The 54,455-nt window shown below is 64.6% G+C and carries 62 protein-coding genes and 1 tRNA gene (1 of these 63 running past the window's edge); 25 read left to right on the forward strand and 38 right to left on the reverse strand.

The annotated features are described in order from the left end of the window. Window positions 1–278: 278 nt before the first annotated feature. Window positions 279–1,673, reverse strand: a complete 1,395-nt coding sequence (locus QQL87_RS23010; protein ID WP_284421149.1) for a hypothetical protein — start codon at window positions 1,671–1,673, stop codon at window positions 279–281. 310 nt (window positions 1,674–1,983) lie between these two features. Here QQL87_RS23010 and QQL87_RS23015 point away from each other — a divergent pair, with 310 nt between their 5' ends. Together QQL87_RS23015 and QQL87_RS23020 are read left to right on the forward strand one after the other, a co-directional pair. Continuing rightward, window positions 1,984–2,628: a glutathione S-transferase family protein gene (locus QQL87_RS23015; RefSeq protein ID WP_284421148.1), complete on the forward strand. Its 645-nt coding sequence runs from the start codon at window positions 1,984–1,986 to the stop codon at window positions 2,626–2,628. Window positions 2,629–2,740: 112 nt separating this feature from the next. Further along, window positions 2,741–2,992, forward strand: a complete 252-nt coding sequence (locus QQL87_RS23020) for a hypothetical protein (protein WP_284421146.1) — start codon at window positions 2,741–2,743, stop codon at window positions 2,990–2,992. A gap of 10 nt (window positions 2,993–3,002) precedes the next feature. Here the strand turns inward: QQL87_RS23020 and ppk2 are convergent, their stop codons facing one another. The 7 genes from ppk2 to napE all read right to left on the reverse strand — a co-directional run bounded on the left by ppk2 (window position 3,003) and on the right by napE (window position 9,830). Next, window positions 3,003–4,127: a polyphosphate kinase 2 gene (gene ppk2, locus QQL87_RS23025; protein ID WP_284421145.1), complete on the reverse strand. Its 1,125-nt coding sequence runs from the start codon at window positions 4,125–4,127 to the stop codon at window positions 3,003–3,005. Between the two features lie 148 nt (window positions 4,128–4,275). Further along, the gene (locus QQL87_RS23030; protein WP_284421143.1) at window positions 4,276–5,385 is read right to left on the reverse strand and encodes an ATP-dependent DNA helicase; all 1,110 of its coding nucleotides are present in this window, start codon (window positions 5,383–5,385) and stop codon (window positions 4,276–4,278) included. Between the two features lie 266 nt (window positions 5,386–5,651). Then, on the reverse strand, window positions 5,652–6,314 hold the full coding sequence (locus tag QQL87_RS23035) for a NapC/NirT family cytochrome c (RefSeq protein ID WP_284421142.1): 663 nt from the start codon (window positions 6,312–6,314) through the stop codon (window positions 5,652–5,654). Beyond that, a complete protein-coding gene (locus QQL87_RS23040; protein WP_502871206.1) occupies window positions 6,311–6,763 on the reverse strand; it encodes a nitrate reductase cytochrome c-type subunit in 453 nt (150 codons plus the stop codon). The genes QQL87_RS23035 and QQL87_RS23040 overlap by 4 nt, the downstream gene beginning before the upstream one ends. Before the next feature lie 23 nt (window positions 6,764–6,786). Further along, window positions 6,787–9,291 (reverse strand): nitrate reductase catalytic subunit NapA, encoded by a 2,505-nt coding sequence (napA, locus tag QQL87_RS23045; RefSeq protein ID WP_284421140.1) that lies wholly within the window; start codon window positions 9,289–9,291, stop codon window positions 6,787–6,789. 15 nt (window positions 9,292–9,306) lie between these two features. Then, window positions 9,307–9,627, reverse strand: coding sequence for a chaperone NapD (locus tag QQL87_RS23050; protein ID WP_284421139.1), 321 nt, complete (start codon window positions 9,625–9,627; stop codon window positions 9,307–9,309). Window positions 9,628–9,644: 17 nt separating this feature from the next. Next, a complete protein-coding gene (gene napE / locus QQL87_RS23055; protein ID WP_284421138.1) occupies window positions 9,645–9,830 on the reverse strand; it encodes a periplasmic nitrate reductase, NapE protein in 186 nt (61 codons plus the stop codon). Window positions 9,831–10,219: 389 nt separating this feature from the next. Here napE and QQL87_RS23060 point away from each other — a divergent pair, with 389 nt between their 5' ends. The 6 genes from QQL87_RS23060 to QQL87_RS23085 all read left to right on the forward strand — a co-directional run bounded on the left by QQL87_RS23060 (window position 10,220) and on the right by QQL87_RS23085 (window position 14,916). Further along, window positions 10,220–11,176 (forward strand): aliphatic sulfonate ABC transporter substrate-binding protein, encoded by a 957-nt coding sequence (locus QQL87_RS23060; RefSeq protein ID WP_284421137.1) that lies wholly within the window; start codon window positions 10,220–10,222, stop codon window positions 11,174–11,176. A gap of 36 nt (window positions 11,177–11,212) precedes the next feature. Further along, complete coding sequence (gene ssuD / locus QQL87_RS23065) at window positions 11,213–12,391, forward strand: FMNH2-dependent alkanesulfonate monooxygenase (protein ID WP_284421136.1); 1,179 nt, start codon at window positions 11,213–11,215, stop codon at window positions 12,389–12,391. Then, a complete protein-coding gene (locus QQL87_RS23070) occupies window positions 12,388–13,206 on the forward strand; it encodes an ABC transporter permease subunit (protein ID WP_284421135.1) in 819 nt (272 codons plus the stop codon). The genes ssuD and QQL87_RS23070 overlap by 4 nt, the downstream gene beginning before the upstream one ends. A gap of 9 nt (window positions 13,207–13,215) precedes the next feature. Further along, entirely contained in the window at window positions 13,216–14,082 is an 867-nt protein-coding gene (locus tag QQL87_RS23075) for an ATP-binding cassette domain-containing protein (protein ID WP_284421134.1), read from the forward strand. 14 nt (window positions 14,083–14,096) lie between these two features. Then, window positions 14,097–14,672 carry a flavin reductase family protein gene (locus QQL87_RS23080; protein WP_284421133.1) on the forward strand — a complete coding sequence of 192 codons (576 nt, stop codon included), beginning with the start codon at window positions 14,097–14,099 and terminating at the stop codon, window positions 14,670–14,672. 88 nt (window positions 14,673–14,760) lie between these two features. After that, window positions 14,761–14,916, forward strand: a complete 156-nt coding sequence (locus QQL87_RS23085; protein ID WP_284421132.1) for a hypothetical protein — start codon at window positions 14,761–14,763, stop codon at window positions 14,914–14,916. Here QQL87_RS23085 and QQL87_RS23090 read toward each other — a convergent pair. The 9 genes from QQL87_RS23090 to QQL87_RS23130 form a co-directional block, all read right to left on the reverse strand. Continuing rightward, window positions 14,907–15,326, reverse strand: coding sequence for a hypothetical protein (locus QQL87_RS23090; RefSeq protein ID WP_284421131.1), 420 nt, complete (start codon window positions 15,324–15,326; stop codon window positions 14,907–14,909). The genes QQL87_RS23085 and QQL87_RS23090 overlap by 10 nt on opposite strands. Before the next feature lie 43 nt (window positions 15,327–15,369). Then, complete coding sequence (gene flbD / locus QQL87_RS23095) at window positions 15,370–16,749, reverse strand: sigma-54-dependent transcriptional regulator FlbD (RefSeq protein ID WP_284421130.1); 1,380 nt, start codon at window positions 16,747–16,749, stop codon at window positions 15,370–15,372. A gap of 53 nt (window positions 16,750–16,802) precedes the next feature. After that, window positions 16,803–17,150: a flagellar motor switch protein FliN gene (gene fliN / locus QQL87_RS23100; protein WP_012029464.1), complete on the reverse strand. Its 348-nt coding sequence runs from the start codon at window positions 17,148–17,150 to the stop codon at window positions 16,803–16,805. Between the two features lie 30 nt (window positions 17,151–17,180). After that, a complete protein-coding gene (locus QQL87_RS23105; protein WP_284421129.1) occupies window positions 17,181–17,801 on the reverse strand; it encodes a FliH/SctL family protein in 621 nt (206 codons plus the stop codon). Continuing rightward, window positions 17,801–18,889 (reverse strand): flagellar motor switch protein FliG, encoded by a 1,089-nt coding sequence (gene fliG / locus QQL87_RS23110; protein ID WP_284421128.1) that lies wholly within the window; start codon window positions 18,887–18,889, stop codon window positions 17,801–17,803. The genes QQL87_RS23105 and fliG overlap by 1 nt, the downstream gene beginning before the upstream one ends. Before the next feature lie 46 nt (window positions 18,890–18,935). Beyond that, window positions 18,936–20,540, reverse strand: coding sequence for a flagellar basal-body MS-ring/collar protein FliF (gene fliF, locus QQL87_RS23115; protein WP_284421127.1), 1,605 nt, complete (start codon window positions 20,538–20,540; stop codon window positions 18,936–18,938). 338 nt (window positions 20,541–20,878) lie between these two features. Continuing rightward, window positions 20,879–21,154: a CtrA inhibitor SciP gene (gene sciP / locus QQL87_RS23120; protein WP_002714638.1), complete on the reverse strand. Its 276-nt coding sequence runs from the start codon at window positions 21,152–21,154 to the stop codon at window positions 20,879–20,881. A 271-nt stretch (window positions 21,155–21,425) separates the two neighbouring features. After that, window positions 21,426–22,124 (reverse strand): flagellar hook assembly protein FlgD, encoded by a 699-nt coding sequence (locus QQL87_RS23125; protein WP_284421126.1) that lies wholly within the window; start codon window positions 22,122–22,124, stop codon window positions 21,426–21,428. A gap of 12 nt (window positions 22,125–22,136) precedes the next feature. Beyond that, window positions 22,137–23,744 (reverse strand): flagellar hook-length control protein FliK, encoded by a 1,608-nt coding sequence (locus QQL87_RS23130; RefSeq protein ID WP_284421125.1) that lies wholly within the window; start codon window positions 23,742–23,744, stop codon window positions 22,137–22,139. Window positions 23,745–24,102: 358 nt separating this feature from the next. Between QQL87_RS23130 and mnmA the strand changes: the two genes are divergently transcribed. The 4 genes from mnmA to QQL87_RS23150 all read left to right on the forward strand — a co-directional run bounded on the left by mnmA (window position 24,103) and on the right by QQL87_RS23150 (window position 26,696). Further along, window positions 24,103–25,296 (forward strand): tRNA 2-thiouridine(34) synthase MnmA, encoded by a 1,194-nt coding sequence (gene mnmA, locus QQL87_RS23135; RefSeq protein WP_284421124.1) that lies wholly within the window; start codon window positions 24,103–24,105, stop codon window positions 25,294–25,296. Window positions 25,297–25,325: 29 nt separating this feature from the next. Beyond that, entirely contained in the window at window positions 25,326–25,961 is a 636-nt protein-coding gene (locus QQL87_RS23140; protein WP_284421123.1) for a class I SAM-dependent methyltransferase, read from the forward strand. Between the two features lie 77 nt (window positions 25,962–26,038). Then, a complete protein-coding gene (locus QQL87_RS23145) occupies window positions 26,039–26,380 on the forward strand; it encodes a hypothetical protein (RefSeq protein WP_284421122.1) in 342 nt (113 codons plus the stop codon). Window positions 26,381–26,619: 239 nt separating this feature from the next. Beyond that, window positions 26,620–26,696: transfer RNA gene (locus QQL87_RS23150), tRNA-Met, on the forward strand. A 185-nt stretch (window positions 26,697–26,881) separates the two neighbouring features. Here QQL87_RS23150 and QQL87_RS23155 read toward each other — a convergent pair. The 11 genes from QQL87_RS23155 to QQL87_RS23205 all read right to left on the reverse strand — a co-directional run bounded on the left by QQL87_RS23155 (window position 26,882) and on the right by QQL87_RS23205 (window position 32,457). Continuing rightward, the gene (locus QQL87_RS23155) at window positions 26,882–27,127 is read right to left on the reverse strand and encodes a hypothetical protein (RefSeq protein WP_284421121.1); all 246 of its coding nucleotides are present in this window, start codon (window positions 27,125–27,127) and stop codon (window positions 26,882–26,884) included. Between the two features lie 458 nt (window positions 27,128–27,585). Continuing rightward, the gene (locus tag QQL87_RS23160) at window positions 27,586–27,891 is read right to left on the reverse strand and encodes a hypothetical protein (protein ID WP_284421120.1); all 306 of its coding nucleotides are present in this window, start codon (window positions 27,889–27,891) and stop codon (window positions 27,586–27,588) included. Next, on the reverse strand, window positions 27,885–28,295 hold the full coding sequence (locus QQL87_RS23165; protein ID WP_284421119.1) for a hypothetical protein: 411 nt from the start codon (window positions 28,293–28,295) through the stop codon (window positions 27,885–27,887). The genes QQL87_RS23160 and QQL87_RS23165 overlap by 7 nt, the downstream gene beginning before the upstream one ends. A 114-nt stretch (window positions 28,296–28,409) precedes the next feature. Further along, window positions 28,410–28,736, reverse strand: coding sequence for a hypothetical protein (locus tag QQL87_RS23170; protein WP_284421118.1), 327 nt, complete (start codon window positions 28,734–28,736; stop codon window positions 28,410–28,412). 2 nt (window positions 28,737–28,738) lie between these two features. After that, on the reverse strand, window positions 28,739–29,026 hold the full coding sequence (locus QQL87_RS23175; protein WP_284421117.1) for a hypothetical protein: 288 nt from the start codon (window positions 29,024–29,026) through the stop codon (window positions 28,739–28,741). Next, entirely contained in the window at window positions 29,026–29,208 is a 183-nt protein-coding gene (locus tag QQL87_RS23180; RefSeq protein WP_284421116.1) for a hypothetical protein, read from the reverse strand. Before QQL87_RS23180 ends, QQL87_RS23175 begins: the two co-directional genes overlap by 1 nt. Before the next feature lie 164 nt (window positions 29,209–29,372). Beyond that, on the reverse strand, window positions 29,373–29,663 hold the full coding sequence (locus tag QQL87_RS23185) for a hypothetical protein (protein WP_284421115.1): 291 nt from the start codon (window positions 29,661–29,663) through the stop codon (window positions 29,373–29,375). 218 nt (window positions 29,664–29,881) lie between these two features. Further along, on the reverse strand, window positions 29,882–30,289 hold the full coding sequence (locus tag QQL87_RS23190; protein ID WP_284421114.1) for a hypothetical protein: 408 nt from the start codon (window positions 30,287–30,289) through the stop codon (window positions 29,882–29,884). Next, on the reverse strand, window positions 30,270–30,560 hold the full coding sequence (locus tag QQL87_RS23195; RefSeq protein ID WP_284421112.1) for a DUF6634 family protein: 291 nt from the start codon (window positions 30,558–30,560) through the stop codon (window positions 30,270–30,272). Before QQL87_RS23195 ends, QQL87_RS23190 begins: the two co-directional genes overlap by 20 nt. 17 nt (window positions 30,561–30,577) lie before the next feature. After that, entirely contained in the window at window positions 30,578–30,790 is a 213-nt protein-coding gene (locus tag QQL87_RS23200) for a hypothetical protein (RefSeq protein ID WP_284421111.1), read from the reverse strand. Next, entirely contained in the window at window positions 30,790–32,457 is a 1,668-nt protein-coding gene (locus QQL87_RS23205; RefSeq protein WP_284421109.1) for an AAA family ATPase, read from the reverse strand. Before QQL87_RS23205 ends, QQL87_RS23200 begins: the two co-directional genes overlap by 1 nt. On the opposite strand from QQL87_RS23205, the gene QQL87_RS23210 reads away from it, so the two are divergent. From QQL87_RS23210 to QQL87_RS23230, 5 genes are all read left to right on the forward strand, one after another. Beyond that, window positions 32,446–32,817: a hypothetical protein gene (locus QQL87_RS23210; protein ID WP_284424124.1), complete on the forward strand. Its 372-nt coding sequence runs from the start codon at window positions 32,446–32,448 to the stop codon at window positions 32,815–32,817. The two genes, QQL87_RS23205 and QQL87_RS23210, sit on opposite strands and share 12 nt — an antisense overlap. Before the next feature lie 255 nt (window positions 32,818–33,072). Further along, window positions 33,073–35,370 carry a hypothetical protein gene (locus tag QQL87_RS23215; RefSeq protein WP_284421106.1) on the forward strand — a complete coding sequence of 766 codons (2,298 nt, stop codon included), beginning with the start codon at window positions 33,073–33,075 and terminating at the stop codon, window positions 35,368–35,370. Window positions 35,371–35,463: 93 nt separating this feature from the next. Then, on the forward strand, window positions 35,464–35,880 hold the full coding sequence (locus QQL87_RS23220) for a hypothetical protein (protein ID WP_284421105.1): 417 nt from the start codon (window positions 35,464–35,466) through the stop codon (window positions 35,878–35,880). A 167-nt stretch (window positions 35,881–36,047) separates the two neighbouring features. Then, on the forward strand, window positions 36,048–36,296 hold the full coding sequence (locus QQL87_RS23225) for a hypothetical protein (protein WP_284421104.1): 249 nt from the start codon (window positions 36,048–36,050) through the stop codon (window positions 36,294–36,296). A 5-nt stretch (window positions 36,297–36,301) separates the two neighbouring features. After that, window positions 36,302–36,679, forward strand: a complete 378-nt coding sequence (locus tag QQL87_RS23230; RefSeq protein ID WP_284421103.1) for a hypothetical protein — start codon at window positions 36,302–36,304, stop codon at window positions 36,677–36,679. Window positions 36,680–36,715: 36 nt separating this feature from the next. Here QQL87_RS23230 and QQL87_RS23235 read toward each other — a convergent pair whose 3' ends face one another. From QQL87_RS23235 to QQL87_RS23255, 5 genes are all read right to left on the reverse strand, one after another. Continuing rightward, window positions 36,716–37,654, reverse strand: coding sequence for an HNH endonuclease (locus tag QQL87_RS23235; protein ID WP_284421101.1), 939 nt, complete (start codon window positions 37,652–37,654; stop codon window positions 36,716–36,718). A 200-nt stretch (window positions 37,655–37,854) separates the two neighbouring features. Then, the gene (locus QQL87_RS23240) at window positions 37,855–38,091 is read right to left on the reverse strand and encodes a hypothetical protein (protein WP_284421100.1); all 237 of its coding nucleotides are present in this window, start codon (window positions 38,089–38,091) and stop codon (window positions 37,855–37,857) included. A 4-nt stretch (window positions 38,092–38,095) separates the two neighbouring features. Further along, window positions 38,096–38,680, reverse strand: a complete 585-nt coding sequence (locus QQL87_RS23245) for a hypothetical protein (RefSeq protein WP_284421099.1) — start codon at window positions 38,678–38,680, stop codon at window positions 38,096–38,098. Between the two features lie 141 nt (window positions 38,681–38,821). Next, window positions 38,822–39,472, reverse strand: a complete 651-nt coding sequence (locus QQL87_RS23250) for a DNA-3-methyladenine glycosylase (RefSeq protein WP_284421098.1) — start codon at window positions 39,470–39,472, stop codon at window positions 38,822–38,824. Between the two features lie 211 nt (window positions 39,473–39,683). Next, the gene (locus QQL87_RS23255; RefSeq protein ID WP_284421097.1) at window positions 39,684–40,610 is read right to left on the reverse strand and encodes a 3'-5' exonuclease; all 927 of its coding nucleotides are present in this window, start codon (window positions 40,608–40,610) and stop codon (window positions 39,684–39,686) included. 502 nt (window positions 40,611–41,112) lie between these two features. Between QQL87_RS23255 and QQL87_RS23260 the strand changes: the two genes are divergently transcribed. Genes QQL87_RS23260 through QQL87_RS23280 form a run of 5 tightly spaced genes read left to right on the forward strand, consistent with a single transcriptional unit; the run spans window position 41,113 to window position 46,396 of the window. Continuing rightward, the gene (locus QQL87_RS23260; protein ID WP_284421096.1) at window positions 41,113–41,835 is read left to right on the forward strand and encodes a thermonuclease family protein; all 723 of its coding nucleotides are present in this window, start codon (window positions 41,113–41,115) and stop codon (window positions 41,833–41,835) included. Continuing rightward, window positions 41,836–43,302 (forward strand): hypothetical protein, encoded by a 1,467-nt coding sequence (locus QQL87_RS23265; RefSeq protein WP_284421095.1) that lies wholly within the window; start codon window positions 41,836–41,838, stop codon window positions 43,300–43,302. It abuts the gene before it with no gap. Between the two features lie 58 nt (window positions 43,303–43,360). Next, window positions 43,361–44,131 (forward strand): hypothetical protein, encoded by a 771-nt coding sequence (locus QQL87_RS23270; protein WP_284421093.1) that lies wholly within the window; start codon window positions 43,361–43,363, stop codon window positions 44,129–44,131. A gap of 2 nt (window positions 44,132–44,133) precedes the next feature. Beyond that, window positions 44,134–45,150: a hypothetical protein gene (locus tag QQL87_RS23275; protein WP_284421092.1), complete on the forward strand. Its 1,017-nt coding sequence runs from the start codon at window positions 44,134–44,136 to the stop codon at window positions 45,148–45,150. Window positions 45,151–45,169: 19 nt separating this feature from the next. After that, on the forward strand, window positions 45,170–46,396 hold the full coding sequence (locus QQL87_RS23280) for a hypothetical protein (RefSeq protein WP_284421091.1): 1,227 nt from the start codon (window positions 45,170–45,172) through the stop codon (window positions 46,394–46,396). 68 nt (window positions 46,397–46,464) lie between these two features. Here the strand turns inward: QQL87_RS23280 and QQL87_RS23285 are convergent, their stop codons facing one another. The 3 genes from QQL87_RS23285 to QQL87_RS23295 are packed head-to-tail and all read right to left on the reverse strand — an operon-like array spanning window position 46,465 to window position 48,063. Next, a complete protein-coding gene (locus tag QQL87_RS23285) occupies window positions 46,465–47,199 on the reverse strand; it encodes an SOS response-associated peptidase (protein WP_284421090.1) in 735 nt (244 codons plus the stop codon). A gap of 2 nt (window positions 47,200–47,201) precedes the next feature. Next, the gene (locus tag QQL87_RS23290; protein WP_284421088.1) at window positions 47,202–47,651 is read right to left on the reverse strand and encodes a hypothetical protein; all 450 of its coding nucleotides are present in this window, start codon (window positions 47,649–47,651) and stop codon (window positions 47,202–47,204) included. 7 nt (window positions 47,652–47,658) lie between these two features. Next, window positions 47,659–48,063, reverse strand: coding sequence for a hypothetical protein (locus tag QQL87_RS23295; RefSeq protein ID WP_284421087.1), 405 nt, complete (start codon window positions 48,061–48,063; stop codon window positions 47,659–47,661). A 134-nt stretch (window positions 48,064–48,197) separates the two neighbouring features. Between QQL87_RS23295 and QQL87_RS23300 the strand changes: the two genes are divergently transcribed. Beyond that, complete coding sequence (locus QQL87_RS23300) at window positions 48,198–49,409, forward strand: patatin-like phospholipase family protein (RefSeq protein ID WP_284421085.1); 1,212 nt, start codon at window positions 48,198–48,200, stop codon at window positions 49,407–49,409. Beyond that, entirely contained in the window at window positions 49,406–50,365 is a 960-nt protein-coding gene (locus QQL87_RS23305; protein WP_284421084.1) for a ComEC/Rec2 family competence protein, read from the forward strand. The genes QQL87_RS23300 and QQL87_RS23305 overlap by 4 nt, the downstream gene beginning before the upstream one ends. 12 nt (window positions 50,366–50,377) lie before the next feature. Here QQL87_RS23305 and cap2-3 read toward each other — a convergent pair whose 3' ends face one another. Next, window positions 50,378–52,633: an anti-phage 6A-MBL system cap2_3 protein gene (gene cap2-3 / locus QQL87_RS23310; RefSeq protein WP_284421083.1), complete on the reverse strand. Its 2,256-nt coding sequence runs from the start codon at window positions 52,631–52,633 to the stop codon at window positions 50,378–50,380. Window positions 52,634–52,635: 2 nt separating this feature from the next. Next, window positions 52,636–53,808, reverse strand: a complete 1,173-nt coding sequence (gene mblB, locus QQL87_RS23315; protein ID WP_284424125.1) for an anti-phage 6A-MBL system MBL-fold protein — start codon at window positions 53,806–53,808, stop codon at window positions 52,636–52,638. Window positions 53,809–53,927: 119 nt separating this feature from the next. Between mblB and QQL87_RS23320 the strand changes: the two genes are divergently transcribed. Then, window positions 53,928–54,455: the 5' portion of a hypothetical protein gene (locus QQL87_RS23320; protein WP_284421079.1), read on the forward strand. 54 nt of this gene lie beyond the right edge of the window; the window shows 528 of its 582 coding nt (coding positions 1–528); the start codon lies at window positions 53,928–53,930; the stop codon falls past the right edge of the window.

A 54,455-nucleotide genomic window follows, 5' to 3' on the forward strand; every position in this document is an offset into this window, starting at 1 on the left:
AGAAGAATCCACGCCATGCGCCTTGTCCACTCATTCTAAACCGGACAGCCGTGGGACAAGCCCGGGCATGACAGAGTAACTCACGAGCAGTTGTTTGTTCGTGCGCTGCCTCCCCTCATGGTGAGGAGGCGCGAAGCGCCGTCTCGAACCATGAGGCCGTTAAGGGGCATCATCCTGCGAGAGCCCGCCCGGGGGGCGGGCTCCTCAGGATGAGGGGAGAGGGCGATGGAGGACATCGGAACGGGTCGCCGAGGCGGTGCCGATCAGTCGAGCCTCCGCTACGGCTTCATCGCGGTTGCGCCGGGCACGCGGAACAGATCGAGCAGCTGCTTCGATTTGCGCGGATAGGCATCGAACAGCTGGAAGTCCAGGTCTTTCGTGCCGGCGAACTTGCCGTGGCAGTTGATGCAGCCGTTGGGTTGCTGCGCGGTCTGCATGTAGGTCTCGAGCGTGGTGTTGGCGAGGAACGGCGGCTGGGTCGGCGTGCCGATCGGCACACCCTTGCCGGCCCATTGCGCGTTGACCAGCCGGTAGTACTGCCAGACGTTGTCGAGCCGCAACGTCTTCAGCGCAGCCTGGTAGATCGCCGTCTTCTGCGCCGCGACGTCGTCGAGCGGGATCACGCGCATGACCTGGGTCGGCGTATTCGATCCCGTGGCCGGCGGCTGGTTGACCTTGCAGTCGGTGCAGCCCGGATTGAAGAAATTGTACTTGGCGCCCGAAGGAATCGTCTGGCCCTGGGTCGGCGCGTTGTCGACCTGCTCGAACGTCGCCCACAGCCATTGCGGCAACTGGTCGGTCTTGATCACGACGTGCAGGCCGACGAGCCCGAGCTTCCGGACGTCGCAGCGCTTGGTCGTGGGATCGAACACCAGCGCATCGGTGGTGTAGAAGCGGGTCGCGTCGTCAGGCTGGCGGCTGCCGGGGCCGCCCATCACCTTCCACGCCGCCTTGACCTTCACCGTCGCCGAACGGTCGGTGGTGTTGGAGGAGGCCGGAAAGGCGATCTTGGCGCCGCTCTGGTTGCGGCTGTCATAGAACTTGTTGGTGACGACGTAGTCGTAATAGACGCGGTTGAGCTTGACCTCGTACCAGACGTTCTGGCCGTTCTGGTCGACGAGGCGGTTGCCGTCGGCCTGCTTGTCGCCGGCGATCAGCACGTCGCTGATCTTGGCGGTGCGGACCAGCGTGCGGCGCGCCGCAGCCGGATTCTCCCTGGCCTGGATCAGGCATTGCGGCGGGATCTTCTCGGCGGCATCGAACGGCGCCGGCTTGACCGGCGGATCGAGATAGATGTCGTCGGAATCCTTGTAGGTCTCCCACACCACAGGCCCGGTCGGCATCGTCTTCTTGCCGCCCTCGGTCATGTAGGTGAAGCCGCCGATCACGTTCTCGCGGTCGGGGACGCCGCGCTCGACGATCGGATTGGGCGCCGGCCAGTTGAGCGCGATGAAGGAGTCCCAGGCCATGTTGTCGACATAGACCTGCAGCCCGATCGCGCCGACGTTCTGCGTCACGATATCAGCCGGGAGGTCCGGGCTAAACACGTAGGACGGCGGCGTGAACTGGCGGCCGTTGACGGCGGGCGCAGCCGGCGCATCCGCCTGCTGGGCCTGGGCGAACGCGCCTGGCAGCAACGCCAGCGCGGCCAATACGATGAGCTTTTGTTTCAAATTGATCTCCATCGGAAGACTTTCGTGAATCAACCGGTGGATTAATATCACATATACTTCGCGCAAAGGATGAGCTGGTTCACACTTGGCGGCGCCTTCCGCCGATCGTCATTGCTGCGTCGGTCATGATGGAGCTGAGGTCGCGCGTCATCGCTGGTCGTTGGGGTGGGGCAGAACAACCGGCGCGAGGCGGCAGCGTGCCGATCGTCGCGCGGCGGACGAATCCGTGAGATGATCGGGACGGTGCCGCTGGGATCTCACGTGAGGAGAGAGCGCCGGCACGCCTTTGCCCACCCCATGAGAGATGATCATGCCGAGCTACCGCCTGCACTACTTTCCCGAATCCGGCAACAGCTACAAGCTGGCCCTGATGCTGGCGCTGTGCGGGCAGAGTTTCGAGCCGGTCTGGACCGACTTCGGCGGTGGCATCACGCGCACGGCCGCCTGGCGCGCCAGCGTCAATCCGATGGGCGAGATTCCGGTGCTGGAGGAGGACGGCGTGCGGTTGACCCAGACCGGGCCGATTCTGCTCCAGCTCGCCGCGCGCTACGGCAAGTTCGGCGGTGCGAACGAGCATGAGCGCTTCGAGATCCTGCGCTGGCTGTTCTGGGACAATCAGAAACTGTCCGGCTTCATGGCGACCTATCGCTATCGCCGCGCCTTCACGCCGCAGCCCGACGAGAAGGTGCAAGGGTTCTTGCGCGCACGCATCGACGACTTCCTGTCGATCCTCGCAGGCGAAGTGGCACAGCGTCCCTTCATCATCGGCGAGCGGCCGACGGTCGCCGACCTCTCGCTGTGCGGCTATTTGAGCTTTCCGGTGGAGGAGAGCGGCTATGATCTCGCCGCGCGTTTCCCGCCGGTCGCGGCATGGCTCCAGCGCATCGCCGCGCTGCCCGGCTGGAAGGCGCCGTATGATCTGCTGCCCGGGCAGCGCCTGCCGCGCTACGTCTGAGAGACAGCGATCAGCAACGCCCGTCGGCTCGCGCAGTCGTGATTGGGGCGGCGCTGTCGCCTGCCTACATCATCGCTTGCGCAACCGGCGTGGAGCGCATGGAGGACCCAACATGATCGCATTCAGGAGCCTGGCGGCAGCTCTGCTGATGTCGACGCTGGCGGCCACCGCGGCATCGGCGCAATTCTCCGAGCCTGCGGCCTATGAGGCCATGCATCCCGAACGCGATGTGCTCAACGGCGGCGCGCTGACGCCGGCGGCACAGGCGGAGCTGGGCCGCCGTGGCATGCAGGCCTTTCCGAATGCAAATGCAGCGATGCCGCCAGCCGATACCGTGAGATCGCACCGGCGCCATCGACGCTGAGCGCAGCACCTCAGCTCGCGTGCTCCTCGCGCTCGTGGATGACGCTGGCGCGGCCGACGATCAGGTCGTCGACTTGGCCGATGCGCGAGACGTCCTTGCCGGCATAGGGCAGGGAGTGCAGCACGCAACGCATCGCGTTCAGCCGCGCGCGCTTCTTGTCGTCGGACTTGATCACGGTCCACGGGCAGTCGGCGGTGTCGGTCGAGAAGAACATCGCCTCCTTGGCGCGGGTGTAGTCGTCCCATTTGTCGAGCGAGGCGGTGTCGATCGGCGACAGCTTCCACTGCTTCAGCGGATGCGCCTCGCGCTCCTTGAAGCGGCGGCGCTGCTCGTCGCGGCTGACCGAGAACCAGAACTTGATGATGTGCAGGCCGCTGCGCACGAGGTTGCGCTCGAACTCCGGCACCTGGCGCAGGAATTCCTCATACTCGGCGGGCGAACAGAAGCCCATCACACGCTCGACGCCGGCGCGGTTGTACCAGGAGCGGTCGAACAGCACGATCTCTCCGGCGGTCGGCAGATGCTCGACATAGCGCTGGAAGTACCATTGGCCGCGCTCGACGTCGCTCGGCTTCTCCAGCGCGACGACGCGGGCGCCGCGCGGGTTGAGATGCTCCATGAAGCGCTTGATGGTGCCGCCCTTGCCGGCGGCGTCGCGGCCCTCGAACAGCAGCACCAGGCGCTGGCGCGCCTCCTTCATCCAGATCTGCAGCTTGAGCAGCTCGGTCTGCAGGATGAATTTCTGCTCCTCATAGTCCTTGCGATACATGCGGTATTTGTAGGGGTATCCGCCCTGGCGCCAATTGTCGGCGAGCTCGTCCGAGGTGTGGCGCTTCTCGCGCTTGGTCTGCTTGCCGTCGATCAGCGCCTTCATCAGCTTGGCGTCATCGGGAGCGGCGCCGTCGAGCATCGCCTTGATCGGCGGGCTGTCGGCGCCGAGCACCGGCGGTCCGTTCAGCAGGCTCTCGAACGCCGACAGCTCGGTGATCTGTGCGGCCTGCATCGATTCATCGACCAGCGACTGCGCGATCGGATCGAGCTCGGCCGCGGATTGCCGCCGGGCGACACGCGCCGTCGCGCTGGCGCGCTTGGTGGGCCCGTTGGAAGCCTTGCCCTTCGTGGTCTTCTTTGCCATGCGATTCCGCCCCGCTTGTTGTTGTCGTGCAGAGATGTGAATCGATTTTTATCCGCCAAGCGTGCTGCGGCAGGTTGACCTGGATCAACGGGTCGCAGGCTTTGCGGAGAACGAGGCAGGACTTTACCGCCGCTGCCTCATGGGAAGGTTAAACGACGATGGACAGCCGCTTCGCCGCGCGGGTGATGCCGGTGTAGAGCCAGCGGGCGCGGCTCTCCTGAAATGCAAAACTCTCGTCGAACAGCACGACGTCGTCCCATTGCGAGCCCTGCGACTTGTGCACGGTCAGCACATAGCCGTAGTCGAACTCGTCATAGGGCTTGCGCTGCTCCCATGGGATGTCCTCGATGCCGCCGGCGAAGCATTCGCCGCGCACCGAGACCTTCGTCACCTTGCGTCCGAGATCCTCGTCGGGCGCAACGCGCATGGTCACGATCTTGGACTTGGAGGTGGCGCGCGACTTCACCCGCCACAGCCCGCCATTGAACAGGCCCTTCTTGCGGTTGTTGCGCAGGCAGACCAGCTTGTCGCCGGCGACGGGCAGCGCGTCCTCGATGTCGAGGCGCTGGCGGAAGCGGTTGTTGTAGGCGCGGCGGGTGGCGTTGCGGCCGACCAGCACCTGGTCGGCATTCATGACGCGGGACGGATCGAGCTCGTGGCGCTCCACCACCTCGCTCTCGCCATAGCGGCCGATATCGAGCGTGTTGCCTTCGCGGACGTCCATCGACATCCGCACGATCGGATCGTCCTTGGCCTGGCGATGCACCTCGGTCAGCATCACGTCCGGCTCGGTCTCGGTGAAGAAGCCGCCGCCCTGGACCGGCGGCAGCTGCGCGGGATCGCCGAGCACCAGCAGCGGGCAGTCGAACGAGAGCAGGTCGCGGCCGAGATCGGCATCGACCATCGAGCATTCGTCGATGATGATCAGCTTGGCCTTGGACGCGGGCGCGTCGTCCCACAATTCGAAGTTCGGCTGCTCCTCGCCGCTCTCGCGCGCCCGATAGATCAGCGAGTGGATGGTGGAGGCGTCGTCGCAGCCCTTGCTGCGCATCACCAGCGCCGCCTTGCCGGTGAAGGCCGCGAACTTGACCTCGCCGTCGACGCCTTCGGCGATGTGGCGGGCGAGTGTGGTCTTGCCGGTGCCGGCATAGCCGAACAGCCGGAACACCTGCGGCGTGGCGTTCTTGCCCGGCTTGGCCTTCAGCCAGTCACTGACGGCCTGCAGCGCGGAATCCTGGTGGGGGGAGAAGGTGGTCATTGCTCAACGGGCTGGAGCCGCAGGCAGCGACTCGGGGACATTCCGTGAACCTAAGGGCTGTTTCGAGGAGATCAAGCTGGAAGAGGCGCTTGTGCTGGCGCGAGATCGTTCCGAGCGGACGATGCGCCCCCTCCCCCTTGCGGGGAGGGTTGGGGTGGGGGTCTCAGCAAAGACTGCCCGAGTGGACCCCCACCCCCGACCCCTCCCCGCAAGGGGGAGGGGAGAGCAGCGAGTTCGCGGCGACGGCTCGTGCTCTTAGGGAGACCTTACTGCCAGCCCGGCACGCCCCTCATGTCGGGCAGATGATGCGCGATGCCCTTGTGGCAGTCGATGCAGGTTTTCTCGCCGGTGAAGAGGAAGCGCTGGTGGGCTTCGACGGCGCGCGGCGACTGCTTGGTGATGTCCATCGACTGGGCGCTGTGGCAGTTGCGGCATTCCAGGGAGTCGTTGGCCTTGAAGCGGGCCCATTCGTGCAGCGCGAGCTCCAGCCTTCGGTCGGTGAACTTCTCGCGGGTGTCGATCGTCCCGAACAGATGGCCCCAGACCTCTTTCGACGCCTGCATCTTGCGCGCGATCTTGTCAGTCCAATTGTGCGGCACGTGGCAGTCCGGGCAGGATGCGCGCACGCCGGAGCGGTTGGAGAAGTGGACCGTCGATTTCAGCTCGGCGAACACGTTGTCCTTCATCTCGTGGCAGCCGGTGCAGAACTTCTCGGTGTTGGTCAATTCCAGCGCGGTGTTGAAGCCGCCCCAGAAGATCACGCCGGCGGCGAAGCCCGCCAGCACCAGCACGCCGAGCCCGAAGATCGAGCTGGGCTTCAGCAGCACGTCGATCAGGTCGAGCACGAACTGCCAGGCGCGGCGGACGAGTCCGCGCCGCTTGTCGGGAACGGGCGCCTTGGCGCCCTCCGGGATGTCGCCGCTGCTCATCGCTTGCCACCCGGCTTGTCATGCGCCAGCAGCGTGTCGATGTCGACGAAGTCGTTGCTCACAGGCGGATTGGCCGTGCTCTGCGGCACGTGGCACTGGGTGCAGAAGAAACGGCGCGGCGACACCGAGGCGAGGAACTGGCCGTCGCGATCCATGAAATGCGTGATCGACAGCATCGGCGCCTTCGATTCGGCGGTACGCGCGCGGGCGTGGCAGGACAGGCATTTGTTGCCCTGCATGTCGACCTGATAGCCGTCGATGGCATGCGGAATCACCGGCGGCTGCTCCGGATAGTTGCGCACCTCCTTCTCGGCGGTGTTCTTCATCGGCTGGATCGGCGGCGCCGGGCCTTCGTCGTTGAGCGGCGTGGGGCCGCGCAGGGAGGACGAGACGCTCTGGGCGAGCAGCGCGCTCGACCCGGCTGCAACGCTGGCCGCGACCAGCATCATGGCAAGTTTCCTGATCATGGTCGTCACACCCGTTCGATGCGCACGGCGCATTTCTTGTAGTCGGTCTGCAGCGAGATCGGATCGGTGGCGTCGAGCGTCACCTTGTTGATCAGCTTCGACTCGTCGAACCACGGCACGAAGACGAGGCCGCGCGGCGGCTTGTCACGGCCGCGGGTCTCGACGCGGGCGCGGATGAAGCCGCGCCGCGAGGCCACCTTGACCTCGTCGCCGCGCCGCAGATTGGCTTCCTGCGCATCATCGGGATGCATGAAGCAGACGGCTTCGGGGAACGCCTTGTAGAGCTCGGGCACGCGGCGGGTCATCGTGCCGGAATGCCAGTGCTCGACCACGCGGCCGGTCGACAGCCAGAACGGATAGTCCTTGTCGGGCGATTCCGCCGGCGGCTCGTAGGGCAGGGCGAAAATGCGCGCCTTGCCGTCGGGGAAGCCATAGAATTGCACGCCAGTGCCGGCCTTCACGTAGGGGTCGGAGCCTTCACGAAATCGCCAGCGCGTCTCCTTGCCGTCGACCACGGGCCAGCGCAGGCCGCGCTCCTTGTGATAGGCCTCGAACGGCGCGAGGTCGTGGCCATGGCCACGGCCGAAGGAAGCGTATTCCTCGAACAGGCCCTTGTGCACGTAGAATCCGAACGCCTTGGACTCGTCGTTGCCATAGCCTGGCTCGATCTGGTCGACCGGGAATTTGTCGACCTGGCCGTTCCTGTAGAGCACGTCGAACAGCGTCTTGCCGCGCACGTCAGGCTTCTTGGCGATCAGCTCCTCGGTCCAGACCTCTTCGATCTTGAAGCGCTTGGAGAACTCCATGAGCTGCCAGAGATCCGAGCGTGCCTCGCCCGGCGCCGACACCAGCTGATGCCAGAACTGCGTGCGCCGCTCGGCATTGCCATAGGCGCCTTCCTTCTCCACCCACATCGCGGTCGGCAGGATCAGGTCGGCGGCGAGTGCGGTGACTGAGGGATAGGCGTCGGAGACGACGATGAAATTGTCGGGGTTGCGGAAGCCCGGATAGGTCTCCTCGTTGGCGTTGGGGCCGGCCTGCAGGTTGTTGTTGACCTGCACCCAATAGGCGTTGAGCAGGCCGTCCTTCAGCATGCGGCTCTGCAGCACGGCGTGATAGCCGGGCTTGTCGGGGATCGTGCCCTCCGGCAGTTGCCAGATATGCTCGGCCTTGGTGCGGTGCTCCTTGTTGGTCACGACCATGTCGGCGGGCAGGCGGTGCGAGAAGGTGCCGACCTCGCGCGCGGTGCCGCAGGCCGAGGGCTGGCCCGTCAGCGAGAATGGGCTGTTGCCGGCTTCGGCGATTTTTCCTGTCAGCAGATGGATGTTGTAGACGAGGTTGTTGCACCAGACGCCGCGGGTGTGCTGGTTGAAGCCCATGGTCCAGAACGAGACCACTTTGGTCTTGGGATCGGCATAGAGCTCGGCCAGCGCCTCCAGCCGGTTCAGCGGCACGCCGGACATCTCGGCCGCCTTCTCGAGCGTGTAGTCGGCGACGAACTTGGCATACTCATCGAACGAGATGTCGGTGGCGTCATTGGCCTTGGTGCGGCCGGTCGCCTTCTTCTCCAGCGGATGCTCGGGCCGCAGGCCGTAGCCGATGTCGGTCTGGCCCTTCTTGAACACGGTGTGCGCCGACACGAACTCCTTGTTGACGCGGCCGGTCTTGATGATGTGGTTGGCGATCGCGTTGAGGAGATAGAGATCGGTCTGCGGCTTGAACACCATGCCGATATCGGCGAGGTCGAACGAGCGGTGCTCGAAGGTCGAGAGCACGGCGACCTTGACATGCGGCGCCGACAGCCTTCGGTCGGTGACGCGGCTCCATAGGATCGGGTGCATCTCCGCCATGTTGGAGCCCCACAGCACGAACGCATCGGTCGCCTCGATATCGTCGTAGCAGCCGGCCGGCTCGTCGATGCCGAAGGTGCGCATCATGCCGGCGACGGCCGAGGCCATGCAGTGCCGCGCGTTGGGATCGATGTTGTTGGTGCGGAAGCCGGCCTTGAACAGCTTCACGGCGGCGTAGCCCTCGAAGATCGTCCACTGGCCCGAGCCGAACATGCCGACGCCGGAGGGGCCGCGCTTCTTCAGCGCGTCCTTGTATTTCGCGGCCATGATGTCGAAGGCCTCGTCCCAGGAGACCGGCGTGAACTCGCCGTTCTTGTCGTATTGGCCGTTGGTCTTGCGCAGCATCGGATGCGTCAGGCGGTCATGGCCGTACATGATCTTCGAGAGGAAGTAGCCCTTGACGCAGTTCAAGCCGCGATTGACCTCGGCCTTGATGTCGCCATGGGTGGCGACGACACGGTTGTCCTTGGTCGCGACCATCACGCTGCAGCCGGTGCCGCAGAAGCGGCAGGCGGCCTTGTCCCATTTCAATTCGGTGGCCTCGCGCTCGGTGACGAGGTTCGCCGCAAGCGAGGCGCCGGGCATGCCGGCGGCAGCCGCGGCAATCGCGGCGGCTTCCAGCTTGAGCATCTGGCGGCGATCGATCTTTGGTTCGGTCATGGGGATCTCGTGTGATTAGCCGGCGTCGATGGCGTGGAAGACGAGGCAGGCGGAGTGCACCTGCGGCAGCAGCCCGATCCGGTTCATGGTGTCGCCGAGCGCGCCGGCATTGGGCGCGTCGACCACGACGATCAGCTTGCCTTTGACGTCGCGGCCGTGGATCTCGCAGCCCGGCATCGCGAGGATGTCGGCTGCGACACGGTCGAGCTGATCGGGGCGGGTCTGCACGATGATCGAGGCGATCTCGCCAGAGGGCGGGGCAACCACGGGCTCGGCCGTGAGCACGCGGCCGGTGATCAGCGCGCGGCGGTCGAAGGAGGTGCGGTGGGAGAGCATGGGCGTGGTCCTTCCAATCAGTGTGCCGACGGCGGGCCGGGGGGACCTGCCACCATCTGGTAGACCCACACCGCCAGCCCGTAGGAGCCGACGGTGGCGACCGCGAGCGCGGGCATCAGCACGGCGGTGAGGAACAGGAAGGCAAAAATTTCCATGCGTCTGCGACGCGCATACGCGTTCGCATCGCTGCCAACGAGCGACATGAGAGAATTCTCTGCTGTGTGTGCGGGGAAGGGGTTGCGGCATCCGGGCCGCGCCTGATCGTATATTAAAGACAACGCCTGGAACCGGCGTTGACCTGGATCAAGGAGCTGCCGGCCGCCGCGGATTCGCGACGAATCCGGTGATCGCGCGCTGCGGCGTCGCGCCGCAGCGATGGTTGACGGCGCGTGAACTGGCGTGATCGCGGTCTGGCCCGCGAGAAATTCTCGCTGCTTTGTCGCGGTCCCTCGATACGATCATCCCCTCGTCACGCAAGCCGGGAGGAGCTTCATCGCTATTTTTCAGGGGTGCTCGACAGGCTTTCCGCCCGCCACCATCATTGTCTGTGCATCGCATCAACGTGGATGCGCGGTCTTGGTCGGAGAGGGCAATGAAGCGTCGTGATTTTCTGAAACTGTCGTTGGGTTCCGCTGCGGTCGTGGCTTGGTCGGCGCCGCTGCGTGCCGAGGACAAGCCGAAGGAGATCCGGATCGGCACCCAGAAGGGCGGCTTCTTCCCGGCCGTGAGGGCGCGGGGTACCATCGAGAGCGCGTTCAAGGCGGATGGCATCAACATCGTCTGGGTCGACTTCCAGTTCGGCCCGCCGCTGCTCGAAGCGATCAATGTCGGCAGCGTCGATTTCGGCTATGTCGGCGACGCCCCGCCGATCTTCGCCCAGGCCGCCAGCGCCAAGATCCGTTACGCCGCGGCCGTCAAGCAGAACGGCAACAGCCAGGCGATCATCGTGCCGAAGGATTCGCCGATCAAGACGCTCGCCGACCTCAAGGGCAAGCGCATTGCCTTCGGCAAGGGCTCGAGCGCGCATAATCTTCTGGTAGCAGCCCTGGAGAAGGCTGGCCTCGCCTGGAGCGACATCACACCGGCGCCGCTCGCGCCGGCCGATGCCACCGCGGCCTTCGTCAAGGGCTCGGTCGACGCCTGGTCGATCTGGGATCCCTATCTCGCGCTCGCCGAGATCAAGGAGAACGCGCGCATCATCGCCTGGGACAAGGACGTGCACAAGCCGAACTCGTTCTACATCGTCGGCAGCGACTTCGTTGAGAAATATCCCGCCGTGGTCGCGAGGCTGAACGCAGCGTTCGCAGCCCAAGGTGTGTGGGCCAACGCGCATCACGAGGACGTCGCGAAGGCGCAGGCCGAGGCCACCGGCGTCGATCTCGAAGCGGTCAGGCGCTTCGTCGACCGCTCGGTCTACAGCGTCGTGCCGATCGACGACGAGGTCATCAAGAGCCAGCAGGCGGTGGCCGATCGCTTCGCCCGCGTCGGGCTCATTCCGAAACAAGTCAACGTCGCCGACATCGTCTGGAAATGGACCCCGTCCACCTGACGCGAGAAGCGCGACGCCAATCCGAAAGACAATGACATGAGTAACGCTTCGTCGAAGCCCAATGTGCTGTGGTTCCTGCCGACCCATGGCGACGGCCGCTATCTCGGCACCTCGCAAGGCGGCCGCGAGGTCAATTTCAACTATCTGCGCCAGATTGCCCAGGCGGCCGACCAGCTCGGCTATTACGGCGTGCTGCTGCCGACCGGGCGCAGCTGCGAGGATTCCTGGATCGTCGCATCCGCCGTGGCGCCGTTCACCGAGAAGCTGCGCTATCTCGTGGCGGTGCGTCCGGGCCTGCAATCGCCGAGCGTCGCTGCGCGCATGACCGCCACGCTCGATCGCGTGTCCAACGGGCGTCTGCTGATCAACGTCGTGACCGGGGGCGATCCGGTCGAGAACAAGGGCGACGGCATCTTCCTGTCGCATGAGGAGCGCTACGAGGTCACCCGCGAGTTCCTCACCGTCTACAACGCGCTGCTCGAAGGCGAGGCGGTCAACTTCTCCGGCAAGCACATCAAGGTCGAGGACGGGCGGCTGCTGTTCCCGCCGGTGCAGTCGCCGCGGCCGCCGCTGTTCTTCGGCGGCTCGTCCGATGCCGGCATCGACGTCGCCGTCGACACCGTCGAGAAGTATCTCACCTGGGGCGAGCCGCCGGCCGATGTCGCCGCCAAGATCGCCAAGGTGAAGGCGGTTGCCGACAAGCGTGGCCGCAAGCTGTCGTTCGGCATCCGCCTGCACGTGATCGTGCGCGAGACCAACGAGGAGGCCTGGGCTGCCGCCGACGACCTGATCAAGCACGTCACCGACGACACCATCGCCTCGGCGCAGAAGATCTTCGCGCGGATGGATTCGGTCGGCCAGCAGCGCATGTCGCAGTTGCATGGCGGCCGCCGCGACAAGCTCGAGATCAGCCCGAACCTGTGGGCCGGCGTCGGCCTCGTCCGCGGCGGTGCCGGCACGGCGCTGGTCGGCGACCCCGACACGGTGGCGGCGCGCATCCGCGAGTATCAGGATATCGGCATCGATACCTTCATCCTCTCGGGCTATCCGCATCTCGAAGAAGCCTACCGCTTCGCCGAGCTGGTGTTCCCGAAGCTCGGCCTGGGCGTGTCGGATCAGTCCGGCAACGTCACCAAGCTCCGCGCCAACACCGGCCCGTTTGGCGAGACCATCGCCAATGAGCATCGTCCCCTGCAGCGGGCATCGCAGTCATGAGCCTGATCGACAGCTTTCCCAAGGTCGGCAACAAGGTTCGCAAGCTGACGGTGCCGCGCGCGGACGGGCTGATCCCCTGGCTCGTCCCGCTCGCCATCATCCTGATCTGGCAGGCGGCGTCGATCGCCGGCCTCGTCTCGCCGCGGGTGCTGCCGGCGCCGAGCGATGTCGCGCGTGCCGGCTGGAAGCTGTTGTGGTCGGGCGAGCTCGGCCGCAACATCTGGGTCAGCTTCTGGCGCGCCTCGATCGGCTTTCTGATCGGTGGCGGCATCGGCTTCGCCTTCGGGCTCGCCAACGGCCTGTCGCAGCTGTCGGCGAAGCTGACCGACACCACGTTGCAGATGATCCGTAACGTGCCGCATTTGGCGCTGATCCCGCTGGTCATCCTCTGGTTCGGCATCGACGAGAGCGCGAAACTGTTCCTGGTGGCGCTCGGCGTGTTCTTCCCGGTCTATCTGAACACGCTGCACGGGATTCGCACCGTCGATACGCAACTCATTGAAATGGGCCGCGTCTACGGCATGACCGACGGCGAGCTGTTTCGCCGCGTGATCTTCCCAGGTGCGCTGCCGTCGATCTTCGTCGGCCTGCGCTTCGCGCTCGGCATCATGTGGCTCACCTTGATTGTCGCCGAGACGATCGCAGCGTCCTCAGGCCTCGGCTACATGGCGATGCAGGCGCGCGAGTTCATGCAGATCGACGTCGTCGTGCTCTCCATCCTGATCTACGCCCTGCTGGGCAAGGTCGCCGACAGCGCCTCGCGGGTGCTGGAGCGGCTGACGCTGTCCTGGCATCCGGCCTTCAGCAAGCAGTGAGGTTCTCTGATGCAGCAAGCGCTCCGAATTCCCGTGTCCGGTGCAGAGGCGATCGACGGCACCGACCTGATCGGGCATGCTGAGGCCTTCCGCAACGCGAGGAAGCCAAGTTTGACCGCGCCGCCGGCCAAATCCGAAACACGTGGCCTGCCGCTCGTGATCCGCGATCTCCGCAAGGCGTTCGGCGACAACGAGGTGCTGCGCGGTATCGACCTGGAGATTCCGGCCGGCCAGTTCGTGGCCATCGTCGGTCAGAGCGGCTGCGGCAAGAGCACGCTGCTGCGGCTGATCGCGGGGCTCGACAAGCCGACATCGGGGACGATCAGCTTCGGCGAGACGGCGGCGCGGCCTGAGGATATCCGCGTGATGTTCCAGGAGCCGCGGCTACTGCCATGGGCGCGGGTGCTGGGCAATGTCGAGGTCGGGCTTGGCCGTGAACGCAAGGCCGCCGGCGCGCATGAGCGCGCGCGGCAGGCCCTCGAGGAGGTCGGCCTCGCCGAGAAGCGCGACCAATGGCCGGCGGTGTTGTCGGGTGGCCAGAAACAGCGCGTCGCGCTGGCGCGTGCGCTGGTCAGCGGGCCGCGGCTGCTGGCGTTCGACGAGCCGCTCGGCGCGCTCGATGCGCTGACCCGCATTGCGATGCAGCGGCTGCTCGAGCGGGTCTGGGCCGATCAAACCTTCACCGCAATCCTGGTCACCCATGACGTGGCGGAAGCCGTGGCCCTGGCCGACCGGGTTCTGGTGATCGAGGACGGCCGGATCGCCGAGGATATCAGCGTCGATCTGCCGCGCCCGCGCCAGCGCGGGTCCGCTGAGCTCGCTGCGCTGGAGGGGTCGATCCTGGGCCAGTTGCTTGGACCGGGCACGGCGGGGTAGGAAAGATCAACGCAATGAACTCCATCGTCCGCCACATGTCTGATGCTACGGCGCTCCAGCCGGATTTCCGCTCTGCGATGCGCCAACTGGTCGGAGGCGTCAGCGTCATCACGGTTGGCCGTGGCGACGACATCACCGGCATGACCGTGAGCTCGCTGTCGTCGCTGTCGGTCGATCCGGCTTCGGTGATCGTCAGCCTCAATCGCAACGCGTCGTCCTGGCCGATTCTGCAGCGCGAAGGCGTGTTCGGGGTCAATTTCCTGGCTGCCGACCAGATCGACATCGCCGAGCGGTTTGCCGGTAAGGGCGGGCTGAAGGGTACGGAGCGCTTCGCCGGAGCCAAGTGGCGCAAGCAGGTCAGCGGTGTGCCGCTGCTGGTCGGTGCGCTCGCCTCGCTGGATTGCGAGGTCGAGGAAATCATCGAGCGGCATTCCCATGGCATCGTGATCGGCCGCGTCCTGCATGTCGACGTCGCGCCGCAGGCAGCAGCCCTGGCGTATTGGCATGGCAGCTATGTGTCGGTCGATCGCGGCGATGACCTGGCCCGTCTCGCGGCGCTCAGCGTGCCCAATCCGCGATTGACGCCGTAAGGGCGGCGGCCGGCTGACCCGGTCCAGCGCGCTGGCATCCCCGCGGGGGACGCCGTAAAAGCCGTTGTCGACGTCGGCAGCGGAAATCATGAAACGGATCGGAACCTGGGCTCTGTATGCGATCGGCACGGTCGCGATCCTGTATCTCGCGCTCTATGCCTATGCCGTCCTGACGCAGCGCGAGTTCACGCCGGGCGATCCCATCCACATCTTCCGCAATCCCGAGGCGCCGAACTATTCGTGAGGCAAAGCACGCTTGGCGCGGGCGCGCGGCGTCTCGCGGATCCACGGATCCGGGGACTGCTCACAATCCTGCAACTGCATCCAATCGGCGGTCAGAAATTGGACCCGGCAGCGCCGCCAGACTTTCGTCTGTACCTTGCCGTCCGGTGATGCCTCGATATCCGACAGCGAGAGCGCAGGCGGTCGCCAGCGATAGCTGCGCTCATGGCTCCAGCCGTCGCAGCCATCGCTGCCGCATGTGACCGTTCGCGACACCAGCTTGCCGCGAGGCGCGAAGCACCAGCTGCGCGAACCCCATTCCTCTCCGGATGAGGGCTGCACCAGCGGCGCATGCGATGTCTGCTCCCAGCAGCCGAGCAGCAATCCCCGCGCGGCCGCTTGCGCGTTGGAAACGCCAAGCGGCGCGCCCACGAGGAGCGCGCCGCAGAGAACGATGGGGATGAGCTTGGGCAGTCTACACCGGGCTCGGCATGCGCGAGCCGTCGCCGCTGCCCGGCGGCGGGATCGGCACGCCGCCATCGGCATATTCGTTGAGCTTGTTGCGCAGGGTCCGGATCGAGATGCCCAGGATGTTCGCGGCGTGCGTCCGGTTGCCGAGGCAGTGCTTCAAGGTTTCGAGGATCAGATCGCGCTCCACGTCGGCGACCGTGCGCCCGACCAGGGCACGCGTGACCTGCTCCGCGGCCATCGTCGCATGGGCGACGGCGGGCTGCGTCTTGCCGATGTCGAGGCGGGCACCATCGGGGGTCAGGATCGCATCCGGTCCGATCTCGTCGCCCTGTGCCATCAGCACCGCGCGATGCATCGTGTTCTCCAGCTCGCGCACGTTGCCCGGCCAGCGGTTGCCGGTGAGGATGCGCTTGGCTTCCGCCGAGATCGGCCGCAGCGCCACCGCATTGGCCTCGGAATATTTGCGCGCAAAATGCTGGGCAAGCTCGAGAATGTCGGCGGGACGCTCGCGCAAGGGCGGGATCTTGAGATTGACGACATTGAGCCGGAACAGCAGGTCCTCGCGGAAGGTGCCCTCGCGCACCGCGTCGGCCAGGTTACGGTTCGAGGTCGCGATGATGCGGATGTCGACCGGGACGGGGCGGGTGCCGCCGACGCGATCGATGACGCGCTCCTGGATGGCGCGCAACAGCTTCGACTGCAGCCGGACATCCATCTCCGAGATTTCGTCGAGCAGCAGGGTGCCGCCATTGGCCTCCTCGAACTTGCCGATGCGGCGGGCGATCGCGCCGGTGAAGGCGCCCTTCTCGTGGCCGAATAGCTCGGACTCCAGGAGATGCTCGGGGATCGCGGCGCAATTGATCGAGATGAAGGGACGCTTGGCGCGCGCCGAGCGGGTGTGGACGTAGCGCGCCAGCACCTCCTTGCCGGTGCCGGACTCGCCGGTGATCATCACCGAAGCGTCGGAGCCGGCGATCTGCTGCGCGAGCTTGATCACCCGGGCCATCGCATCGTCGCGATAGACGAGATCGCGGGAATCGTTGGCGACCGCGGCGAGCACGGCGGCGATCAGCTCGGGATCCGGCGGCAGCGGAATGTATTCCTTGGCGCCGGCATGGATGGCGGCGACCGCGGCGCGGGCGTCGCTGGTGATGCCGCAGGCCACGATCGGCACATGGATGTGCTCGGCATCGAGCCGCATCACGAGGTCACGGATGTCGAGTGCGACGTCGACCAGCAGCAGGTCGGCGCCCTTGCCGCCGCGCAGCACCCGCATCGCCTGCTCGTTGTCCTCGGCATGGGTGACCGTGGCGCCATTCTCCATGGCGATCTTGGTGGCCGCCGTCAGCTGGCCCTTCAGCGTTCCGACGATGAGAAGCCGCATGTTCGTCTCCTATTCGGTCGCGCCGCTCTCGATCCGTGCGCGCGTCATGTCTGTCAGTTGCGGTCGGACTTGATGATTTCCGTCATCGTCACGCCGAGCTTGTCCTCGACCAGCACCACCTCGCCGCGGGCGACGAGACGGTTGTTGACGTAGATGTCGATGGCCTCGCCGACCTTGCGATCGAGCTCGAGCACGGTTCCGGGCCCGAGCTTGAGCAGCTCGCCGACATCCATCTTGGAGCGGCCGAGCACGGCCGAGACCTGCACCGGCACGTCGAACACGGCTTCGAGATCGGCGGCGATGCGCGCGGCATGCTCTTCTTCGGTATAGCCGGTGTCGCCCGTGATCGGCGGCGCGTCCGCGGAATTGAGGTCGGGAAGCGGGATCTCGTTGTCGCTCATGACTTAAACTCCCTTGGCCACCGTGGCGGCCTAGCTCTTCTTGGACGCCATGTAGCGTCCGACCAGTTCGTTGATCTTGGCGTCGATCGCGGCGCGATCCAGCACGACGCCACCATCGGCCCATTCGATACGGCAGTCGCCGGTCGCGATGTCCGGCTCCGCCAGGATCACGAGGCGTCCCTCGAAGCCGCTCTGCTTGGCAAGCTTCTCGATCTTCTCGCGGGCGAGCTCGTACAAGGCGTCGTTGATGCGCAGCACGAGATGCGGCGTGGCCACCAGATGCGCGAAGCAGTCGTGCACGAGGCCGGTGATCTCGCCGAGCGGCTCGGCCTCGATCAGCGCCGCGCACAGCTTGCGGCCGACGGCGACCGCGACGTCGACCGCCTCGGTTTCCATCCGCTCCTCGATGCCGGAGAAGCGGGCGGAGATGCCCTGCAATTGAATGTTGATCTGCTCCAGCGCGGACGCGACGCGGCGGTCGGCCTCGACCTTGGCTTCGCGCTGCGCCGCCTCGTAGCCGTTGCGGTAGGCGGCGGCCTCGGCGGTTGCGACCTTCTGTGCGATCTCGGCGGATGTGGCCGCGCGCTCCCGCGTCGTCTTCTCCGGCGCGGCGAAGTCGGTGTCGAACAGGAATTTCGCTGGCTGAGCCATCAATACACCAGTTCGTCGTCAGCGCGGTTCTTGCTGAGCATGATCTCGCCCTTGGCGGCGAGGTCCTTGGCCAGATTGACGAGCAGGGCCTGCGCCTCGTCGACGTCGCGCAGCCGCACCGGGCCCATCGCGGCCATGTCATCCATCAGCATCTTGGCGGCGCGCGACGACATGTTGCCGAAGAAGAAGTTGCGGACCTCCTCGTTGGCGCTCTTCAGCGCCACGCCGAGCTTGTCCTTGTCGACATTTCGCAGCAGCGTCTGGGCCGAGGCGCTGTCGAGCTTGATCAGGTCGTCGAAGGTGAACATCAGCGCCTTGATGCGCTCGGCCGACTCCCGGTTCTCCTCCTCCAGCGAGGTGATGAAGCGGGTCTCGGTCTGGCGGTCGAAATTGTTGAAGATCTCGGCCATCACCTCGTGGGCGTCGCGGCGGCGGGTCTGCGACAGGTTCGACATGAACTCGGTGCGCAGCGTCTGCTCGACCCGCTCGATGACCTCCTTCTGCACCGCCTCCATGCGCAGCATGCGGCCGATCACGTCGAGCGCCATGTCCTCCGGCAGGATCGCGAGCACGCGGGCGGCATGCTCCGGCTTCAGCTTCGACAGCACGACGGCAATGGTCTGCGGATATTCGTTCTTGAGGTAGTTGGCGAGCACCTCCTCCTGAACGTTGGAGAGCTTCTCCCACATGTTGCGGCCGGCGGGCCCGCGGATCTCGTCCATGATGCCGGAGACGCGCTCCGACGGCAAATATTGCTGCAGCAGCCGCTCGGTGGCGTCGAAATTGCCCATCAGTGCGCCGGAGGCCGACATGCGCGAGACGAATTCGAGCATGAGATCCTCGACCACGTCGGCCTCGACCGTTCCCAGCGTGGACATGGCGAGCGACAATTCGCGCACCTCGTCGTCGTCGAGCTGCTGCCAGATCTTGCCGCCATACTGCTCGCCGAGCGCCAGCATCATCACGGCCGCGCGCTTCGGACCGCTCAGGGGCTCGGTCTTCTCGCGCTGCGACTGACGGCTCGCAAGCGTCGCGATGACGGTGGAGATGTCGTTGGCGTTGGCGTTCTGCGTTTGCGGGAGCGACATGGCGATCTACGTTCTTTTCAGTTCGGATGGTTCACGTCGATGAGGATCAGTTCTGCTGCGGCTCGGCGAGCCACTGGCGGATGATGGAGGCAGCTTCGCCCGGGTTGCGATCGGCCAACTCGCCCACCCGGTGGACGGACTGGGCGTGCACCTGGCCCTGGACCTGGGCGACGTCGATCATGGTGGCGGTCTGCTGGGCATGAGCCTGCGCCTGCGCGGTTTCGTCGGTGAGGGCCGGGACGCCGCTGTTGTGGGCCGCTGCAGCCTCTTCGGTTGAGATGATCTTCTTCACCAGCGGCCGCACCACCATGAACACGACGACGATGCCGAGCAGCATCATGACGGCGAGCTCGATGACGTACATGACGTCATCCTTGGTGAAGTGGAGCATGCCGAGGAAGCCGGTGGGCTCGCTGATCTGCGGAACGACGGGACCGTCGGCGAATTTCAGGTTGACGACCTCGACCTGGTCGCCCCGCTTCTGGTCGAAGCCGATGGCGGAGCGGACCAGCGCGGCAATCCGGTCGAGCTCTTCCTTGGTCCGTTCCTTGTAGACCAGCTCGCCTTTCTCGTTCTTGCTGTAGGCGCCGTCGACCAGGACCGCGACCGAGATGCGGTTGACCCGTCCGGCCTCGGTGACTTCCGTCTTCGTAGTCCGGGAGATCTCGTAATTGTTGGTCTCTTCGGTCTTCTTGCTCTGGTCACGCGGCTGCTGGGGCGGCTGGTTCTGCTGGTTGCCCGGCAGTTCGTTGTTGACCGTGACCTGGCCGTTGCTTTCGTTGGTGGCCGACTGCTCTTCGCGGGTCTGGCTCGACCGCAGCACCCGTCCTTCGGGGTCGTACCGGTCGGAGGTCTGGGTGACGCGGTTGAAGTCGAAATCGGCCGAGAGCTGGACCCGGGCGCGCCCCGAGCCGACCACCGAGGAGACGATGTCCTCGACCTGCTTGCGCATCCGCTTCTCGAAGGAGTTGCGCCGCTCGTCGCCGACCTGCTGGTCGATGTCGGTCTGGGTGCCGTCGGCGAGCAGCTGCCCGGCCTCGTCGACGATCGACACCCGCTGCGGCTTCAGGCCGTTGACGGCGGAGGCGACGAGATGACGGATGGCGCGAATTTGCGCCGGCTCCAGCGCGCCGCGGACGCGCACGACGATCGAGGCCGACGGCTCCGGGGTCTCGCGCGAGAACAGCGGGCGCTCGGGCAGCACGAGGTGGACGCGCGCCGCCTGGACGCGGTCGATGGCGCGGATGGTGCGGGCGAGCTCGCCCTCCAGGGCGCGCAGATGGTTGATGTTCTGAACGAAGCTCGTGGTGCCCAGCGCGTCCGACTTGTCGAAGATCTCGTAGCCGACGCCGCCGCCCTTGGGCAGGCCGCCCTCGGCGAGCTTCATGCGCAGCCGGGTCACCTTGTCCTTCGGCACCAGGATGACGCTGCCTTCGTTACGGATCTCGAAGGCAATGCCCTGCCGCTCCAGGTCCTTGATGATGCTGGAGGAGTCTTCCATGCTGAGGTCGGTGAAGAGGGTCGTCATCTGCGGCGCCGTCACGCGCATGATGACGAAGCCGAAGAAGCCGATCAAAGCGGCGGTGACCGCCAGCATGGCGGTGAGCCGCGCGGCGCCCAAACTCTTCAGGAAGTCCAAGAGACCTTGCAAGCAACTGCCCCATAGTTCGGCATTCGACGGGTGGCTGCTGAAAGGTGGTGATTTGAGCTTCGCGGGCCTTTACGGCCAGTTGCAGAGATCGCGAAATTCAACCCTTAAACCTTCACCGACGCCCGCATTCCAGGTGGCGATCCGATCTCGGCCGTGTCGCCCGCGATCGCGGGACAGGGACGGCGGTTGAATCGAACCACTGGGCAATTATTGCCTATGGGAAGGTTTCGATATGGTTAACGATGGTTAAGAGGTCCTAACAAACTGCGGACATGCCAAAAATCGGCTTGGCAGGACCAAGCCGATTTTCTTGAAAGTTGGTTCGCGTCGTTAACGCTTTATTGGCGATATTGCTGAATTCGGGTGGTGCGCAGCCCGGCGAGACCATGCTGGTCGATCGAGAACTGCCACGACAGGAATTCGTCGACGGTCAGGGTGTAGCGGCTGCACGCTTCTTCGAGGGACAACAATCCGCCGCGGACCGCAGCGACGACTTCGGCCTTGCGGCGTATGACCCACCTCTTGGTGCCTGGCGCAGGCAAATCCGCGATGGTGAGCGGGCTGCCGTCAGGCCCGATGACGTATTTCACCCTCGGGCGATGGGGTTCTGTCATGGCGTACTCACAAACTCTTAACCACTGAACTCACGGTAAGACCCTACGCCGCCTCGCTTAAAATTTGCCTAAGCAAAGGGCTGGAATCCCGCGTCGTGCGCAAACGCCGTCGCCTCCGGCGGCGAGAGGCCTCCGGAGCGAGATCGTGGTGAAAAATTGGTTAAGAGTACCCTGTGGTTGCGCCGGCATGCCGACGCCCGGGCCGCGCTTGATGTTCAAGCTCAGCTGCAAGCGTATCCGAGGTCTTAAGAGCGGGCGTGATCGTTAAGAGCTAGCTAACGATCCGCTGGATCTGGCTGACGGTGTAGGTCTGACCGCCGATCGACAGCAAGGGCGGCTGCTGGGTCAGGTCGACCGACGACACCGTGCCCTGGATCTGGGTCGAGACCGCCACCGGATTGCCGGAGCTGTCCTTGGCCGTGACGGTGAGCTTGTACTGGCCGTCCGGCCATTGCGTGCCGTCGCTGCCCTGGCCGCTCCAGCTGTAGGGCTGATTGTCGCCCGCCGTGGCATTGTAGGTGCCGCTGAACACCGTCTGGCCGACGCTGTTGGTGATCGTCGCCGTCATGGTGCAGTCCTTCGGGATGCTGAGGTCCCAATTCGCCTTGCCGCTGGACAAGGCGGCCGTGGAGCCGCTGACGACCGCCGTCTTGCCGACGAAGGCGAGCGCCTGGGTCGACTGCGTGGCCTGCTGCATCGTCAGCAGCGAGGCGAGCTGGTCGTTGGTCTTGAGCTGCTGCTCGACGCCGGCGAACTGCACGAGCTGCTGGGTGAACTGGTTGGTGTCCAGCGGGTCGAGCGGGTTCTGGTTCTGCAGCTGCGTGGTCAGCAGGGTCAGGAAGGTCTGGAAGTTGCCCGCGATGGTCGAGCTTGCGCTCGAGCCCAGGCCGTTGCTGCTCGATGAAGAGGTCGAGGTGGATGTGGTGCCCGAGACTGCCGGGCTTGCCGAGATTGCGTCGCCGATTGCCATGGAAGCCTCCTGTTAGACCCGGATGTCGACGCCGCCCTGCGCGCTGAACATGCGCCCATAGGACCGGCCGGCGAGCTGGGCCGGGACGGTTTCGTCCTCGGCCACGATCAGGCGTTGTGCGTTACCGTTTTGTTGATTGTCGCCGCCGTTCTGGCCGGACGAGTTCTGGTCGCGGAGCGAGAATTGCAATCCGCTGTTGTTGCTCTTGAGGCCGGCGTCCTGCAGCGCCTGCTGCAGCTGCGGCGCGGTCTGCTGCAGCATTGCGAGCGTCTCCGGCTTCTCGACCCGCAGATGCGAGGTCACCTGGCCGTTGCGGTCGACGTCGATGCGAACATCGATGCGGCCGAGCTCGGCCGGATCCAGCCGGATCTCGAACCGGCTCTTGCCGTTGAGCGCGGAGGCGGCGATTTCGATCGCGAGGCCGTGCAGCGGCACGGCGGCGCTGGTTGCGGCCGTGGCGGTCAGATTGGCGGATGTGATCTGGCTGGTCGATGCGGTCGGCGTCGAGAGCTGCGGCTGCAGGGTGGCCGTGGCTTGAGCCGTCGGATCGGACGCCGGCACGCTGCTCTGGCCGTTGGCTTGCGCAACGCTGCGCTCATGCCCAGAGGGGGACGGCGCATTGTTGCCCTTCGCCGTCGGCTCGACCTCGCCATTGTCCGGCTTGGCTGAAGCGGTGGGCTGTTGCGCGGGGCCGGTGCCCTGGGTCTGCTGCGGGTGGGTCCCCTGGGGCGCGGCGGTGCCTTGCTCGGCGCTCTTGCCGGTTTCGCCGGCCGCAACGCCGGTCTTGGCCTGGGCGGTGCCCTTGCCGGTCGGCTTGGTGCCGCCGGGCACGGTCGCCTCGAGTGCCGCCGTGAAGGTCTGATCGGGCGAAGCGGCGGCGTCGCCGGATGCCGTCGACGTTGCGTCGGCGCCGGCGGTCGTGGTGTCGGCCTCGCTTGTTGCCTTCGTTGCAGCGGCCGACTTGGCCGCCCCGGCCATCAGGCCGGCGTTGGCATCGACCGGACTGGTGAGGGCGGGGCCGGCGGCTCCGGCGGGCCCGGTCGTCGGGGTGGGCGCAATGGAAGAGCCGTCGCCCGCATCGGTCGCAGCGGGCCCGGTCGGGGCGCCGGCCAGCGTGATCTCGGATGGAATCGCGACGGCGACCGGCGTCGGCACTGTCGCCTGGTCGACGGCGGCCGCCGTCGCGGCGGTGGCTGCGTCGGCACTGGCCTGGTCGCCGTCTTTCTTGTCTGCGGTCTTGCCATCGGAGCTGCCGGCCGTGTCGGCCGCGGTCTTGGCTGACTTGTCGGCCGTCGTGTCGGACGTCGCATCCGATCCAGCCGTGTCGGTGCGGGATGCGCTGCCGCCAGCCTTGCCCTGAGTCTTGTCGGTCGACCCGGCCTGGCTCGTGCGATCCGTGTCGTTGCTGCGCGTGGTCTCCCGGCTCGGAGGCGGAGCGCTGGCTGCGCGGGGCGCCGGTGTTGCCGCGGAGGGCGACGATGGCGACGGCTCAGACGGTGTGGCGGCATCGACCAGCGCCGCGAAGCTGTCGGACGACTGCGCGGTGTCCTGACGGGACGGCTTCGGCGCCGCCGTCTTGAGACTCGTGCCGGCCTGGATGTCTGACGTGACGCTGAACACCTTGGAACCTCTCGCGATGAAACTCGAGGACCAAGGTCAGCAAGGAGCGGGCCAAGCCGCTTCAACGAAGAATTGAAAGTGATATCAATTGCTTATGGATATGCCCGAAGGGGCCGGCCGGGGCCGCGCGGCCGCCATTTCTGCCCGGCCGGCAAGATTTGCCGCCGGCCCCTGCGGCCAGCGCGATTGCTTCGCATGAAGTGCGCCTATATTAAAGACGAATGCTTCTCGCGTTGTTTCCGACCGGGAGACCGTGTCCGGAGATCGCCGAAGGCAAGCCATCCGCAAAGACGGCGCATGCGAGGCGTTCCCGTACCGGGAACCCGCTGCTTGGCGCCGCGATCGCAGTGACCTGACCATGCTCAACAGTCTCGATCTCGAAGGCCGTCCGGAGGACACCAGGGTCGTCGTCGCCATGTCGGGCGGCGTCGATTCGTCGGTCACGGCTGCGCTGTTGAAGTCGCAAGGCTACGACGTCGTCGGCATCACGCTGCAGCTCTACGACCACGGTGCCGCGACCCATCGGAAGGGCGCCTGCTGCGCCGGCCAGGATATCCACGACGCGCGCAACGTCGCCGAGCGGCTCGGCATCCCGCATTACGTGCTGGATTACGAGGATCGATTCCGCGAATCGGTGATCGACAATTTCGCCGCCAGCTACGCCTCGGGCGAGACGCCGGTGCCGTGCATCGAGTGCAACCGCGCCATCAAGTTCGGCGATCTCTTGAAGACCGCGCGTGAGCTCGGCGCCTCGGTGCTGGCGACCGGCCACTACGTCGCGTCGCGGCGGCTGCCGGACGGATCGCGTGCGCTCACTTGCGCCGCCGACGCCGACCGCGACCAGAGCTACTTCCTGTTCGCGACCACGCGCGATCAGCTGGACTACCTGCGCTTTCCGCTCGGCGACATGACCAAGCCGGAGGTGCGCGAGCTGGCGCGCCGGTTCGGCCTCGAGGTTGCGGACAAGCACGACAGCCAGGACATCTGCTTCGTACCGACCGGCCGCTACACCGACATCATCGGCAAACTGCGTCCGAACGCGATGGAGCCGGGCGAGATCGTCGATCTCGCGGGACGCGTGCTTGGCACGCATCAGGGCATCGCCAACTACACGATCGGCCAGCGCAAGGGTCTCGGCATCGCCGCGGGCACGCCGCTCTATGTGGTCAAGCTGGATGTTGCGACCCGCCGCATCGTGGTCGGCCCACGCGAGGCGCTGCGCACGCACCGCATCACCCTGCGCGAGGTCAACTGGATCGGCGACGGCGCGCTCGATGCCGTGGTGCGCGACGGCCTCGAGCTGTTCGTGCGGGTGCGCTCGACCCGTCCGCCGCAGCCGGCCTGGCTGCGCGGCGTCGACGGCCATTACGAGGTCGAGCTCGTCGGCGGCGAGGAGGGCGTCTCGCCCGGCCAGGCCTGCGTATTCTATGACGCGGCGTCGGGGCGCGCGCGCGTGCTCGGTGGCGGCTTCATCCAGAGTGCGGCCGCCGAGAGCAGCCGCGCTTCCGGCATCATCAGGCCGCAGCGCCTGGCCGAGCCGGTCCGCGGCTGATCAGCATTTCATCATTTCAGGGCAGGGGCATGGGGGACATCGACCGCGCAGGGGTCGAAAAGGCCTACGAGCGCTGGGCGCCGATCTACGATCTGGTGTTCGGCAAGGTCTTCGATCAGGGGCGTCAATCGACCATCGCGGAAGCTGACCGCATAGGCGGCCGCATCCTCGACGTCGGCGTGGGCACCGGGCTCTCGCTCTCGGACTATGCCCGCACCACGAAGATCTGTGGCGTCGACATCTCCGAGCCGATGCTGCGGCGGGCGCAGGCGCGCGTGCGCGAGCTCAAGCTGCTCAACGTCGAGACGCTTGCGGTCATGGACGCGAAACATCTCGCCTTTCCCGACAATTTCTTCGACGCCGTGGTCGCGCAATACGTCATCACCGCGGTGCCGGACCCCGAAGCCACGCTCGATGATTTCATTCGCGTGCTGAAGCCGGGTGGCGAGCTGATCCTGGTCAACCACATCGGCGCCGAGAGCGGCCCGCGGCGGATCTTCGAGCTGGCCTTCGCGCCGATCGCGCGCCGGCTCGGCTGGCGGCCCGAGTTCCCCTGGGCCCGCCTCGTGAGCTGGGCCGCCAAGCATGGTGGCGTCACGCTCGCCGAGCGCCGGCCGATGCCGCCGCTCGGGCATTTCTCGCTGATCCGCTACCGCAAGGGCTGAAACGCCGCGGCGCCGGCGCGGTTTGCCGCGCGGCCTTGCCACGGGGAACGCGGAGGCGGGCTTCGCGTTGCTCCGCCATGAGCATCAGGCAATCCTTGTTTCTCTCGTTCCTGCTGGCGTCGACCTCCGTGGTCCATGCCCAGGCGCCGCCGACTCCAGCCACGCCGCCGCAGGCGACTGCGCCCGACGCGAATGCCGCCTGTGCGCCGAATGCGCGGGCGACGGCGACCCCCGACGGCATCACCACCGGCCGCGCCGGCGAGCCGCTGGGCGACAAGCTCGCCAAGACCAACGGCGTGCTGTGTCCGCCGAGCGGGATCGATCCGGAGATGCACGCGCCGACCCCGGAGGGCGGCACCACACCGGTGATTCCGCCGCCTGGCAGTCCGGGCGGCAATCCGAACGTGCGGCCGAAGTGAGCTGCCATCGTGCGTGAGATTCGGCGAGAAGGCTGCGCCGGGCCCGAGCCGGACGGCCCTGCCGGATCCCTGCTCGCGCGCAGAAGTAGTCACAACGCCTTGAGGAATCGGATCAAAATCGCGCGGTACGAAAACCGCCGATGACGTCGAGCTTTGCTTGACAGGGGCGGGACCGCCTCCTTATATGCCGCCGTCCCCAAGGCCCGCCGCGTTCACCGGCCCCCTTGGATCGACACCGTGGCGGGGTAGCTCAGCTGGTTAGAGCACGGGAATCATAATCCTGGGGTCGGGGGTTCGAGTCCCTCCCCCGCTACCAAGATTTCCCCGCATGATATCAAGGTCTTGTCCGGTTTCGGCAAGGCCTTTTTGTTTGCCTCTACGTCGGCAAAAACGCCCCTGTACACACTTTTGTACCTCGGATTTCGATGTACCCGCCTAGGGCCTTTTGAGGGCTTTGTACGCGCCTACGCCGACGACAACGTGCGCCTGAACGCCCAGACCTCATGATTGCTTGTCGTCATCCAGCGCCAGCTTGCCTTGCGCCGGCGAAACCTTCCGCCCTCTAAGGTACCCGCGCGATGCCTTCGCGTAGACATCAGCGAGCTCGCGCTCGAGCATCGAGTTCATCACGATGAGCGAGCGCACGGCCGCGACCGGGTCGCCCCCGCAGGCTTCGATCGCCTGAGCCACAGCGGCCTCCAGATCCGCGGCCTGGTCGACGGGTGACTGCTCGGCGGGGTCGGCCATGGCTGGCATTCCTCTTGCGGTCGGAGCGGAGATTTTGTTCTCTATCCGTTCTCACGTCAAATGGAGTCTGAGCATGGCAGGGAGACGTCCTGCGGATTGGCGCTTCCCGACGGCGAAGCAGGAGCGCACGGAGGCGACGGCAAGGCGCCTAGCCGACCTGCAGCGTGAGCGGGAGCGAGAGAGTGACGAGGAGGGCTGGTGGGCAGCGGTGTTGCGGGATCCGCGCGCCGGGACGGACCGTCCGGCGGCCAGGCTGATGCTCGGCGAGATCCAGGCGAAGGAATTGTCGGTGTCGTGCCTACGCTGCATGCGCGGCGTCCGCGAGTATCGACGCGACCTGATCGCGCGCTGGGGCGCCGACGCTCTATGGCGTGACGTCGGCCAGCGTCTGCTGAACGAACGCTGCGATCAGCGCACCGGGCGTCATGAGGAAGACGGATGCTGGCCGGATTTCAGGGCTAGGCGACCTGACGTCCCCAGAACGTCTCGCCACCGGCCGTTATGATCTTAATTGCGCCTGGCGTGCTCTCGTCGCATTCCTCGAACGAGATCGTCCAGAAATTCGACGGCTTTCGCCTCACGTAGTCGATTCTGGCAAGCAGCGACGCCGGCGCTCCGCGGTTGACGGGGGCGTTCTTGTAGTCCTCCGCTGGCGGATCTTCGAATTGATTCGGCGGGCACAAGCAGAGCCAGTTGAAGAGACCGCTTCCGTCGAAAAAGCCCCGCACCCACACCAGCCGACCGCGATCCTGCCAGTTCAGCACGACGTGGCACGTCCGCCATCAGATTGCTCGAGACGCACCATCGGCAGCGGCATCTCCGGAGACGCCTGAACGAAGCGAATGGCGTCCATCAGCGCACTCCACTCGTCCTCGCGTCTCGCGTTGGACAACATCGCTCTGAGTCTGTCGTCAGTCGCTTCGTTCGCCATCACGAATCCTTCCTCGTCGTCGCCCTCGGCCTGATCTTCGGCGACCCCTGGCACGGCGTGTCGCCAGCGCACTCCGGCTCGCCGCATTCCCGGCAGACGATGCGATCGAACCGCAGCATCCAGACGTGCTGCGGCGGCGCCGGCGTGGGCCGCGCTGTGGCCATCAGAAACTCCGTCCTTCTCGCCACCACTTTCGCTTTGCGTCGATCCACGCTTCGCGGCGGAGCCATCCTTCAAACAGGCTACATCCCTGTATCGCCGCGATGAATCCGTAGCTCGGAGTCGCTTCTGTCACCCACCATGGCGCCTCCGGGCAGAACACGCGACGCCATGCTGCGCGCACGAAGTCCATCACGCGATCTTCTTCTCTACCAGTTCGCAACGGAACCGCCCGCCGAGGTCCGTGATCCGATAGGTCTCGCTACCTATCCGAATGAAGGCCTCTCCATCGATGCAAAGCCGCCGAAGGATGGCGTCGATCAAGTCTTCAGGCGGCGGTGGCGGCGCGTCCTTGATGATGTCGTTCAGGAAGGCGAGAGCGCAGGCGATGGCCGGGAACGGCTGTCGCTCCGGCATGAAGCCTTCGTCTTCAGGCGTCATATTGTTACTCACCGCCTCCACGCGCGGCTCCGGCGGCGAGGTCAACGAGGTGCTGTCGAACAGGCGGTGGTCGGGCATCATCACTCCCACGTCATCGTGAACACCTGATCGGGCGCGTTTTCGCGAACGGCCTTGCGCCAAGCCTTCGATCGCTCGCGCTTTAGCCGACGCCAGTCACGTCCCTCGAACTTCTCCTCCGCCTGGATCTTCGCCCACAACGGACCGGGGAAGGTGTAGGTGCGCTCTACTGGCTCGAAGTTGCCGTTCTCGTCCTTCTCGACAGGCACCCAACGGGCGTCCTTCGGGACGCCGCGCAATGCCTCCTCGGAAGCGGCTTTCGCTGCGGCGATCTCGAACATGAAGTCCATCACGCATACTCCTCAGGATCTTCGCGGCCCTCGGGATGCAGCACGGGGTCTGCCTCGACCCAGCGGCCGTCGATCTCGACCCACGGCACCTTCTCGCCGTAGGGCTCTGCGAGCGTGCCGTCGGGAGCGAACACGGGAGGACGGGGCCACTGAAGACAGCCCTCCATGTACTCCTGTTTCACCAGCAGACTTCGCTGGCTCGGCAGTATCGATCGAAAGTCGGAGCCGAACATTTCACCGACTAAGGAGTCGATTGAGCGCTGCTTTGTCACCGCTCCAGCCGGAAGGGCAGCGGCCGCGGCGCCACCGGCGGCGAGTCCGAGGAGATGGCGGCGGGAGAGCGACATCAGGCGGCCATCAATCTGCGGATAATGTCAGCATCGTCGCCAACGCCCATCCATAATACCTGCTTGTCGATAAAAGCGATCTCGGCGTCACGGTCAGCCACGCTCTCGAAAGTCCAGGTACCAGCGACGTTGCCTGTGATTACCACAAACATGATCGCCGGTGCCCAGTGACATGCGTCGCCAGACTTTGCTCCGACCTGACCCGGCTTATAGGACACGCAGAGATCGAGATTGATCGGACTGTTGACGACATTCGCCTGTGATGGCTTCGAGCACGCGATGAACTTCATGGTCACCTCCGGATAGGTGTGAATGGAGCGGACCATCGCTGCAGAGGATGCAGCGCCACCGAGATTTCTCGGGTCTCCGATACCGGCTATCTCTGCTCACCCTCTTGGCCGATACCGATGGCGGGTGACGTGAATCGTCGTCCGCAGCCTGGAAAGGCACAAGAGCCCCAGCAAAAATTTCCGGGACGAACAAAAGTTAGCTTCCCATCACGCGTAGTTCAGCGGTGGTTCGGCGACCATCCGTGACGCTGCTTGTGCTCATGCAGGCGGTCGTAGTCCTTGAACGCCTTCGCCGCGCTGCGCGCGCAGATCGGGCTGTCGGGCTTCGTCATGTAGCCCAACTCCTCGTCCGTCAGGCGCCAGATCACGAACCAAGACGGCTCACCGCCCGGTGCCTCCGCCATGATGGTCGCGAGCGGCCGCCCGTGACGTGCCTTGCCCTCGACGGACAGCAGCCTTGTCTCGTCCTCCGGAGGAAGGAGCGCGACGAAGATGCAGCACACGATTTCTTCTGTGCCCCCAGTCGGCATCGCCTCGGCCAGGCGCGCGATGTAGTCGGCGTCGCTCTCGCCGGGGCGTCTCTTGATAACCATTTCGGATCCTTCCTCAAAAACCTGAGCCGTCAATCGGGATCATCTGCCCGTCGAGCCGGTACAGCCGGTTGCGCGTGCGGCACCATCCGTTGTTGCGATCGATCCAGACGACCGGAGACGTCGTCACGCGCTCGCCGTCGCGCTTGTGAGGGTGACCGGCCACGTCGCCGCAGATCACGATGCTGCGCGTGCCGTCCAAACCGACTGACACCACGGCTTCCCAGTTGTCCAGCACCGGCGCGGCCGCGAGATCGAACTCATGCGGCTGGTCGCCGGCCAGGTAGGACTCGAAATCGAGGATCAATCGCTTCGCTTCGATCGTCATCGGCGCCTCTCTTTCCGCCTCATGTCTCGCCGAACGTCGTCCGGCCATGTGATCAGCGTGACGACGGCCTCTCCCTCGACGTGCGCGACCCTAACCTCGTCGACCTTGACGCCTTCCTGCCGCGCAATCTTCCGGGCGCGCTCGCGCAGTATCTCTTCGATCTCGGCCTTGGAGAACGTCACCTCTAGCTTGCGATAGACCTGCGTCATCAGTGCCTCGGGGCGAGTTGGTCGCGGACCTCCAGCGTGGCGGCGACGAGCCGCTGGAGCTTGCGCATACTGAATTTCTCCTTCGCCCACGCCCGGCCGATCACCTCGAGCTCGTCGCCGGCGAGCGGTGCGTCGTGCTGCCTGCCGTCCTCACGCGCGAGGTCTCGCATGACCTGCGCCGCCAGCGCCGGCAGGTGCGCCAGCGTCGGCGCAGGAACGCGCATGATCCGGAATCGATCAAGCAGCGGGCCGGGTAGAGCCTCGGTCGAGTTGGCGGTGGCAATGAACATGACGTGCGATAGGCAGATCTCGACATCGAGCGCACTTTCACGGGTGCGCGATGACGTCTCCTTCTCGAGGTACGGAATCAGGCTGTCCCACAGGCGCCCGTTGTAGGAGCCGCTGCCGGCCTTCTCGATCTCGTCGACCAACACCATCGGGTTCGCCTGCCGCGACGACAACACGGCGCGCGCCGGCACCGACGGTTGCGCGGTCGACCACGTCTTCGAGCTACCACCGAATGTTCCGTCGATCGCCGATGCCGCGTCCTGTCGGAAGGCGTACAGCCCGAGCGAATCGGCGACGCGGCGCGCCAGCAGCGTCTTGCCGGAGCCGGGAGGCCCGACCAGCAGCGTCGGCGTCATCCGCACCGGCTTGCCGTCGGCGCAGCCGCGCAGCAGCGTGTCCACGACATGCGTCGCGTGCGGAAACTCGCGGTGCAGCGTCGCGCGCACTCCGGCGACGTCCCTGGCGACGACGAGCGGCAGGGGCTCACCGACGAGATCCAGCCATGCCTTCGGCAGCTTGCCGTCGGCCGGCGCCGCCGGCATCACGATGACATGGTTCTCCAGCGGTGCCGGCCGACGCGTCGGCTTGATCGGCGTGTGCATGAAGGATGACAGCGGACGCATCTGCTCCCGCGGAGACTTGCCGTGCACGACCAAGTTCGCGATCGAGAAGATCGAGGAGTCTCTCATGTCGGCGAAATTGCCAGCCGCGGCGGCCCACCAGACCTTCATGATCTCGCGCTCCTCGTCGTCGCCGTGCTGGTCGACGAGGCGCGCCAGGGGCGGCATCACATGGATGAACGATGACGGCACTTCCAGCCGCACGCGCAGCATCTGCCACGCGACCGCGAGGTGACCTTGGCCGAGGTCGAACAGGCGGTCGACGACGGCATCCACAGCCCCGGGCGTGTGCGTGTCCGACGCCGCGGAAAACCTGTCGACGCGCTGCACCAGCTCACGCAGAGAATCGTCGTCGATCAGACGCTGAATGGTCTGCACCGAGGCGAACGACAGCGCGTTTCTCCATGACCTGGCGTGCAGCATCCTGACCGGCACCATGCTCGCGTCGTTGATCATGGACTCATCCTTCTGCAGGAGGGGCGCGGACTCCAGGCGGTCCTCGGCGAGCAGGCGGAGGATGGTCTCCCTGTCAGTCCCGTCAGCGTCCGCATCGTCCATAGGCGAATCCTTGGAAATCATGTATGCAGCACTCAGAGGCCAAGTTGGTGCGATAAGACATATCTTGTCGGACAAATTGCACAGAATCAAGGATTCGATATCGCCATGGTTAAACGATCGAAAACGGGCGCGAAGCCCGGGCCCAAGGTTGCTCCGGACGAGGTCAAAACTGAGCGCGTCACGATGCGGATGCACCCCCATCTCGTCTACATCCTCGACGCGAGGGCCAAAGAAGCGAACTTGTCCAGGTCCGCCTATCTCGAGCGTGTCATCATCGGATGGGTGCAGGCCGACCCTCGCAATCCGAGGATCGACAGCCGAGGCATGTTCATCCCGGGCGCGCAGTCGCCGCGGCGCTATCAGGAGACCCAGGCGTCGGCCTTCGGCGCCAAATTCAAGACCTTTTCGGACGCCCACGAAGTGATCCTGGGGACACCTGCCCCCCAAAGATGGATCGAGGAGCCGGACCGCTACATGCCGGCCGAGTATGAGCCTCCGGAGGACGAGGAGTTGAGCGACCAGGCTAAGGCTTGGATCGCGAAACGGCTGAAGCCCAAGTGAGGATTCGAGTCTCGAATTGTCGATATAGAGAAATCAACGGGTTACGGCGGTGAGAGCGGTTCCAAGGATTCGAGTCTTCGACGTTCAAAGACTCGAATCCTGTCGATCCTGAATTCTCGCCTCCGGAGATCTCACCGGGGCGGAAGCCGATCCAGCCTGGGGTAATACGCGGTAATATCACCGCCATAACTCCGCCGACGTAACCCCTTGCGCGTTGCCCGTAGCCGGTGCATGATCCAGGCTGGATCGCACAGCATGCACACCCAACCAGCCATCTCCCCCGGATTTCCGCGCGCCCTCTACGGCGCCGGCGACTACGTGCGTGAGCGCGACTGGCGCGTCGACGACGAGGCGCGGCGCGAGGAGTTTGCCAGGCGGGTGGCGCTCCTCCCGGACGCTCAGCCCGAGCCGGCGCCCTTCGTCCACGTCCCGACTGTCACCATCGTGCGCGGTGGCGTCCCGCAGGTGGTCCGAGGACCTGTACGCACGACGACGCGCGTCACGGCCGAGACCTCGATAGGCTGGACCAAGTGGAAGTCCGACCTGCGGGGCCACGACATTAAGCAGGCTGCCGCTTCAAGGGCTCGCGCAGAGCAGTCCCGCGCCGTGATCGCGGAGGGCCGCCGGAAGCGCGACGCAAAGCTCGAAGACCTCTACCGCGGAGCCTGCGAGCGCCTGCACCGGGCCGGCAAGGCGATCCCATCGTTCGAGACATGGAAGCTCGAGCGCGACAACAAGAGCTACCGCGCCGCCTGCGCGAAGGCCGCGCGGGCGGGTCTGCCGGAACCCACCAGGGAACAGCATTTCGCGCCGCCGCCCAACTATGAGCTTTTCGCCTCGCCCGCTCTGGTCTCGGCCATCCGCGCCGGAAGGACGCGCGGATACAACGCGCGGCGCCGCGAGCGCTACGACTCGAAGGGTATCCGAGATTTTGCCGGCCGGCGCACCGCGCGATTCACCGAGGAGTTCGTCGATGAATCCGGGAGCCCGACGGTTGCGTTCCGCTCGGCGATCTGCATCTCGCTCGCTTTGTTCAACTCTGCGCTGCCGCCGGACATCATCTACGGTACTGACAAAACCAAGGTCAGCCCCGCGTCCCTCGATGGGACGTCGAAAATGGATGTCCGGGACAAGCCGTACGTCGAGCTAGCAAGGAATCGTCGCTGTCATTTCGTGGTCGACCTGGACGGGTGGTGGAAGTCGATCAAAGCGCTCTGGAAGGACATCCGGCGCTTTCTGCCGCCGCAGTTCATGCCGAACATCATCACCTACAGGGCTCGCGAGTCCGACGGTCAGGGCGTCGAGAACCCGCATCTGATCTGGCTGCTGCCGCCTGGGTCTCGCGTGATCCCGCGCAAGGGCGCCAAGAACATCGACCGGCAGCAGACGCTGCACGCGATGATCCAGCGCTCCATCGTCAATCACCTGCTAGAGCTCGGCGTCGACCCAGGCCACCACAACAGCAACAAGCTCAAAAATGCGCTCGCCCCTGGTTGGTCGGTCGCCTGCTGCGACGACTCCTTCGCTACGATGTCCGAGTGGAGGGCAATTCTGCCGACCATCACGCCTGACGAGAGGGCGATGATGCGCCGCGCCAGGCAGCTGAAGATCGAGCGCGAGAACGACGCCGAGGTCGAGTTATCGAACGCCGTGTGGCGGGACGGCATCTCCTCCCGCACGCTCGTCATCCGCTCCGCACAGCGCCGCCGGGATCCTGACTTCCTCAAGGCCCGCAGGTCGCACCCGGCGTTCGTGGCCTGGCTCTATCACCCCGTCGACGGTGCGGTTACCAGGCGCATGATCCAGCTGCACGGAGAAGGCCAGGTCGTCCGCCAGGTGCTCGCCGCGCAGCGTCAGTTCGTCGTCGAACTCGGCCATGTGCCATCGGTGACCGGGCAATTCTGCGATCGCGGCCGTGACAGCTACCGCAACCGGCTGCGCGATGCGCGTAGCGGGCTGACGCGCGAGACCGCCGAGGAACGCGAGATGCTCGGCAAGGAGCACCAGCGGGAGGCCGGGCGCGTCTCCAGGGCCGACGCCAAGGCGATCAACTGCGGCCTGATTGCCGAGGAGATCGAGAGGCGGATGGCCCTCGGACTCACGATCGACGAGGTGATCGCCGCCAAGGCCGAGGTCGTCAAGACCCTGGTAGCGGCAGGAACTGTAAGCAGGTCAACGGCTTACGATCGGTTCGATGAGGTCGCCGAGGTTGTCCGACAAGCTGCAAGATATCAAGCAGGATCATCATCGGAGCAGAGTAGCGATCTTCCTTCTACCCAGCCCAGCCGAGCCGTCAGCGATCAATCCGCCCCTGCTGCCCCCATCGTCGAGACCTCTGGCACCCAGTCGACCCTGCCCCCGGCGGTCCGGCGACCCGTTCAACCTGTCGACCCGTCAGAACCGGCCGGTCAACATGCCCGCCGGATTTTGGAATCCTGGCGCCGCGCGGTGAGAGCGTGGCGCGATGCGGCCCGGCGACGTGACGAACCCGCCGAGTCGTGCCTGCCGTCGGCGACGGTGTCTCCGGCTTACTGGTCCAAGCGTCGACATTGACGCCGTGCGGGTCATCCCCGGCCCTCGGCCCAGTTTGTCGCTTGCCGGCGCAGCCCTCAGAATCCGGTGTGTCCAACATTATGGAGACCGCCGTTGCAGACCCGTCGACCGAACCCGCAGGACGAAGACGAGATCTCCAGGATCGACGACATCCGACGCACCGTAGCCTACCGTGACCCGGACCGGCCGGCCGCGCTCTTCGCGAAGCCTGTCATCAAGAGGAGCCCCGATGTCGTCCGGGCCCAGGGGCGACTGAGGACCGCGCGCTGGCGCGCCGAGAACGATCGGCTGAAGAGGGCGACCCTGGAGCAGATCGGACTCAGCCTCGCCGTGGCGCTGGCGAAGTCTGACGTGTTGGACAGGTTGACCGAGGCGGAGTCGTCGCTCATCCGCGATCATCTTGCCGACCTGCACGCGCGTGGGTTCTCCGTCGTTGAGGCACGGAAGACGATCAGCCGGCTCCGGAGAAAGCTTCGCGCCACGGCCCACAAAAATCAGCAGGGCTGTTGACGCTTGCAATGTCCGATGGGACTCTCTCGACGTGTCCCGCTGGCGATCCACCGACGGAGCACGTGAACACCCGGTGTTACCTCGGTCCGCCGGGTGTTCTGCTTTCCGGGGCGTCCGGCCGAAAATCAGCATCGTTTGTCACCAAAGGTGACGCGTAACGTCTGTGCATGGACGCCGAAGCCACATCGCCGAACGTCAACGCGCTGCGCCAGCGCCGCTACCGCGAGCGTCAGCGCGAGGGCGCGCCTTCGGACGCCGTGTTCTCCCATGAGCTCTGCTCCGTCGTCCTCGAAAGGCTCGACGAGGACGACGGACTCAAGGTCGCGGTCAGCCAGGTGCGGAGTCGGCTGCTCAGGTGCGGCTTCAGCCTGTCCGGAATCAACCGCGTCATCCTCCGGAAGGTCGGCTCCCGATGATCAGGATGGAGGTCGACCCGGGACTGGACGTGAAGATGGGGCGCATCGCAAAGGCCATCGACAAGGCTCTAGCCTTCACGCTGACGCATCTCGAACCCGAATGCCCTGTGAATGCCGCTGCAAAGGAAATCTGCGAGCGGTCGAAGCGTGAATTCTTCGATCAAGAAGCCCTCAAGCCGCTGACACGTGCGGATAGTCTCGGCTGCCGCAATCCGATCGGGCTGGACCAGATGCTCGTCAGTAAGAGCCTGACTGCCGTGGCTCCAATGACCAAGGTGGCTATCGGGCGTCTCGGCGGAACGCGGCCGGCCGATCAAGACCATCCCGATCCACTGCTGGCCATCTCGGACCACTGTCCGCTTAAAGCCACGGTTCGGTTTTAGTGGCGCCTGCATGGCAAAACTGGAAGCTCGGAGCTTTCAGAGACAGTGCTTCGCGCGATGCTTCGCCAGGAAATACGGGTCTGGTCGCAAAGCTGGATCATCTGGCAAAAGGATCTGCTTCTCTCGGGGGCCGATAAGCCCACGCAGCCCCTCCGGCATCTTGTTGTGCGAGACGATCAGGGAGTAGTCGTCACGTATACCGATCAGACCACGGTCAAACATCCAGTGAAACGTCTGACTCAATGCAATGCCGTTCTGCACGGCGTCCGGACCGCCATCTTCGACCGCCCATATGTGGGCTGCATGAACTTCCGGGCGGCCGCCACCGTTCCGAATGGACAGGCCGGTTACTGCGCACTGATACTGATAGGCTTCCCGAACGTTTACGCGAAACATCGCATCTCGAACGGGGCGGTTGATCAACAGCTGGTCGATGCGGCGCTTCTGTTCTTCGTACGGAAGGCGCAGGAGCTCGCCCGCTTCAGGGTCCCGGAGGGTCTCATCCAAATCATGCAGCGCTGTCTTGGACGGGTCGAATAGGTCGCCGAGTCCAGCGAGAACAATGCTAGCGAAGTCCTGTGCCGGAAGCCCCCTGATCGAGTTCTGGGTCAATCCCTTGGCGCTCGCCGGCGTCTGGATGCGGCTTTCCCAGTAGGCCCCGTCCGGGCGCCGCAGGGGCACGGGCGACTGGAAAGGGAGAAATTGGCCGATTAGCGCGAAATGATGATTTGGTTGACCAGTCTCTGTGTCCTGGACGATGTCAGTCACGTGGGCCGTCGCGAGGTAGACGTTGCGCCCCTTGCCTTCGTCCGCACGCCGAGGCTCGTAATAGACGATCCGCTTTCCCAAGGCCGCCCGCGCGGGCTTCAGCAGGCGATCAGGGAAGTGATAGCGCTCCTCGATGCGGTCCTTGTAGGACGTGCCACGGGAGGCGTTGAAGACGGCGTATGGGTATTCCAAACTATAGGCCCTCAAGTCTCGCTTCCGGCTGACTGGCGTCGAAGCATACATACGGAATCCACGGAAGCCGTCGCCGGAGCTACGCCAATCTCGAGCGGTTCGAGCTTTGCGCCCTTCTAGCCACGGACGTCCTTTTCGCACCCAAATGAAGGCCAGGTTCTCCATTCAGCCGAATGCGTTTATGACAAAGGCCTGGATCGAGGCCGCAGCGTCAATCACGGTGGCTTTGTCCGGGATCTCTCCGACTCCGGCGGCATCAGTTCGAACGTCGTCTGGATTGAATGAACCATGGTCGCGAGGCGTCTGCAGAGACCGTGCTGCGCGTGCTCACGGGTCAGGTCTTCCTTGTATGCGCGCAGGGCGTAAGCCTCCCGGAGCTTGAGCACTGCGCGCGGCAGATCGGCCAAGCCGCTCTGGAGTTTGTCGAGGGCTTCCTGCTTGAAATATCCCACGATCCTACGCCTCCACGTACTCGACCCTGCCCATGGCGTCGACCAGCGCGATCCGAATGCCGGCGGCCGCGCAGCGGGACGCCAGCTTGCGCCCGACCCGTCGAGTCACGTCCGTTGCCGGCATCACGGCGACCGGCCGGGTGCCTGGGGCTTTCATCATGAGGCGTCCGACGATCTCACAAAGCCCCTTGTCCATCTTCGATAGCCGACCTCGATGCCGGGTCTCTATTGTGCCTCCTTTGCACTCGGCTTCGATGGTGACGCCGTTGGCTACCGCGGTGACGTCGCTCAGTCCGGACTGCGGATGGATGACGATTCGACGCCCCCGCGCATCCTCGAAGGTGCCAGCGAACGCGCTGCTGGCTTTCGCGACCCTGCGGAAACCACGCTTTTCGAGCCAGCCGGGGAAGTCGATCTGCCTGGCATGCTGGCCGTCCGGATGAATCCTCACCTCTTGGATGGGCTCGCTTCGGAACAGATGCATGGCATACGCCAGCATGACCGCGCCTTCGTAGAAGTGCCGATCTAGTCGGTCCGGGGAGGCTCCGGCGGTCGGCGGTCGCTCGACGATGAGGTCATCGAAATCCATGGTGACGATCCGGCAACGTGCAATTGCGCTGGAACTCTAGCGCGAATGCGGGAGGCCAGCCAGCAAGCTTGGTCAACGGCGACAGTCCGCGAGGTCCGAAGTTGGCCGTGATGCGGATCCGGTCCTTCACAACGGAGCCCTCTAGAACTTTTCCCTGATCCAGGCCCGATGATCGGGATGTCCCCAGCGCCAGAGCAGTTGCTCGTCCTGGGTGACCCTGACCCTTGGCCCGTTGAGCAGATCGACGAAGGGCTCCAGTGGGCGCAGCAGGCGGAAGGGGCGTTTGAGGAGGGAGGCTCCATCGAGCACGCGATCGAAGCCCATCGCCTCGCCCAGCTTGAACGGTCCGTCGCAGAGCTTCTTTTCGTATCCCTGGGCACGGGCCTTCACGCCCCGGTCGGCGTCGGGCGCCCGACTGCGGCGCTCGGCCATGACGTTGATCCCGATGAGGGGGAGACCTGCCCGGAGGAGGACGGTGCTCCCCGGGACCGCCTCTCCGCAGACGATGTCCATGGCCCACATGTCGCGGCTGCCATGGATGCGCGCGGTCCCGTGCGGCGTCAGGACCTTCGCTCCCCTATTGCGGCGCGACTGGTTGTCGGGGTGAAGGTGGGATGCGCGGTCGTTGCCTCCACCGTAGGCCTCGACGTCGATCAGCATGACCGCGGTCTCCAGATCCCGGTGGCAGAAGTGCAGCACGCATCCGATCAGGCGCGGCGCCACCTCGTCGGCGGGCGGCGCGAAAAAGGCCTCGTCGACTTCGACGTACATCCTTCCAAAAAACTCGCTCATCGAAATTCCTTTCCCAGCAAAAGCGGCTGCGCGAGATGCGCGGTGCCGATGCGCAGGAAAGTATTCGCCATATCCGAGATCTTCCTGTGGTCTTGATCGGGTTTCCTGCCAGATCTCGGAATGAACGTCCTCTGAGACAAGATTGACGGGGACCACGTGCTGCGCGGGGAGAGAAGAGCCAGCATGTGCCGGCCCCGCGATGGCCGGCGCGTCAGACTCTTGCGGAGAAGCGCTCGAAGGCGGTCAGGCGCTGCAGCCGCGGCTCGACGTGTCGGAGATAGACCTCCGACCTGAGAAAGCTGATCTCGGCCTCGATCGCGCCCTCGTCGACATCGATGTACCAGGACTTCGGCCGCCCGTCCGTGCCGTCGGACCACCGATAGCCGCGCTTCTTCAGGGCGTCCTTGAGCTCGAACGGGGACTGCTGCGCCCAGACGCGGGTCGTCGCTTTCCGCGCCGTCTGCAGCAGGGCTGCGAGCGCCGGCGCGCCGGTCGTCGGGAGGACGAAGTCCAGGACCTCGAGCAGGGCGTGGCAGTCGTCGACGGCCCGGTGGGCTTGGTGGAAGAACCCAGCCCCGTTCAGCAGGTAGCCCAGCTGCGCGCCGGCGAAGCCGTGGGAGCGCCAGTCGACCTCGGTCGCGCTGCACCCCCAGGCGATCCGCTCGAATACAGGCCAGTAGCGCTCGGCGAACCGGCGGTCGAAGGCGGCGTTGTGGGCGATGACGATGACCGCGCCGGTGACGAACGCCGACACCGCGTCCGGTTCGATCCGCTGTCCGGCGACCATCTCGTCGGTGATGCCGGTGAGCCCAGTCACCTCGGGCGAGATGGGGCCGGACGGCTCGTTGAAGGCGGAGAAGACGTCCCTAAGACGGACGATACGGCCGTCCGAGGTGTAGTCGAACGAAACCATTCCGAGCTCGATGATCTCGTCCCGGGAGTGGTCGAGGCCGGTGGTCTCGGTGTCCAGCAGGATGGCGGTCCGGACCTCCTGGCCGACCACTGGCGTGGACGGCATACGGGGCACCAGCCGGCGCAGCACCCGGTAGTCGGGCGATCGGGAGAGGGTCTCGGCCATGGTGGCCAAGTCGGCTTCGTCGGGCAGGGGAGCTCGGGAGAATCGGAGCGCGGCGGTCATCGGGCGCGAGCATACCTATGGAGCCAGCCATGAGGTATGGAGAATTCAAGCGATTCACGGCGATTTCGGCATCTCTCGCGGTTGCCGGAGCCGGTGCAGGGCAGCTGTGCGGATGAGGCCCTAGCTTATTGGCCCCCTGACGCAGCGACACCGCACGTAGCCAAAGAGAACCGCCGGTGCTTTCATCCCGAAAGAGCCTGACCGGCGGTTATCCTCCTTCGGAGCTAGGGGGACCTCGAGAAGCGGTTCGAAGCCGAGGAGAAGCCAGGGTAGAGCGAACGTAAAAAGCTCAGCGAAGCGCTGCGCCAGTCGAGGGATTGGGTCTCCACGCCTTAGTCCCGACGGCCCTAGGGCAACATTCGTCAAGCAGCCGATCATGAGCCGAATTAACTATGACAGCGGGCACCGTGACCGACAGAGTGTGGCTTTCTAGTCCTCGCGAGGAAAGTGTAATAGACTGTTAACTATCGATTTTTTCAATCAGATTTGAGTGCGGTGCAGTATGCGCGCTGCTGTTGTCATCTCATGCTGCTTTTTGGCTCTCTCTTCCGCAATTGCGCGAGAGGTAAAGGGCGTTCCGCAAATCGTCGACGCGGACACCGTTTACGAAGGGACCATCAAGATTCGACTCCTTGGGATCGACGCGCCTGAGACGGACCAGGTTTGCCTGGACGCGGGTGGTAAGGCTTGGGATTGCGGCATCGCAGCCCGAGAACAGCTGAGAGCCTTTGCGCGCGAGCAATCCTGGAACTGCGAACTGACCGGCCAGGACGTCTATAGGCGGCATCTTGGGTCCTGCACAGTTTCAGGTCAGGATGTCTCACGTTGGTTAGTGAGAAACGGCTGGGCGCTAGCGTTTCGACGCTACTCAACCGCTTATGTTGCGGACGAAGATTTCGCCCGAGAACAGCAGCGCGGGCTCTGGAGCGGGGCTTTTGTGGCTCCCTGGGAGTGGAGGCATCGCAGCAACAATACCGTGATCCTTGGCGCGATCGCCGTACCCGTGCAGGCGCAACGGATACTGACGGCGCCGGCTACTGTGGCCGAACCGCCTTCGCCCGCTTGTGTCATCAAGGGCAATCTAAAAGGTGCTCATGAATGCATCTATCACGTGCCCGGAGGCCGGTTCTACGATCGGCTGTCGATGGATCGAAGCTCGTCTCGTCGTTGGTTTTGCTCAGTAGCGGATGCTGAAGCCGCTGGCTGTCGCAAGTCCAAGCTCTAGATGCCGATTGAGATCTTTATGAAACCCACCGGCACACGTCAGTCAGCGCTCGCGCGCATTTTGGGTCTCCTGAGCCAACCCGTTCATCACTATCAGCCGGCGACGAACATCTTTCTCGATCTCAATGTCGACCGCATAGCCGATGAGCTCCAGCTTGTCGAACACGGGAGAGAACGAGGATCGCAAAACCATCCTGCTTCAGATGTGCAGACGCTTGACGATATCGAGCATCAGATCATTGAAAGAATTGAGAGGCACAAGCAGGACTCCCACTCGATATACCTTGATCACCTGCACACCTATGATGAGCGCGTCACGGCACTCAGCTTTGAGGAGCGCTTCGCGACTATTCAGCAGGCCGCACCTGAGGCCGTAGGTGATTTCAGGGCCGAGGCGACCGTCGGCCGCGATGAGCTGTTTGCCTTACGGCGTCGGCTCAACGAATCTGAAATCGAACGGGAGCGCTTTCGCACCCGCCATCAGATAGAACGGCCCGCCAGGCTAGCTAGCCCGGGGAAGGTTATTCTGAAGATCGGCATCCTAGCAATCCTGTTCGTTATCGAGGTGGTGGTGAATGGCAGCTTTCTTGCCAATGCAAATATAGGCGGTCTGCTAGGAGGATTGGTCCAGGCGGTGGTATTCGCTGCCTTGAACATCGTTTCGAGCTTCCTCTGCGGTATGGTGCTTATACGTCTGGTCAATCAGCGAAGTTACTTCCTTAAGCTGCTCGGCGTCTTATCGTGTGTCGGCTATCTTGCTTTTGCTGTCGTACTGAACTTGACCCTTGCCCACCTGCGCGAGATTCCACCAACTATCAGCGGCGACGTCGGCCAAGAGGTCCTCCACCGTCTCCAAACCGCACCGTATATGCTCATAGACATAAATTCGTGGGTATTCTTCAGCGTCGGCTTTATTTTTTCTCTGGTCGCGATGGCCGACGGCTTGATGTTCTTTGACCCCTACATGGGATATGCTGGCCTAGAACGTCGATGGCTAGACGCGAACAAACAATTTTCACGCGTCCGGAGTGAATTAATCGATCGACTACGCGACATTCGCGAGGACTGTACCGACGCCATGAACAATGCGGCGAGGGACCTCTCCGTTCGACGTGGGGAATACGATTCGCTGCTTCAAGGTAGGGGACGCCTCGCCCAACGCTTTACTCAGCATCAGAACCAGACAGAGCAGGCTGGCCGTGCCTTGCTTGAGATCTATCGTGAAGCCAACCGACGGGCACGTTCTACACCGCCGCCGAGCACCTTTTCGCGCAGCTATACTATGGAGCGCATCATCTACGCTGGCGGTGAACCGGATTCGACGGCCAGGGAACACCTGCGGAAGATGATCGCCGAAACCCAGGAGCTTCTGAACCAGCAGATCAAAGCCATTCATGAGGCCTTCGACGATGCCGTGAAGACTTATCGTGAGATCGACGAGCTGCTGCCGGAGAAGAAGAGTGGCTAAGAGGCGCCCCAAACGGCAAAGCGCGTCCGGCGTCGGTTGGGCCGGCATCGGGGGGGTCTTGCTGATTCTGGTCGCAATCGCATGTGGCGCTGCCCTAGCTTATTTTTATCTATCGACACCCAAGCGACCCGCCCTCGATGCGCAAAGCCTGTGCCCCCTTGATGGTCCGCACGGTATCAACGTGGTCTTGGTCGACACGTCCGACGACTTGCCGGAGGCGACGCGGCAGGAGGTGCAAGTGATCCTTGACGACCTAGTCGCTACTCTTCCCCCGTTTTACAGGCTCGATATCCGGGTACTCGACATCGTACGCGGCCGCAGTCGCTCGTTGTTTTCAAAGTGCAATCCGGGTGACGGTGCCGGCCTCAGCGAATGGACCGACAATCCCAGAATTGCTCGGCTGCGTTGGATAGAGAACTTTCGTAAGCCGGCATCTGAGGCAGTGAAGAACAGCATAGCCTCGGCAAAAGCAGCCAGTTCACCGCTCATGGCAGCGATCCAAGAGATTGCCATTGATGAGTTTTCGGGTGCGGCCAATCAGAATGCAAGGAAAGCTCTGATAGTGATTTCCGACATGATCGAGTACACGCGAGATTATAGCCAGTACCCGTCTGCCGGTGATCTTACGTTCCAGCGCTACAAGCAATCACCAGCCTACATGAAGTATCGCACCGAACTGCATGGCGCTGCAGTATCAATCCGGTATGTCACGCGCCAACCGAAGGGTCAGCCCCTGCTCAATGACGTCAAACACGCCGAATTCTGGATTCAATGGATGAAGGATAATGGCGCGTCCTCCGTTGACGTCAAACGACTGCAAGGAGCCTAGGCGTGGCTGTTCAAGACAACCTTCGAATTACACCTGGTTTGGCCAGCGGCCTGCTATTCTTCTCGGTGGTGGCGCTAGGTAGTACTTATATTGCTATTTCGAAGATGAATGGCTGGCCGGCGCTATACGTCACTTCTGTTCCAGTTCTGATCATGATCGGATACGCTCTCATCCTAGGAATCGCACGGCTCTTTCGTCTGCGAGACGACCAGTCAGGCGATAATCTCTATTACATGGGATTCCTATTCACGCTGACGAGCCTTGCGGTCTCGCTTTATCAATTCAGGGCTGAGGGGGCCGCCGAGCAGATCGTTCAGAACTTTGGTATTGCCATCGCGTCGACGATCGCCGGTATCACACTTCGTATCTTCTTCAATCAGATGCGGCGAGATCCGATTGAGGTGGAAGCGACCGCCCGACTGGAGTTGGCAGATGCTTCGCGAAAAGTGAAGCGTGAGCTTGAAAGCACGGTTCTGGAATTTGGGTATTTCCGACGCATGACTCAGCAGTCGATTACAGAGGCGTTGGACGAGATAAACGAAACGCTAGGCTCTGCGAGCGATAAACTCGCGACGGAGATCCGGACGTTCGCGCAAACGGCCGGAAAGCCTCTCGAAGAAGTCTCCCAGAAGTCTGGTAAAACTCTCGATGCCCTTAACGAAAAGGTTGTCGATACTCTCGAAACGGTTTCGGCCCGTCTGGTAAAGGAGTCCGATCAGCTTTCGCGAAGTACGGCTAGTATCGTAAAGGCGATTGATGGCCTCGCGGCCAAGCTTGCATCGATGCAAACGCCTGAGCAGATCATTGAGATAAAGCTAGCGCCGGTCATTTCCGGGCTAACAAAGGCGATCAACTCTTTCAGTAAGAGTGCCGAGGTTCAAGCCAAGACGATTGATTCGAGCCTCCGCCAAACGCAGGCCATGGGTGCCGCTATTGATCGCCTCATACAGACTGTTCAGGCTGCAGAGGCTGCGCGCCCAGCCGATGGGCCTTGGGGGCCCAGCAATCAAGCGCCCTAGCCGTTGAAAGGTTACAGGCATGGCTATCGAAGGAGAGATCATTCAGCAGCGCTCGTCGTATCGACAGGGCCTTGTGCTCGGACTGACGATGGCGGAAATCATGCTGCTGTTGATATTCTGTCTCCTCATCGCGATGGCCACCTTCTTGAAGCGCGAACAAGACAAGCGCGTAGCTGCCGAGCAGCAGTTGCAGCGGCAAGTCGCGCAGAGCCAGAGTGATCGAGACGTTGTGGCTTCGCTACGGGAGAATACAGCGGTCGCGGAAAAGCTTAAGAACCTTCCTGGCCTCACCGATCCCGCAGAGATCGATAAGTATTGGCGGGAGCTGGTCGACAGTCAAACGGCGATGGCCGATCTTGAGCGGAGTGGGGTATCGATCAAGGAGATTCGAAGCCGTATCGCCGATCTGGAGAAGCTCAAAACAAGCGGCTTAGATATCGAAAAGGCTCTCAAGAATGCCGAGACAGTCAACGCAATTAATCGGGCTATGTCAAAGCCAGGTGAGCCTCCACCCTCGACGACTGCGATTCTGGAGAAACTCGAACGTCGATCGGCCGAGATCCCCGGAGCAGGGCCGAGTGGCCACCAGTGGCCGCCGATCATTACGCTGAGTGACGCAGCGGGTTATTCATTCAAGAGCGGCAGCGCGGAGCTTTCACAGAAGCTGCTGGATGCGCTTACCAGCAAAACGCCTGAGGAGATATTGGCATACATTAAAAAGTATGACGTGGATGTTATTGAAGTCGTTGGCCACACCGACGAACAGCCACTTGGCGTTCGGCCAACGAATTTGGACCGCGATCTCCCTTCGGTCCTCAAAGGCACCTCAAACATTTCAACGTTGGTTCCTGCCGACAACGCGGGCCTTGGGCTGGCGAGGGCGGTTTCTGTTGTAAGCGTGCTCCGACAGAGCCAACTGCTGGCGCCGTACAAGCTCTTACCACTATCGGGCGCCCAATTGGTCAACACGGACGAGACGTTGTCAATTGAAGGGGCTCCACGTGATGATCCGCAGCGCCGGCGCATAGAGATCCGATTGCGGAAATCGGTGCCTCGAGAGATAACGTCAACGATTCCGGTTGAGCCAGCCATTACAACGCCAGTGCCCATGCCAAGGTCTAAGCCTGTTCAGAAGCCGCAACCTCTGTCGCTTACACCGGCACCTAAGTCGGTCCAAGCTCCCTTGTGGACACCATCACTTCATCCGGACGAATCCTCCGCCCGCCGGCTTGTTCCGGGCGGTTAGCGTCCAGCAGGGATTCGCAATCGGTGGAGCTCGAGTTTGCCCACGTGTTTAGCGCTCCCCAAAGACCGCTAGCCCGACGGCGACGCATCCTCTTTCGGACCGGTCGCCACGATCCGTAGCACCCCATCCGGCAACGGCCGCTGCAGCGCCTTGGCCTCGTCCCAGGGCGCGCGCATCCAGACGTCGTATTCCTCTGCCGTCGTCAGGATCGCCGGCATCGCTTTCGGGTGGACGCGGCCGACCTCGGCGTTCGGCTCGCAGGTCAGGAAGCCGTAGACGTCGATCGTGACCTCGCCCTCCTTGGCCTTGCGGACGGACGTCCAGTTCGCCCAGAGTCCCGCGAACGCCGCCAGCGGACGGCTTTCGTCGAGTGCGAACCAGACCGGCACCTTCTTGCCGTCGATGGTGTCGTACTCGGAGAACGAGGTGAACGGGACCAGGCAGCGGTGGTCGGGACCGAGCCAGCGCTTCCAGTGGGCGCTGGTGACGTTCCTGATGTTGGTCGTCCCGCTGTCCGGCTCCAGGCGCAGCAGCTCCTTGAAATCCACCGCCTTGCCCTTGGCCTCGAGCTTCTCGGCCCGCCTCCTGGTGGCGTCCATGATCGCCTTGGCGGAGGACGGCATGCCCCACCTGGCCATCGCAAGCTCAAGCCCGACGGCCGAGTTGCGAACAATCGGCGCCGGGTAATCCGGGAAGATGCTCGGCATGGAAGGAAGGTTGCCCGTGTGATCGTTCCCGGGCTGCACTCCGAACAGTCGCCGGATCGCGTCGGCGTTCTTGGTCATCGAGTAGAGGTTGCACATCGTCAGGTCTCCGGAGCGGCCTGGCGGGGGCGCTGCGCCAACTGTAGCAAGGTCGCCTGCGGCCGGCGATTGGCCTTGGCGCACCTGCTGCACCTGAGCCGGCCGGCGAGGTCGTGGATGAAGGTCGTCGGCGGGCGGCGCAGGGCGGCCAAGTCGACGTCCCGCCGGGCCTTGCAGCGCGAGCACTCGATCTCCAGCCTGGGGTAGCCACCGTTGACCGCCTGGTCGATCGCCGGCGACGGGTCCACCGGGCCGCCGTTCGCCCACATCCGCTCATTCCAGCTCTCACATAGCAGCCTGTCCGCCTTCCGGATCAGGGCCTCGCCCTGGGCCCTGGCCTCGGCGGCTTGCTCGGCGAGGATGGTCGTCATCGCCCGCGCCCGGCCGAGCTCCTTGGCAAAAGCCTTGCGGTCGCCCCCAGAGAGCGGCGTCGGGTGGTGCTTGGGCGCCATCCGGTGATCAGTCGAACGACGGCCAGCAACCGTCTTCTTCGTAGCGGCCGGTCCGCTGCGTGCAGGTGTCGTTGAGCAGGCGCTGGGAGAGGTCCTGCCAGGTCGTCTCCGGACCGTAAAGGCGGACAGCGTCAGCCTTCTGGATCTCCAGAGTCCTGCCGCAGCGTCGGCACTCTACGCGCAGCACGTGATCACGCACCTGCCGAAGCCGCAGCAGGCGCTCTTGGGCGGCGGAGCCTATCGGCCTCTCGTCGGCGCCGGCGGTCGTCAGCAGCGCTTGCCAGTATTCTTCAGGCAAGCTGTCGTCTGGAGCCAGTCCGCGCGCTGGAGCCGCGTTCCTGCCGACGGCAGCGGCCATCTTCTCCAAATGGGCTCTGGTTGGCATGCGCCAGGAGGCGGGGCAATCGGTCATGTCCGATTAGAACATAACAAGAACAAAGGAGTCCAGCCTGTCATGTCCGCATAGGCAGATTGCCGCGCCTAACTGGGTATCGACCGTGCGAACCGGGAAGGGGTTCCGCCGGCTAAGCCTGGTGGGGGCAGCGCGTGGAAGGAACCGAGACCGGAGAAGCGACGACATCGAACCCTCAGAACGGGGGCGCACCGCGCATCGGCCTTGCCCTGTCGGGCGGCGGCGTCCGGGCCGCCACATTCCATATTGGGGCGTTGAAGCGCCTAGCGGTAGAGGGGCTGCTGGAGCAGGTGTCGGTCATCTCGACGGTCTCCGGCGGCAGCCTGGTAACCGCGGCCATCTTGGCGGAATCCGGGTTGGCGTGGCCTTCCTCAACGGAGTTCCTGACCAAAGTCTACCCGGCCGTCCGAGCCAGGATGACGTCCTGCGATCTATTCAGTCTTGCCGCCATCGGCTGGCGCGGACTTCTCGACTTCAACGTCGATCTGATCCGCGACCGCGCATCGGTGCTTGCTCGGCTCCTGCAGCGGAACTGGGGCATTTCAGGCATGCTCGCGGACCTGCCTGACGCACCGCACTGGCTCATCAACGCCACCTGCATCGAGACGGGCAGGAACTGGCGTTTCGCCAAGCGGGAGATGGGCGACTGGAATTTCGGCCGCCACTACGCGCCGGAGGTGCCGCTGGCTGTCGCCGCCGCAGCGTCCGCCGCGGTCCCATACGTCATCGGCGCGGTCAATCTACCGCTACCACCGGCAGGGTGGTGGGAGACCGATCCTGCCACAGGCAAGCAGGTGCGCACACGTGCCCCGTCACGGGACCGGGTGCGGCTGTGGGACGGCGGCGCTTACGACAACATGGGCCTCGAAGCGGTCACCAAGCCGGGAAAGGGTTTGCGCCATTGCGACTTCCTGATCTGCAGCGATGCGTCGGGTCCGCTGCGGCCCCCGGGTAGGTCGCAGCTGGCGGCGCTGCTCGGCGGCAGGCTGTCAAGCCCGCGCCTGTTCGACATCGCCGGCGACCAGATACGCGCGCTCCGCTCACGGGTGCTGATCGCGGACATCGCGTCCGGCACCGTCGACGGCGTGCTGCTGCGGATGGGCAACTCGGTGCGCGCGGTGGACGTCAAGAACGGTCTCGGTCGACCGGTCGGCTTCTACGACCGATTCCAGACCGACGAGCAGGCGGCCACGGCGCTCCAGTATCCCACCGACCTCAGGGCGCTCTCCCCTACGGGATTTGATGCTCTCGCCCGGCACGGATTCGAGGTCGCCGATGCGACGCTGACCACTTACGTCGCCTCGCGGTTCCGGACGTCGCACTTCTGGGAGGACCACCATTCATGAGAAGCATCCGCACGCGCTTCCGCGCCTACCACCTGGGATCCGCGGGATCGTCGTTCTCCTACTTCGCCGATGGGCATTTCACGATGATCGAGGCCCGCCTGACGGAGGAGAGCCGCGCGCAGGTCGAGCATGAGATGACAGTGAGGTGCGGCGTCGACCACGCCGACGTCCTGCACATCACCAGTTGGGACGCCGATCACTGCAACAAGCACGAACTTCTTGACCTGCTGAACCTGATACGGCCGATGAAGATTGAGTGTCCCGGCTACGATCCGTACAAGGACTCCGGCCATGGCGAAGAATGCCTGGAGATGATCGCCGAATACCGGTCGAGGCGACGCAACACCGGCGCGACGCCGATCATAAGGCACATCACGCCGCAGTACATCCGGGGCCTTGAGCCGGCCTCGGCGAAGGCGTTCCGGGACACGCTCTACAACCCGGTGCAGATCTTCGAGAATGCGAACGACAACTCTACGGTCAAGCTCTTCCGCAAAGGTAGCTTCAACGTCCTCAGCCTCGGCGACGTCATGTCGCCGATCATCGGCGCCAGACTCCGGCGCCAGCGCGTGCTGAGGAGCGAGGTCGACGTGATGATCCTCGCGCATCACGGCGCCGACAACGGTTTCACCACCAAGAAATTCCTCAACCACATCGAACCGGACGTGGCGATCTGCTCTTCGGACTACGACAACATGTACGACCATCCCCGCCAGGAGATCCGCGACCTGCTGCACGAACAGGGAATCCACCTGAAGACCACGAAGACCGGCGACGTCATCGTGCGCTCGACGGGGGACCACACTGGCGGCTACGAAGTGATCAACCTCATCGGGCGGTCGACCAAGGAATCGTCGCGCGTCGAAGGCCTGTTCTCCAAGAAGAGCGGCATCCTTGATGCCAACGGCGACACGCTCCGCCAGCGCTACGGCGCCAAGCGGACATGGCCGCGCTGACCGCCGCTGGCGCTATCGCGACATGTCCGCCTTGAGGGATTCCAGCGTCGTGCCCATGCAGACGCGGATGCCCTCGTCGCCGACGATGATCATCAGAGCGGGACATCCGTCAGACGCGAGGCTGTCGGTCAGCCAGGCGATCTGCGCGACGTCGAGCGCGCTGGGGTCGGTGGATTGATGGCGCGGGTGCGAGTGCCATTCGCCGACGTACCTGATCTGGTCGAGCGTCCGCTCCATCGCGGCGAAGACGCGCCGCCCGAGACCGCCCGTTCCCCTCTCGAAGAGGGCGAGCGATCCGCGGCTGTCCGGCGGTTGGTCCCAGGCGTCAACGACGTCAATGCGTTTCGCGGCGATGTCGACCACACCCATCAGCACGCCGCCGGTCTCGACGGGAAGTCTTTCCGCACGCATGCTCCGAAGCCGTCGCTCCACCTCCGGATCGAGCACGATCTGCCAGAGCGACGCGTGGCGGAGCGGCGGCTCCACGCGTCTGGTGACGACACCGACGGCGCCGTCCTCGGCGAGCGACCAGATCTGGACGACCGCTTCGTCCCGGTCGATGGCCTTCGACAGGCCCGTGGCCGCCAGCCCACTAAGGGTGATCGCCCTTGCCGCGGGAATGCGGTTCGTCACCGAGCGGCAGGCGCCAGCGTAGGGTATCGCGTCAGCCGACTGGGAAAGGTGGTTGGCGAGTTCGTCCCTCGCCAGGATCTCCGCGTAGTACGCGGCTTCAAGCGCCCGCAGGTCGACGTCGCCGGCGCGGTCCTGGATCAGCAGCACGGCGGCAGTGCCGGCCGGATTAAAGAACGCGCTGGCGCGGCGCGCGTCCGTCTCCAGATCCGAGATCGCGCGCGCGACCGGAACGGAGGCCGAGGTGTCGATGATGACGTCTGCGGCGGCGAGCGCGTCGGTCAAGTCGGCGTCGTGCGGTTCGAGGAGGTCGGCGACGATCGCCTTACACGCGATGCCGGACCGCAGCGTGCCGATCCTCGCTGCGAGGTGGTCCGCCTTGAAGGCGCCGGACGACTGAAGCGTCAGCGTGTGCCGCGCCAGGTTGTGCGGCAGCAGGTAGTCCTTGTCGACGACGGTCCAGGAGAAGCGCCCTTCGCGAACGAGCGCCTCGGAGAGGTTCGATCCGATGGATCCGGCTCCGACCATCAGGGCCTTGCGGTGGTCGGGGGCACCGAGGCCGGACATCGTCGCCGCCGTGCGCGCGTCAAATTTCCCGTGCGCGATCGCGGTGTGGAGCAAGATCGTCGCAAGACCGTGGGCGCCCGTGACGGCCGGCACGATCTGTCGGACGAATCCTTGCCGGTCTCCCACGTCCGAGCGGTTCTCGAGCAGGCGGCCCATCGCCACGCCGACCTCGCCGAGAGACTGGTCCGTCACGAAGGCCAGATTGTCCGTGCGTGTCGTTTCTCCTGACGCCGGGTCGATCACCGGCACCTTCAGCACGACGGCCAGTCTCGACGCGAGGCGGAAGGCGTCGCGCCGCTGGACGCCGGCCCATCCGTCGATCCTGGCGCCGAGATCCGCGACGAGGTCGATGCCGTGTCCGCGCAGTTCGGCCGCTAATCCTTCCAGCGTGGTCGGCACGTGCCGCAGCCGCCGCATCTGCTGCGGCGGGATCGCGTAGGAGGTCATGACGATCCCGCCGACGGAGACGGACCCGTGGCGCTCTGGTGAGTACGTCTCCGCGATGATCACGGGATGCCGCTTGCCCGACTGAATGAAGCCGACGAGATCGGTGTCGTCGGCCGCAAACGCGGGCAGGATGATCTCGAAGGTCGCGCCGGTGAAGTAGGGGTCCGGCGCCCGGCCAGCTTCGTGGAGTTCTCCCATCCCGGCTAGCTTGAACCAATTCAGGATGCGGTACAGCAGGCCTCCCGCGGTGTAGGTCAGCCTCGCCTCCACCCACGGCCGGTCGTCGACGCACAAGCAGGCGGGGATATGCTCTGGCACCCAGTTCTGATGGGGCGTGTCCGGGAAACCGGCCCGCAGCGCCAGCACGATCGGCGGTGCGCTTTCATGCGGAAACAGGATCGCGACCGGTTCGGTCCGGTCAAGCGGGTACGCGGGCCGTTGCGGGCGGCCCGTCCGGACGTCGAGCACAAGCACTTCGGCCTGTCCGGACCGGCGGGCTCCGCGGATCTCGGCGACGCCGGCACCGTCGGTCGACAGGAGGCGGATCAGCTGCGAGGCGAGCGGGATCCGCAGATCGAGCGGATCGCACTCCTCGCCCCACAGATCGAGCCACGGGTGCAGCATGGTCAGCCCGCCCGGGCCGGGGTCGACGTGATGGTGCCGATCACGGTCGGCGCCACGACGCTGAGGCGGGTGCCGCGGCTGGTGATCTCGACTTCGAGCGGCTTGGGCGAGGTCGCGTTCGGCGACTCCATCGTGACCTTGAAGTCGCCGGCCTTGTCGTCGACGACGCGCCGGTGGTGGTTGGCGGCCTGGCGGTGTGGCGGCTGGACGTCCGTGTCCTCGGTGGTGCCCTTGGCCGGGATCGGCCAACTCGGGGACACGATGATACATCCGTCGCGGCTTCGGTCCTCGAACAGCCACTTCACGTCCGGCACCGCGACGGTCTCGTCGGTGCCGCGTTCCGGGCCGAGGGACAGGTAGGAGCAGTGGTGGAAGAGCTTCAGCACGTCCCAGAGCAGCCGGTCCTCCCGTCCGTGACGCTTCGTCGTCAGCACGATCTTGGAGAGGGTGTCGTAGTCGACGTCGGATCCGAAGATGGCGTAGGTCTCGTTGCCGCCCTCATCGAACGTGACCTGGAAGACGATGGAATCCTGGTTGCGGTCCTCGACCTCGCGGTCATTAACGCGCCAGGCGAACGGCGAATGGACGAAGAACTCGGCCCGGGAGGCGCCGTTCTTGCTGAACCCCGGCACGGTTTGGCCTGCGTCCACGATGCAATGGGCCCGGTCGGCCACCGTCAGGCCGCGCGAGGCCAGGAAGTCGTGGAGGCGGGCAGGCCGCGAAAAGACCTTGATGCCCTCGCCCTTCTCCAGCCGATAGCGCGCTTCCTGCCGGATGACGCGGGCGTCACCGTCGAGCCCCTCCTCGGTGATCACCGCGGCCGGCACCCACATTTCGTTCATCTTGATGCGGCCGCCGCCCTGGTATTTCGAGGCATGGCGAAACCAGAAGAAATCCGCGGCGCCCTTCACGTGGTCGGTGTCGAGATGGGAGAAGCAGACAACGTCGTAGTCGTCTCGGTACGTGTCGTCGAGCGCCCGCCGGAGTAGCACCGGCAGATCGCACCGACGGTCGGAATTGTCGTCGGCGCAGCGCATGTTGGCGTAGTCGATCAGGACCGTCTGGCCGTTGGCCAAGTCGATCCGGGTGGTGTCGGCGTTGCCGAGCGGGAAAAACGTGATCTTGGCGGTCATTGGACCTCTTTGGGTTGTAGGTGGCGAGAACTGTGTCATCATGCGTTTAGGCGCACCCTCGCGGCCCACGCGGACATTGATTTTTCTTGTCCGCGCCGGGGGGAGGGCCGCGCCTAAGCCAGAGATGACAAAGTTCCAAGGGAAAGATGCCGAACGCACTAATGGAGGAATCAGCCGAAGGAGGGCCGGACGGCGGGGCTTACTCGCCCGACGAACTCCTGACGCTGATCTCCGCGTTCACACCGCTGGACTGGCTGCGGGTCAGGAAGGCGGCGATCCACTTTTCCAAGCGGTGCCGTCTCGAATGGCGCGAGCTTCAGAACGAAGCCCTGGTCCGAAGCCTTGACGGCCGCCGGAAGTGCCCCAGAAATGTCGCCGTGACGACCTTTCTAGGAAACGTGATCCGCAGCATCGCCTCCGAGGCCTACGGGTTCGAAGGCCACGTGCATCTTTCCGAAGAGTTGGAGGCGCAGCAGCGCACGGCTTCCGGACTGACCGACCTGACAAAGTCGGCCGATCCCGCGGCTTCGACCATGGACGCCCAGAAGATCCTGGCCGAGGTCGTCGCTGCTTTCGACGGAGACGCGATGGCCGAGATGATGTTTGACGGGATCATCGACGGGGTCGAAGGCCAGGAACTCCGTCAACTGCTGGAGCTCTCGCAGAAGGACTTCGATTCCAAAAGGCGT

Source organism: Bradyrhizobium sp. SSBR45G, from assembly GCF_030159255.1.
Lineage (GTDB): Bacteria > Pseudomonadota > Alphaproteobacteria > Rhizobiales > Xanthobacteraceae > Bradyrhizobium.

What these genes read in the sequence shown, in the direction of transcription:
- QQL87_RS23155 (WP_284421121.1), bottom strand. Translation starts at nt 27,127, where the DNA reads ATGGCCGACCCCGCCGAGCAGTCACCCGTCGACCAGGCCGCGGATCTG.
- QQL87_RS23070 (WP_284421135.1), top strand. Translation starts at nt 12,388, where the DNA reads ATGAGCCTGATCGACAGCTTTCCCAAGGTCGGCAACAAGGTTCGCAAG.
- ppk2 (WP_284421145.1), bottom strand. Translation starts at nt 4,127, where the DNA reads ATGGCAAAGAAGACCACGAAGGGCAAGGCTTCCAACGGGCCCACCAAG.
- QQL87_RS23080 (WP_284421133.1), top strand. Translation starts at nt 14,097, where the DNA reads ATGAACTCCATCGTCCGCCACATGTCTGATGCTACGGCGCTCCAGCCG.
- QQL87_RS23085 (WP_284421132.1), top strand. Translation starts at nt 14,761, where the DNA reads ATGAAACGGATCGGAACCTGGGCTCTGTATGCGATCGGCACGGTCGCG.
- QQL87_RS23185 (WP_284421115.1), bottom strand. Translation starts at nt 29,663, where the DNA reads ATGAAGTTCATCGCGTGCTCGAAGCCATCACAGGCGAATGTCGTCAAC.
- ssuD (WP_284421136.1), top strand. Translation starts at nt 11,213, where the DNA reads ATGAGTAACGCTTCGTCGAAGCCCAATGTGCTGTGGTTCCTGCCGACC.
- flbD (WP_284421130.1), bottom strand. Translation starts at nt 16,749, where the DNA reads ATGCGGCTTCTCATCGTCGGAACGCTGAAGGGCCAGCTGACGGCGGCC.
- QQL87_RS23250 (WP_284421098.1), bottom strand. Translation starts at nt 39,472, where the DNA reads ATGAGCGAGTTTTTTGGAAGGATGTACGTCGAAGTCGACGAGGCCTTT.
- QQL87_RS23290 (WP_284421088.1), bottom strand. Translation starts at nt 47,651, where the DNA reads ATGGCGCCCAAGCACCACCCGACGCCGCTCTCTGGGGGCGACCGCAAG.
- QQL87_RS23205 (WP_284421109.1), bottom strand. Translation starts at nt 32,457, where the DNA reads ATGGGGGTGCATCCGCATCGTGACGCGCTCAGTTTTGACCTCGTCCGG.
- QQL87_RS23035 (WP_284421142.1), bottom strand. Translation starts at nt 6,314, where the DNA reads ATGAGCAGCGGCGACATCCCGGAGGGCGCCAAGGCGCCCGTTCCCGAC.
- QQL87_RS23230 (WP_284421103.1), top strand. Translation starts at nt 36,302, where the DNA reads ATGGAGGTCGACCCGGGACTGGACGTGAAGATGGGGCGCATCGCAAAG.
- QQL87_RS23295 (WP_284421087.1), bottom strand. Translation starts at nt 48,063, where the DNA reads ATGACCGATTGCCCCGCCTCCTGGCGCATGCCAACCAGAGCCCATTTG.
- QQL87_RS23170 (WP_284421118.1), bottom strand. Translation starts at nt 28,736, where the DNA reads ATGCCCGACCACCGCCTGTTCGACAGCACCTCGTTGACCTCGCCGCCG.
- QQL87_RS23285 (WP_284421090.1), bottom strand. Translation starts at nt 47,199, where the DNA reads ATGTGCAACCTCTACTCGATGACCAAGAACGCCGACGCGATCCGGCGA.
- mblB (WP_284424125.1), bottom strand. Translation starts at nt 53,808, where the DNA reads ATGATGACACAGTTCTCGCCACCTACAACCCAAAGAGGTCCAATGACC.
- QQL87_RS23280 (WP_284421091.1), top strand. Translation starts at nt 45,170, where the DNA reads ATGGCTATCGAAGGAGAGATCATTCAGCAGCGCTCGTCGTATCGACAG.
- QQL87_RS23265 (WP_284421095.1), top strand. Translation starts at nt 41,836, where the DNA reads ATGCCGATTGAGATCTTTATGAAACCCACCGGCACACGTCAGTCAGCG.
- QQL87_RS23145 (WP_284421122.1), top strand. Translation starts at nt 26,039, where the DNA reads ATGAGCATCAGGCAATCCTTGTTTCTCTCGTTCCTGCTGGCGTCGACC.
- QQL87_RS23245 (WP_284421099.1), bottom strand. Translation starts at nt 38,680, where the DNA reads ATGGATTTCGATGACCTCATCGTCGAGCGACCGCCGACCGCCGGAGCC.
- QQL87_RS23015 (WP_284421148.1), top strand. Translation starts at nt 1,984, where the DNA reads ATGCCGAGCTACCGCCTGCACTACTTTCCCGAATCCGGCAACAGCTAC.
- QQL87_RS23175 (WP_284421117.1), bottom strand. Translation starts at nt 29,026, where the DNA reads ATGGACTTCATGTTCGAGATCGCCGCAGCGAAAGCCGCTTCCGAGGAG.
- QQL87_RS23210 (WP_284424124.1), top strand. Translation starts at nt 32,446, where the DNA reads ATGCACCCCCATCTCGTCTACATCCTCGACGCGAGGGCCAAAGAAGCG.
- napE (WP_284421138.1), bottom strand. Translation starts at nt 9,830, where the DNA reads ATGTCGCTCGTTGGCAGCGATGCGAACGCGTATGCGCGTCGCAGACGC.
- QQL87_RS23255 (WP_284421097.1), bottom strand. Translation starts at nt 40,610, where the DNA reads ATGACCGCCGCGCTCCGATTCTCCCGAGCTCCCCTGCCCGACGAAGCC.
- QQL87_RS23105 (WP_284421129.1), bottom strand. Translation starts at nt 17,801, where the DNA reads ATGGCTCAGCCAGCGAAATTCCTGTTCGACACCGACTTCGCCGCGCCG.
- QQL87_RS23140 (WP_284421123.1), top strand. Translation starts at nt 25,326, where the DNA reads ATGGGGGACATCGACCGCGCAGGGGTCGAAAAGGCCTACGAGCGCTGG.
- QQL87_RS23215 (WP_284421106.1), top strand. Translation starts at nt 33,073, where the DNA reads ATGCACACCCAACCAGCCATCTCCCCCGGATTTCCGCGCGCCCTCTAC.
- fliG (WP_284421128.1), bottom strand. Translation starts at nt 18,889, where the DNA reads ATGTCGCTCCCGCAAACGCAGAACGCCAACGCCAACGACATCTCCACC.
- QQL87_RS23030 (WP_284421143.1), bottom strand. Translation starts at nt 5,385, where the DNA reads ATGACCACCTTCTCCCCCCACCAGGATTCCGCGCTGCAGGCCGTCAGT.
- fliN (WP_012029464.1), bottom strand. Translation starts at nt 17,150, where the DNA reads ATGAGCGACAACGAGATCCCGCTTCCCGACCTCAATTCCGCGGACGCG.
- napA (WP_284421140.1), bottom strand. Translation starts at nt 9,291, where the DNA reads ATGACCGAACCAAAGATCGATCGCCGCCAGATGCTCAAGCTGGAAGCC.
- cap2-3 (WP_284421083.1), bottom strand. Translation starts at nt 52,633, where the DNA reads ATGCTGCACCCGTGGCTCGATCTGTGGGGCGAGGAGTGCGATCCGCTC.
- QQL87_RS23260 (WP_284421096.1), top strand. Translation starts at nt 41,113, where the DNA reads ATGCGCGCTGCTGTTGTCATCTCATGCTGCTTTTTGGCTCTCTCTTCC.
- QQL87_RS23075 (WP_284421134.1), top strand. Translation starts at nt 13,216, where the DNA reads ATGCAGCAAGCGCTCCGAATTCCCGTGTCCGGTGCAGAGGCGATCGAC.
- QQL87_RS23305 (WP_284421084.1), top strand. Translation starts at nt 49,406, where the DNA reads ATGAGAAGCATCCGCACGCGCTTCCGCGCCTACCACCTGGGATCCGCG.
- QQL87_RS23125 (WP_284421126.1), bottom strand. Translation starts at nt 22,124, where the DNA reads ATGGCAATCGGCGACGCAATCTCGGCAAGCCCGGCAGTCTCGGGCACC.
- QQL87_RS23050 (WP_284421139.1), bottom strand. Translation starts at nt 9,627, where the DNA reads ATGCTCTCCCACCGCACCTCCTTCGACCGCCGCGCGCTGATCACCGGC.
- QQL87_RS23060 (WP_284421137.1), top strand. Translation starts at nt 10,220, where the DNA reads ATGAAGCGTCGTGATTTTCTGAAACTGTCGTTGGGTTCCGCTGCGGTC.
- sciP (WP_002714638.1), bottom strand. Translation starts at nt 21,154, where the DNA reads ATGACAGAACCCCATCGCCCGAGGGTGAAATACGTCATCGGGCCTGAC.
- QQL87_RS23225 (WP_284421104.1), top strand. Translation starts at nt 36,048, where the DNA reads ATGGACGCCGAAGCCACATCGCCGAACGTCAACGCGCTGCGCCAGCGC.
- QQL87_RS23020 (WP_284421146.1), top strand. Translation starts at nt 2,741, where the DNA reads ATGATCGCATTCAGGAGCCTGGCGGCAGCTCTGCTGATGTCGACGCTG.
- mnmA (WP_284421124.1), top strand. Translation starts at nt 24,103, where the DNA reads ATGCTCAACAGTCTCGATCTCGAAGGCCGTCCGGAGGACACCAGGGTC.
- QQL87_RS23200 (WP_284421111.1), bottom strand. Translation starts at nt 30,790, where the DNA reads ATGACGCAGGTCTATCGCAAGCTAGAGGTGACGTTCTCCAAGGCCGAG.
- QQL87_RS23040 (WP_502871206.1), bottom strand. Translation starts at nt 6,763, where the DNA reads ATGATGCTGGTCGCGGCCAGCGTTGCAGCCGGGTCGAGCGCGCTGCTC.